This is a genomic window from Aeromonas sp. QDB23 (genome assembly GCF_027707745.1).
GTDB classification, from domain to species: Bacteria; Pseudomonadota; Gammaproteobacteria; order Enterobacterales; family Aeromonadaceae; genus Aeromonas; species Aeromonas allosaccharophila.
Window position 1 is genome coordinate 1 of record NZ_JAPCJA010000043.1, and the last position, 44,891, is coordinate 44,891.

The following is a 44,891-nucleotide window of genomic DNA, read 5'->3' on the forward strand; positions in this document are numbered from 1 at the left end:
ACCCCTCTGGAGGCCACGGACGGCGCGGCCTCCAGAGCACTTTGTCGTTTTTGGACGGAAAATCCCTAGAACCCCATGATCTTGTCTTCATCCAGATCGCTCACCGCCTTCTCGCCGATCCACTTGCCATCGCGCAGCACAGTGACCCGATCGCAGATCTCGAAGATCTCCTTGAGGCGGTGGGAGATATAGACGATGCCGCAGCCTTGTTCGCGCAGCTCGCGGATAACCTTGAACAGCTGCTCGGTCTCGGTATCGGTCAGCGCATCGGTCGGCTCGTCCATGATGATGACGCTGGCATCGAACGACAGCGCCTTGGCGATCTCCACCATCTGCTGTTCGCCGATGGAGAGATCCCCGAGCCGGGTATCCGGCCCATGCTTGACACCAAGTCGCGCCAGCAGGCCGCTTGCCCGCTCGCGCAGCTGTTGGTGATCGATGCTGCCAAAACGGGTACGGGGTTCGCGCCCCAGGAAGATATTGGCGGCAATCGACAACTCCGGCAGCAGGTTCAGCTCCTGATGGATGATGCTGATCCCCTGATCCTGAGAGTCGCGGGGGCCCTTGAAGTGGACCGACTGACCGCGGTAGCTGACGCTGCCCGCATCGGCCTGATAGATGCCGGTCAGCACCTTCATCAGGGTGGATTTGCCGGCGCCATTTTCACCGAGCAGGGCCATCACCTGGCCCGGATAGACCCGCAGACCCGCTTCGTCGAGGGCGCGCACACCGGGGAAGGTCTTGACGATCCCGGTCAACTCCAGAATGGGTGAGAGGGGGGAGGTTGTGCTCATTTGCAGCTTCCTTGAAGAGGCCTTCTTTGAAGAATGTCAGAACGCCACACCGGCGCAGAGGATCAGGTTGGCGTAGGGAGTCACCTCGCCGCTGCGCACGATCGCCTTGCTCTGACGGGATCGGGTTTTGAACTCCTCATGCAGACAGTATTCGATGGCGATGGGCTTGCCCTGGGCGGCTGCGTGGGCCTCAAGCTGATCGACCAGCGCCTGATGGGCGGCGGGGCTGATCTGCTTGATCTCGCTTGCCATGATCACCTTCTCCACCACCAGATCGGTGAGCAGGGCGGTCAGTATGGTTTCAAGGCTGGGCGTCCCCGCCATCAGCGCCAGATCGATCCGCTCCGGACCTGCCGGAATGGGCAAGCCTGCATCGCAGACGGTGATCTCGTCGGTGTGGCCCATCTGTGCCACCAGAGCACTCAGGGGAGCATTGAGCAGTACGCCTCGTTTCATACAGCACCTCATCAGGCCTTGGCCCGTCAATCTGTGAACCGCTAGGCAACCGGTTACGCAACCGGTTGCGTCATGGCGCAAAGATAGGCTTTTTACTAAGGAAGGGCCACGGCAAAACCACGGAAATGTGAAAACGATCTCAAAGGCGGGAGAAGAAGTGCAGGGGAGGCGGCAGGAAGGGTGTCAGCAGAGCCCTGACACCCTTGTTATTTATCGAGCTATTGATTTTATGGTTAGTTGGCCAGTGCCTTGGCGACCGCCGGACGGCTCAGCATGCGCTGATAATGATCGGCAACCTTGGGGAATTCACTGATCTCGACCCCATCGCTTTTCAGCCAGCCCGCGACCACGAACAGATAGATATCCGCCACGCTGAACTGCTCGCCCAGCACCCAGGGGCCTGCCAGATAGTGCTGCTCAATCTGGGCAAAGCCATCGCGCATATTGCTGGCGACTTTCTGCTGCATGGCGGCAATGGCCTGCTCGTCATCGGCCCAGCGGCTGCCACGGCGACCGTGGGCGTGGGAGACATGCACGGTGGAGGCGAGGAAGCTGTTGACCTCCTGCATGCGGGCCAGCAGGAACGGGTTGTCCAGCGGCGCCAGTTTGGCATCGGGGAAGCGCTGTGCCACATAAAGCAGCAGGGCCGGTGTCTCGGTCAGGGTGCCCTGCTCGGTGACAAGGGCAGGCACCCGCCCTTTGGGGTTGATGGCAAGATACGCAGGATCACGCTGCTCCCCTGCGGCGAGGTTGACGAGACGGGGTTGGAACGGGGCATTTGCTTCCAGCAGGGCAATCTGCACGGCCATGGCGCAGGTGCCGGGAGCGAAATAGAGGGTCAGATCGGACATGAATACTCCTGATTGGCTCAGGCCACCCGCAATATCGGCGAAAGATTGTTTCGCGTAACACCACGGAGGGTCATGAAAAAAGAGAGGGGGCAACGCTTGCCCCCCAACCAATCTACACCCCTGAGGGGTGATGAAAAAGTGCAGAATTAATCGACTTTGGCCGCTTTGCTGTTTGCCCACACCCTAAACCCCTTGGCCAAAACCTCGAACCAGATGTTGCTGAGCTTGATGGCATCGCTGACGACTGAGGGGTGGCAAGTTGGTACTGAAAGGACTGGGGGGGCAATAGCGCTCCCGCCTCGCGATGCACTCTATCTGTGAGAAATCATGCAGGTGGAAGACTGATGCCCGTGTGCGGGAATACAGATCCTTTTTGCGATGATCCTTTCAGGCTTGAAGGGGAGCACCGCAATTATTATCAATAAGACAGAACCTTATTCCCCATATAGCTTAATTTCCAACACATTGGCGATGGCACTGCCATTCCAGTGGTATTCCAGATGCTGGGCTTGGTGGATCTTGGTGACCAGACGGGGGCGATAGAGCACATGGCAGTTATGACCGCTGTGGCGCACAGAACGGTAGTGGATACCGTCTATCCCCTTGGTTTTCTGTTCTTGGGCGAAAGCTTGGGATTGACCATAGTTGGTTGCGTGATAAAGCGGGGTGGAGAGAAATTCCGCGCTGGTGATATCGACCAGATTGGCGTTGAACTCGGTATAGAGCACCCGCATCTGTACTTTCTGAGCGGGTTCGTTGGTGTAGCCGAACATGCGCTCTTGGTGATACACAGTCTCTTTGATGGCAGTATCGAGCAGGGGGGCGCAGTAGTAACCGCCAAAATCGCCAGTGGTGAATCGGGCTCCTTCCGGGTTGATATGGGTGAAGGCTGCCATCACATAGCTGCTGCCATTTAGCCCGACCAACCAATCCTCTTTCGGTACCAACGACAGATTACCCGCCGCTTCATTCAACCGATCATTGGTCAGTGACTCTATGGCCCAGACGGCCTCCAGTTCGTCCGCATTAGCTACGTCTTCATAGAGATCGATGGTGGGGTAGCGGCTTGGAATGATCCGATAGGCTCGCTCCCCCTTGAGTTCAATCAGTGGCGGCTCTTGCATCAGGCCATACCCCCGCGCCAGGCATGCAGACGGGTGGCCACTTCATACAAATCAGCCACGCGGCCAGCGTTCATAATGTCCATCGCGCTGCGCCCGGCAAAGAAGGGATGGCTGTTGGGTTTGCGCACCCAGCCGTAGATGCTGTCGTCGGCACTGAACAGCATCCTCAGACACTTATGGATATTGAGGATGTAGCTCATCCGTTCTTGCATATCCACGGTCAGACGGATCCCGCCGTTTGACTCTTTGTATTTGTTCAATGTTGAACGGGATGAAATGCCAAGAAGTTTCAGCTGTTCATCTGTATTGCAGTGCCACTTATCCAGGATACGGAATACCACAGGCAGTGCCTTACTGGGGTCAATGGCGCCATTTTTCAGGGCTTTTTGTGCAGTGTTGGCCATATGTCCTCCTTACTATAGTCAGCGCCAGACGGCTGTCTGGCGCGTGAAATGTTAACTTGAGTTTAGTGTAGAAGAAATGCGCACACATGTACACATTTATACATATGTGCACATATATGTTCATTCTTGGGCGTTAATCTTCTTCCTTGAGGTCACGCAAAAAACACTCAGTGGTCAGCCACTATCTGGTGTGGTCCTGGCTGGTACATTGGGTTGATTTTCTCGGCGTCTTTATTGGCCTCATTTTCGAGCCGATGGGCCAGCTTGATGGAGGCCAGACACGAGGCGCGCCATGTGTCGATCGGTGTGCTGTCGTGTTTAGGCATCGAAGAGGTGAAGATGAAAAAGGGAGCGATTGCTCCCTTAATCCATTAACCCCGTCAGGGCCGATTAACCGCTGACTTAACCGGCTTTGGCCACCATGGCTTTCAACTGCAGGAAGTACTGCTCGTAGAGGCGGGAGGCATCACCCACATCGGACTGGAACTCTCCTTTGCGCTTGATCTCGTCGCTCGGGAAGACCATGGGGTTATTGCGAAACGCCGGGGTGAGCAGGGGAATGGCATCCTTGACCGGAGTAGGGTAGCCAATCGCCTCGGCCACCTTGGCGGCCACATCGGGGCGCATCAGGAAGTTGATCAGGGCGTGGGCCTCTTTCACATGCTTGGCCTTGGCCGGGATGGCGAGATTGTCCATCCAGAGCACGGCGCCTTCTACGGGGTAGGTCATCTGGATGGAGGGGTATTCGCGCTGGGCGCCGTAGGCCGAGCCGTTCCACAGCATGCCGATATTGACCTCACCGGCGATAAAGGGGTCGGCCGGGTTGTCGGAGTTGAACGCCTTGACGTTGGGCATCAGCTTTTTCAGGTATTCGAACGCTTCGGCAATTTGCGCCTTGTCCTGGGTGTTGGGGCTGTAGCCCAGTTGCACCAGCGCGATATGGAACACCTCGCGGGCATCGTCCATCAGCAGCAGGCTCTCTTTCCACTCCGGTGCCCAGAGCTGCTTCCAGCTGGTCACCGGCTGCTCGATGATGTCAGTGTTGGTGCCGATCCCGGTTGCGCCCCAGATATAGGGGATGGAGTAGCGGTTGTCCGGGTCGTACTCGTGGTTGAGCAGGGTAGGGTCGAGGTGCTTGAAGTTGGGCAGCTGGGCGCGATCCAGCGGCTGCAGCATCCCCTCTTTGGCCATTTTCGAGATGAAGTAGGTGCTGGGCACCACTACGTCATAGCCGTCGCCATGGGTTTTCAGCTTGGCGTAGAGGGTCTCGTTGGATTCGTAGGTGGAGTAGATCACCTTGATACCGGTCTCTTGCTGGAACTGCTCCAGCAGGCCGTCCGGCACATATTCCGACCAGTTGTAGAAGTAGACCACCTTGTCGTCGGCCGCGTGAGCACTCTGGCTCAGCAGCGGGGTGGTGAGGGTGAGGGCGGCTGCCAGCAGGGCGCCGGCCTTGTGTTGGATTGTCATCAACAACTCCTTGGGGTTATGGGGCCTTGCGGCCCACCGTGACAGAGTTCGCCAAAGATGGCGGGGACGAAACAGGCTGGGTCAACCCTGCCGTTTACGCAGTAACAGTTGCGCCAGCAGCACCATCCCGAGGGAGGCGACCAGCATCAGGGTGGCCAGGGCGTTGACCTCGGGGGAGACCCCCACCTTGACCATGGAGTAGATCTTGAGCGGCAGGATCTCGTAGGCTGGGCCGGTAACAAAGGAGCTCACCACCACGTCGTCCAGCGACAGGGTAAAGGAGAGCAGCCAGCCCGCCATCACCGCCGGCAGCGCCAGCGGCAGTATGATGCGGCGCAGGATGATCCACTCGCCAGCCCCCAGGTCCCGCGCTGCCTCCAGCATCCGCACATCGAAGCCACACAGCCGCGAGTAGACGGTGATCACCACGAACGGCAGGCAGAAGGTGATGTGGGCAATCAGTAGCGACCAGAAGCCGAGCGCAATGCCGGTCACTACAAACAGGGTCAGCAGGGAGATGGCCATCACGATATCGGGGGACATCATCACCACGAACAGCATGCCGCTCACGTACTGCTTGCCGCGAAAGCGATAGCGAAACAGCGCCACGGCGGTGAGGGTGCCGATCAGGGTGGCTGCGGTGGCGGTGAGGGCGGCGATGGTCAGGGAGTGCTGGGCCGCCTGCATCAGGCTGGCGCTGGCAAACAGCTTCTCATACCAGCCCAGGGTAAAGCCGCGCCAGTCGATGCCATATTTCGACAGGTTGAAGGAGTTGGCGATCAGCACTCCGATGGGTACATAGAGATAGCCAAACACCAGCAGCAAGAACAGAGCCTTCAGTGCGCGCATCATGCCAGCTCCCCCTTCTTGCTGAGCAGCTTGCCCGCCCGCCAGTAGCAGTAGACCAACAGTGCCATCAGTACCGTCAGCATCACGCTGATGGCCGCACCAAAGGGCCAGTCACGGCTGTTGAGGAACTGGGTCTTGATCAGGTTGCCAATCAGCAAGTGCTTGGCGCCGCCCAGCAAGTCGGAGACATAGAACATCCCCATGGCGGGCAGGAACACCAGCAGACAACCGGCGATGATGCCTGGCAGGGTGAGGGGCAGAATGATCCGCATCAGCCGCTGCCAGCCGTTGGCGCCGAGATCTCGCGCCGCCTCCAGCAAACGGCTATCCAGCTTTTCGATGCTGGAGTAGAGCGGCAGCACCATAAAGGGGAGTAGCACATAGACCAGTCCGATGATGACGGCCACCTCGGTATACATCATCTGCAGCGGCCGCTCGATAAGCCCCAGATCCAGCAGCCAGCCGTTGATCAGCCCCCGGGTGCCGAGCAGCACTTTCAGCGCATAGGTGCGGATCAGGGAGTTGGTCCAGAACGGCACCACCACCAGAAACAGCAGCAGCGGGCGGATACGCGCTGGCAGATGGGCTAGCAGCCAGGCAAAGGGGTAACCCACCAGCAAGCAGATGCTTGTGGCGAGCAGCGCCAGCCAGAGGGAGTGGAGCAGCACCTCGAAATAGAGCGGGTCCAGCAGGCGGCCATAGTTGCTCAGGGTAAAGAGCGGCGCGATAAGCTCGGACTCGTCACGGGTCAGGAAGCTGACGCCGATGATCATCAGGTTGGGCAGGAAGACAAACAGTGTCAGCCAGCCCAGGATCAGCGCGATGGCCCCGTTGCGAAAGCCGTTGTGGGCAAAGCTGTGCGCTACCCGCAGATTAGTGAGGCTCATAGGGCAGCACCACCTCCCAGCTGTCAACCCAGTGGATCGCCACCTCCTGACCCAGACGGTAGTCAAAGTCGGGGTCATCCTCGTCGAAGAACCCGGAGATAAGCAGCTGTTTGCCACTTTCGAGCTCGATCACCGAATCCAGCGTCGCCCCCTTGTAGTTGCGCTCGCGGATATTGCCCCGCAGTGCGCCGCTCTGATCGTCATCCTGATCGAGAATGCGCAGATCTTCCGGGCGCAGCAGCACCAGCACCTTGTCGTCTGGCTGGAACGGCAATGTGGTATGAAGCAGGCATTCGCGCCCCTCTACCTCCGCTTGCCAGATACCGGGCTCACGCTGGCTGATCAGCTTGCCATCCATCACATTGATCTCGCCGATAAAGCGGGCCACGAACAGATTGGCTGGCGATTCGTAGATATCGCGCGGGGTGCCGCGCTGGATTATCTTGCCGCCTTCCATCACCAGGATGCGATCAGACATGGTGAGCGCCTCTTCCTGATCATGGGTAACGAAGACAAAGGTGATGCCAAGGCGACGTTGCAGCGCCTTGAGCTCGCTCTGCATCTGTTTGCGCAGCTTGTAGTCGAGCGCCGAGAGGGATTCGTCGAGCAGCAGCAGGCGGGGCTTGTTGACCACGGCGCGGGCGATGGCGACCCGTTGCTGCTGACCGCCGGAGAGCTGATCCGGGCGGCGGTTGGCCAGCTCGGTGAGCTGCACCATGGCGAGGGTCTCCTCGACCCGCTGGCGGATCTCGTTGACAGGCACTTTCTGCATCTCGAGGCCAAAGGCGACGTTTTCAAACACCGTCATATGAGGGAAGAGCGCATAGCTCTGGAACACGGTGTTGATGTGCCTGTGTTCGGCGGGGATATGGGTGATCTCGTCACCGGCCAGATGGATGGTGCCACCATCGACCGATTCGAGCCCGGCCAGCAGGCGCAGCAGGGTGGTCTTGCCACAGCCGGAAGGGCCCAGCAGGGTAAGAAATTCACCGTCATAGATTTCAAGGTCAAGGTCACTCAGGATCACCTTGCCATCGTATTTTTTGCTGATCTTGTTCAGCGCGACAATTACCTGTGGATTGTTCATCATCCGCCAGTCTCACCCCAGCCAGTGGCCATCGTGTTGAAAGAGGGCCGCATTCTATGCAGCCAATCCATGAAATCAAAGGCTTTTTGGCCCGAATTAGCCGCAACTGCGCAGGAAAAACGGCTACGAATAGCAGACCAAATCGCTATAATGTGCCACCTGATTTGGTCGTTTTCGATATTGGATAGTCAATTGAGTAATAAAATGCGTATTGGCGGCTCCCTTGAGCAGTCTCTGAACCAGGGCTACCGCCTTGATCTGAAAGGGGTCATCCAGGAGGGATGGCAACAGACCCGCCGTACCGGATTTGGCCTGCTGCTGGCGATTGTCGGAGTGACGGCGATCTGGATCCTGCTTAGCAATGTGCTGCTGTTGCCCTATCTGGGGGATGACAGCCAGATGAATGTGGCCATGGTGCTGAGCTTGCTGATGACGGTGGTGATGGCCCCCATGACCAGTTCCCTCGATATGCTGGGGTTGCAGCAGTCGGTCGGGGTGCGCGCCCGCGCCAACCAGGTGTTCGACTTCTTCCGCCACTTTGTACGCCTAGGTATGTTGAGCCTGCTTGGCAGTCTGCTCACCAGCCTGTTTGGCCCGCTATTCGATCTGCTGGGATTGCCCGCCGTACTCTCTTTCATCCCCTCGGCCCTGATCGGCATGGGGCTGCTCTTTACCGTCCCGTTGGTGCTGGAGCGTGGCCTGACGCCGCCCCAGGCCATTCTGGTTTCTCTCAAACTCTTTGCTCGCGGCTGGCCCAGCATTGTGCTGTTCCACGGCGTGATGACCGCGCTCTTCTTCCTGGCTCTGATCCCCATGGGGTGGGGGCTTATCTGGGTGGCACCGCTCTATTTCAACTGCAAGGGGATCCTCTATCGGGATCTCTGCGGGGTGGGGGTAGAGGTTAACGAGGTGACAGAAGGCCCCAACCATTTCAATGCATGATGCAAAAGGATGTTGAATGACCCGTCGATATGGAGTGACCAAGGCTGTGCGCCAGAGTCTGCTGGCCACGCTCTTGCTGCCTGGGCTGGCGCTGGCTGAGCCGGTGCTGGATCTGCAATACAGCACCTTCTACAGCCAGATGAAGACCTTTGCCAAAGGGGAGTTTGGTCACGCCAGACTGGGGTTTTATCTGACCGATCCGCAAAATGGTCAGCGCTGCGGCCTCACCTTTGCCCGGGTTGCAACCGACAGCAAGGAAGTGGCGGGCGAGGTAACGGTCGATAGCGAACTGCGCCTGCCTTTTGATGAGGATCTCAACCTCGACAAGGGGATCGTGACCGTTGGCCTGAAAGAAGAGCACGCCACATGCGATATGACGGTACAGGTGATGGCCGATGCGCCGAACGGACCCGAGCTGCCGCTGGCCGAGCTGGCGGCCCGTCAGCAGCAGATGCAGTCGCTGCTCGACAAGATGGCGGGCATGGTCGGCAAGCACTTCCTGCCGAAGATGGAAGGGGTACGCATTACCCTGGTGCAGCAGAGCGGAACAGCTTATCTGATTGATGGCGCCCGTCAGGAGGCGCTGTCCTGGCAGGAAGGCCACCTGCAGCTGAGCAATGAGCAGCTGGCCGCGTTCGCTGCCGGGCAACTGCGCCTGCAGGGTGACGTGCTGCGACTGACCCCCTGGCTGCACAAGGGCTGATGCCGATGGTGTTGTCACGTTGGTAACAGGCAGATCAAGAAAGTAAAAAAGGAGCGATGATCGCTCCTTTTTTATTGCGTGGCGTTTGCCCTGTGAGCGCGGCTTAGCGCACTTCAATCACATCCAGCATGTCCATCTCGTCGATATCCAGCAGCGGCGCCTTCGGCATCTCGGGCGGATCAAACGCCTTGTCGCCACCATCGATGATGCCGGAGTCGCGGTTGATGCTCTTGAAGTCAAACAGCTTGTGATCGAGCAGGTGGCTCGGGATCACGTCCTGAATGGCGGTGAACATGGTCTCGATACGACCGGGGAAGCGGCGATCCCAATCCTGCATCATCTGCTTGATGGCCTGACGCTGCAGGTTCTCCTGCGAGCCGCACAGGTTGCACGGAATGATGGGGAAGGCTTTGACGTCAGCGTAGCGGATCAGATCCTTCTCTTTGCAGTAGGCCAGCGGGCGGATCACCACGTTCTTGCCATCGTCGCTCACCAGCTTGGGCGGCATGGACTTGAGCTTGCCACCGTAGAACATGTTGAGGAACAGGGTCTCGAGGATGTCGTCGCGGTGGTGGCCAAGGGCAATCTTGGTGCAACCCAGCTCCTGGGCGGTGCGGTAGAGAATACCGCGGCGCAGCCGTGAGCAGAGGGAGCAGGTAGTTTTGCCTTCCGGCACCTTCTCCTTGACGATGGAGTAGGTATCCTCTTCGACGATCTTGTACTCGATGCCGAGGGAATTCAGATACTCGGGCAGCACATGCTCGGGGAAACCGGGCTGTTTCTGATCCAGGTTGACGGCAACCAGATCGAAATGGATGGGGGCGCTGGCTTTGAGGCTCATCAGTATGTCGAGCATACCGAAGCTGTCCTTGCCGCCGGAGAGGCAGACCATGACCTTGTCGCCCTCTTCAATCATGTTGAAGTCGGCAATGGCCTGACCCACGTTGCGCCGCAGGCGCTTCTCCAGTTTGTTAAAACTGTATTTTTCTTTGGCGTTCAGCTCTTCTAGCATGCTCGTAAAACCCGGGACACAAATAAGCGCGTTATTATAGCCATGTCCCGGGGGAGGGCAAGGTGCCAGGCACCTTATGATTGATTGCGACGACTGTCGACCGGGCAGCTGTAGTCCGCCGGTTTGAGGATCAGGATGTCGCAGGAGAGGCGGTCAATCACATGTTCGGCGGTATTGCCGAGCAAAGCAGCAGAAAGCCCGGTACGCCCTACACAGCCCATGATCATTAAAGTTGCCTTGAGCTCTTCGGCCATATCCGGCAACACCTCTTCCGGCAGTCCTTCTGCTACCCGGGTCCAGAGATGACCAATCCCGAACTTGTCGGCATGGCTCAGCAGCAGGCTTTCATGATGTTTACGGATAGCCTCGTTATAGGCGTTGGGGTCAAACTCCGGCAGCTCGATGGCTACGTTGACCGGTGTACCCGGATAGGTGTTGACCAGATAGAGGTTGGAGCCCAGCAGCTCGGCGATATCGCTCCCCTCCTGGGTGATCCGTTCATTGAGCAGTTTCTGATCCGGATCGTCACTTGAGCAGTTGATGGCGGCGATGATATTGCCGCCCCGTTGCCAATGACCCTCCTTGACCAGCAGCACCGGACAGGGGCATTTGCGCAGCAGATGCCAGTCGGTGGGGGTAAAGATGAAGGTTTGCAGGAAGCTGTGATGGTGGGTGGCCTTGACCACCAAATCGTGGTGCTGCTCCAGTACCTCCTGAATGACACATTCGAAGGGGCGATTGTGCCAGACCACCTTCACCTCGCAGGCGATCCCCTGTGCGCGATAGGGGGTCAGGATCTCGTCCAGCCACTCACGTCGCTGTGAAATGACGCCGTCGCGCATCTCTTGCCGCTCGTCCACCGAGAGCATGGCGGTCATTTCATACGAGAAGTCATAGATGGTGAGCAGCAGGGTCAGATGGGCGTTTTCGTCCAGCTCGGCGACTTTGACTGCCCGTTCGAGGGCGATTTGACGCTCCTCTTCTGGATTGATAACCACCAGAATATTCTGATATTTGACCATCTTCTCCTCCTTGGAAAAGTCCAATGACAGCAGAATGTTAGCTATTACAGCTTAGCGCAGGAGGAGGGTATCGGGAACGTACCGGATCACATTCCAGAGGAAAGGATCCGGCAGAGAAAGCGGGATTTAAGACGTGTGCTTAGCCACAGGCTGGTCGGGTTGCACCGGCCATCATGCCAAGGGCGACCTGATCCAGCACGGTAATGTATTTGCCTTTGACGCTGATAAGACCGGACTTCTGGAAGCGGCCGAGCAGACGACTGATGGTCTCGACGGTCAGCCCCAGATAGTTGCCGATATCGCCACGGGTCATGGAGAGACGGAACTCCTTGGCGGAGAAGCCGCGCTCGGAGAAGCGCACCGACAGATTGTGCAGGAAGGCGGCGAGGCGCTCTTCGGCATTTTTCTTGGAGAGCAGCAGGATCATCTCCTGATCGCCCATGATTTCGTTGCTCATCAGACGCATGATCTGCTGACGCAGCTTGGGCATCTTGCCGGAGAGATCGTCGAGCACTTCAAACGGGATCTCGCACACCATGGCAGTTTCCAGCGCCTGGGCGAAGGAGGGGTGTGCCTGCTTGTGGATGGCATCGAAACCGACCAGATCACCCGCGAGGTGGAACGCGGTGATCTGCTCATCCCCTTGCTCGGTGATGGTGTAAGACTTGATGGTCCCGGAACGGATGGCATAGAGCGATTTGAACTCGTCGCCAGCCTTGAACAGCTCTTCACCCTTCTGGATCGGTTTTTTGCGCTCGATGATGCTGTCCAGCTGATCAAGCTCGTTGTCGTTCAGAGTGAAGGGAATACAGAGCTGACTGATGCTGCAATCCTGGCAATGAATTGCACAGCCACCGCTCTGGATACGTCTGCCAGGTTTCTTTTCCGGGATCATAGGCTCATACGAAGAATTGATTTATATCAAACAAGTTTACCATCAACTCATCCGTTTTGGATAGGGTTTCAAAAGGAAGCAATGCCAATCCACAGGGTATGCACCCCGAACAAAATGAGCAGCAGGGCACCACCAAGGCGCAAACTGCGCAGGGTGAGCCAGTATCTCAGGCGATCGGCAAGCCCTCCCAGCGCGAACAAGGTGGGCAGGGTGCCGAGGCCAAAAAAGAGCATGATCAGCGCCCCGCCACTGGCTGAACCCGCCGCCGCGCTCCAGGTCAGCATGGAGTAGACCAGCCCGCAGGGAAGCCAACCCCACACCATGCCAAAGGGCAGTGCCTGCAGCGGTGAGGTAAAGGGGAGAAACTTGCCCGCCAGCGGTTTGATTCGGGGCCAAAGCCTGGCGCCGAGCCGCTCCAGCAACAAGATCCCTTGCCACCACCCCGCCAGATAAAGGCCAAGCGCAATCATCAATAGCGCCGCCACCAGGCGCAATCCGGCGATGGCGTGTTTGCCAGCGCCCAGCTCGCTGGTGGTCGCCAGCAGCCCGCCAGCCAAGGCGCCTGCAATGACATAGCTCAGGATCCGGCCGAGGTTGTAGTTGAGCAGATAGCCGAGTCGTCCCCAGAAGTGCTGCTTGTTGGCGGGGATCGCCATGGAGAGCGCGGCGGAGACGCCACCGCACATGCCGATACAGTGGGCAGAGCCTGCCAGTCCTACCAGCAGGGCCCCGGCCAGATCAAGGTTGTGGGTCATGGTCAGCAGGCTTTGCGGGTTTGCGGGCGGGCTGCTCTTCGTCAAACAGGATGTTGGAACCCTGCCGGTCGAGATCTTCAAACTGCTCGGAGCGAATTGCCCAGAAGAAGACGACCCCGGCGATGATCACAAACAGGATGGCGATGGGGATCAGGACAAAAATTATATTCATGAGAGGTACCTTGGCGTTCATCCTTGGCAAGCGTCCCCTATGGTAACCCTGTTCGGGCAGGGGGCCAGCCGCTATCAATTAGAAATGTGGCCTGCATCGGAGGCAGGCCACATTTTCAGCTATTTTCCGCCACCAGCCTCATCGGTTGAGACGCATGGAGTTGGTCACCACGATGAGCGAGCTGAGCGACATGCCCGCCGCCGCCAGATAAGGGGGGAGCCAGCCGCAGGCTGCCAGCGGCAACACCAGCAGGTTGTAACCGATGGACCAGGCGAAGTTCTCAATGATGATCTTGCGGGTACGCATTGCCAGCACTCTGGCCTCAAGCAGTCGGCTCAAGTCATCGGCCAGCAGGATGGCATCGGCGCTGTTTTTCGCCAGATCGGTGCCACCGGCCATGGCGAACGAGGCGTGAGCCCCGGCCAGTACCGGGGCGTCGTTGATGCCATCGCCCACCATGATGCTGATATCACCCTCGGCTTCACGAGCCTTGAGATAGGCCAGCTTGCCATCGGGTGAGACCCCCTTGACCAGCTCATCCACTCCCAGCTCGCGGGCAATCTCGTCTGCCTGCAGGGAGCTGTCACCGGTCAGCACAGTGGTTTGCAGACCGGCCGCCTTGAATGCCCCGATCAACGCCTTGGCATCGGGGCGCAGGGTATCTTCCAGATTGAAGCGCGCCAATACCTGCTGCTCGTTAGCCAGATAGATAGCCAGACCGCGGCCGTGCTCTTGCGCCGGATCCAGCCCAAGCCAGCGGGCACTGCCGAGGCGGTAGCGTACGCCATCTACCAGCGCTGTGATGCCGTGACCGATGACCGGGGTGATCTCGCGGGCGGATGGCAGCACTGTGATGTTGTCGGCGGGCAGCCGGAAGGCACGGGCAATGGGGTGTTCGGATTGCGCCTCCATGGCCCGGGCGATGGCGAGGCAGTGCGCCTCGTCAAGGTCGGCCAACGCCTGAGTCTGCGTCAGGCTGACGTTGCCTGTGGTCAGGGTGCCTGTCTTGTCCATCACGATCCGGTTGGCCTTGGTCAGCACGTCCAGCACATGACCGCGGCGCAGCAGGATACCGTTGCGAGTCAGATTGGCTGTGGCCGAGGTCAGCGCCGTCGGGGTTGCCAGCGACAGGGCGCAAGGGCAAGTGGCTACCAGCACGGCGAGGGTGATCCAGAACGCCTGATCCGGTTGATGGAAGTGCCAGAAGGTCCAGACTGCGGCGGCAATGATCAGCAGCACCAGAATAAAGTGGCGCGACAGCTGATCCGCCATCTGGGCGATGGCCGGTTTGTCATCGAGGGCGTGATCCTGCAGCCGCATGATCTGGGCGATCCGCGACTCTTCGATACGGTGGCTGACCCGGATCTGCAGCGGCGCATCCGTGTTGATGGTGCCGGCATAGACTTGATCGCCGGGCTGTTTGAGCAGGGGCAGCTGTTCGCCGGTCAGCATGGATTCGTTGAGGCTGGCTTGTCCTTCGACAATGATGCCGTCCGCCGGCAAGGTTGCACCGGCCAGCACCCGCACTCGATCGCCGACCTGCAAGGTCTTGGCCGCTACCTCATGCTCCCCTTCATCATCGATGCGGGTCGCCATGATGGGCACCAGTCGCGCCAGGTTGGAGCTCGACTCCGACGCCTTGCGCCGGGCCCGCAACTCGAGAAAGCGCCCCAGCAGCAGGAAGAAGACGAACATGGTGATGGAGTCGTAATAGACCTCACCGGTGTTGAATACGGTGGCCCACATGGAGGCGATGAAGGCACCGATCAGTGCCAGTGACACCGACACATCGATCGACAGGTGGCCCTGTTTCAGGCTGCGCCAGGCGCCCACGTAAAAGGGTTGGGCCGAGTAGATCATGATGGGGGTGGAGAGCAACAGGCTTATCCACTTGAAGTAGACCATGAACTCATCTTCAACGCTGATGAAGAGATCCATGTAGAGGGCCACGGCGCACATCATTACCTGCATCGAACCCAGGCCAGCCAGTGCCAGCCGGAACATATAGCTGCGCACCTCTTTGGCGTAGAGCGCCTCCTGTTGATGGGTCTGGAACGGGTAGGCGCGATAGCCAATTTGGGCGAACCCCTTGAGGATGTCACTCAGGGAGAGCTGTGCCGGATCCCACTTGATGCGAGCCCGGTGGGTGGTGGTGTTGACGTTGATGTAGCGCAGGCCACTCAGGGTCATCAGATGCCGTTCGATAAGCCAGGCACAGGCAGCGCAGGTGAGCCCCTCGACCGTCAGCTGGATTTCACGAAGGGTGCCACTTTCGGTGACAAACTCCTGCTGGATCTCGGCCAGGTCGTAGTGGATGAGGGCGGCCAGCTCCTCGGGCACCAGATCTCCCTTGGTGCCGGGGGCGGTGCGGTGATCGTAGTAACTGGCAAGACCGCACTCCATGATGGTTTCCGCCACCGCCTGACAACCGGGGCAGCACATGGGGCGAACAATCCCCTTTATCTCGAGGGAATAGCCACTATTGGCGGGCACCGGCTCGCCACAGTGAAAGCAGGGGGTCATGGTTTATGGCCCCCTGAATGCAGGATGCGAGCAGCGGGTGCGCTGGCGAGAACCGGCTCGCCACAGTGAGAACAGCCGGTCATGGCTTAGCGTCCTTTCGGGTCGAGTTCGACGGGGGCCAGGGTGGGCAGCTGGACGGTCTCCTGCAATCGCCACTCGTGATCAAAGGCATCGACCCGAATGTGCCACTTGCCGACCAGTGGCTTGTCGAAATGGAGGCGATAGGTGCCGCTCGCATCGGCGGTGATCATGTGTTCGCTGTCCTGACCGGCCAAGGTCGGGTGGAACAATGAGAGATAGAGGGCTTGCCCGGCAGGAATATCGCCGCTGATGGGTTTGAGGGTCAGCTCGTTGCCGTCAACCTCCAGCCCAAAGCGGATATTGAGGGCTTCGGAGCGGTCAAACTTGCTCAAGTCCTGATTGATCTCTTTCCCTTGTTTGTAATAGTCCTCGGCCACCAGATTGACCCCATCCTTGCTGGCGATGATGGCGGTGGCGATGCTGCCGACAACGGCGGCAGTGGGGAGGGCGATGATAAACCAGGGCCAGAATTGGCGATACCACGGTTTGGATAGAGATTGGGTCATGATTGCTACTGCCATGAAACGAATGATTAACGTGGAAGATGGTTTTTACGCAACACAAGATAACAAAAAGCCTCGAGGAGTCGAGGCTTTTTGCTGTGTAATCACGTGTTTATCACATGTTACAACGTTACGGGCGAACCTTATTTGGCAGACTGTTGATGAGACAGGCTGTAAACGTAGGAGGCCAGCAGGTGAACCTTGTCCTCACCCAGAATGTCTTTCCAGGCTGGCATCACACCGTGACGACCGTGGGTGATGGTTTGTACCACCACTTCGCGGGAGCCACCGTAGAGCCAGGTGTTGTTGGTCAGATCTGGCGCACCGACGGCGATACCGCCCTTGGCATCGGCCCCGTGGCAAGCTGCGCAGATGGCAAAGCGGGCTTCACCTTTCTTCGCTTCGACCAGATCGACCTTGCGACCAGAGAGGCTCAGCACATAAGAAGCCACTTCCTGAACGCCATCTTTGCCGAGGATTTCACCCCAGGCAGCCATGATCCCCTGGCGACCGCCCATGATGGTGGTCTTGATGTTCTCCGGCTGACCGCCCCATTGCCATTCGCTGTCGGTCAGGTTCGGGAAGCCGCGGCCACCACGGGCATCGGAGCCGTGGCACTGGGAACAGTTCTGCAGGAACAGACGCTGACCCACTTTCAGGGCTTCCGGATCCTTGGCGATCTCGGTGATGGCACGATAGGTTTTGCCGTCCGCTTCATAGGTGAGTTCACGGAACTTGGCGCCGTAGATCTCGTCAGCCTTGGCAACCTCGCGGTCATACTCCACCGCGCGACCTTCGGCTTTGGCCGATGCGGTCGCCGCTTTGGACTCTGCCAGCGAGCGAACATCCTGGTTGGAGCTCTGCCAGCCCAGCACACCTTTCCAGTTACCCAGACCCGGGAAGGCGACCAGGTAGACCAGACCGGTGACGATGAAGAAGAGGAACATGTAAGTCCACCACTTCGGCAGCGGGTTGTTGATCTCCTCGATGCCATCGAAGGAGTGGCCCATCGATTTACCTTCTTCAACACCCATCTTGTCCTTGCGGCACCACATCAGCAGCAAGAAGCAGCCGAGGATGGTTCCCAGACTGATGACAGTCACAAAAATGCTAAACAGAGTGCTCATTATTGTTTCGCTCCTGCGTTCTTTTTATCAGCACCGGGTTGCTCATCATCGGCAAAAACCAGGTTGGCAGCCTCGTCGAAAGAGGTCTTGCGGCGTTTGCTGTAAGCCCAGACGATGATGCCAATCATGATGGCCATCAACAGCAGGGTGTACAGACCGCGAAATGTGCCGTAATCCATCTTGAAACTCCTTATTTCAGCGCATGGCCCAGTGACTGGAGGTAAGCGATGAGTGCTTCAAGCTCGGTCTTGCCTTTGACCGCTTCCCCGGCACCCTGAATATCGGCGTCGGTATAGGGCACACCGAAGTGATCGCGGAACAGCGCCAGCTTCTTGGCTGTCATCTCGCCGGTCAGCACGTTGGTGTCAAGCCAGGGGTAACCGGGCATGTTGGATTCCGGTACCACATCGCGCGGGTTGATCAGGTGAGCGTGGTGCCAGGCATCGGAGTAACGACCGCCAACACGGGCCAGATCCGGGCCAGTACGCTTGGAGCCCCACAGGAAGGGGTGCTCCCAGACGCTCTCACCGGCAACCGAGTAGTGACCGTAACGCTCGGTCTCGGCCCGGAACGGACGGATCATCTGACTGTGGCAGTTGGTGCAGCCTTCGCGGATGAAGATGTCGCGCCCTTCCATCTGCAGAGCGGTGTAGGGTTTTAGGCCCTCCACCGGCTCGGTGGTCTGCTTCTGGAAGAACAGCGGGGTGATTTCAACCAGGCCCCCCAGACTGATGGCGAAGATGATGCCGACCACCAGCATGGGAACGCTTTTTTCAAATATTTCGTGACGGTTATTGTTGCTCATGGGTTGACCTCTTCAATCAGGCTGGCTGGGCGATAGGTTCCAGAGAACCTTTGGGCGCAGTGATGGTGCGATAGGCGTTGTAAGCCAGCAGCAACATGCCGGTGACGAAGAAGCAGCCTCCCAGGAAGCGCACGAAATAGAAGGGATAGGATGCCTGCAGTGCTTCAACGAAGCTGTAGGTCAGGGTGCCGTCTTCGTTGACTGCACGCCACATCAGGCCCTGCATCACGCCGGAAATCCACATGGCAACGATGTAGAGCACGGTGCCCACGGTCGCCAGCCAGAAGTGCACGTTGATCAGCTTGATGCTGTACATCCTGCCCTGGCCGAACAGGTTCGGGATCAGGTGATAGACCGCACCGATGGAGACCATGGCAACCCAGCCCAGCGCACCGGAGTGAACGTGACCAACGGTCCAGTCGGTGTAGTGGGAGAGGGCGTTGACGGTTTTGATCGCCATCATCGGGCCTTCGAAGGTCGACATGCCGTAGAAAGACAGGGAGACGATCAGGAAGCGCAGGATGGGGTCATAGCGCAGTTTGTGCCAAGCACCGGAGAGGGTCATGATGCCGTTGATCATGCCGCCCCAGGAGGGCACGAACAGGATCAGGGACATCACCATGCCCAGCGACTGGGCCCAGTCAGGCAGTGCGGTGTAGTGCAGGTGGTGCGGACCTGCCCAGATATAGAGGGAGATCAGCGCCCAGAAGTGCACGATGGAGAGGCGATAGGAGTAAACCGGACGACCGGCCTGCTTGGGCACGAAGTAGTACATCATCCCGAGGAAGCCGGCGGTCAGCAGGAAGCCCACCGCGTTGTGGCCATACCACCACTGCACCATGGCGTCCATGGCGCCGGAGTACATGGAGTAGGACTTCATGCCGGAGAGCGGCACTTCCATGTTGTTAACGATGTGCAGCACCGCGACGGTGATGATGAAGGCGCCGAAGAACCAGTTCGCCACATAGATGTGGGAGGTGGTGCGCTTCATCAGGGTGCCGAAGAAGACGATGGCATAGGCGACCCATACCACTGTGATGGCGATATCAATCGGCCACTCCAGCTCGGCATACTCTTTGGCGGAGGTGTAACCCAGCGGCAGAGATATGGCGGCAGAGAGGATGATCGCTTGCCAGCCCCAGAAGACGAAGGTTGCCAGCGGGCCACCGAACAGTCTGGTTTGACAGGTACGCTGCACCACGTAAAACGAGGTGGCCATCAGTGCACTGACGCCGAAGGCGAAGATCACTGCGTTGGTATGGAGGGGCCGCAGACGACTGTAAGTCAGCCACGGAGTCTCGAAGTTGAGAGCAGGCCAGATCAACTGGGCTGCGATCAGTACGCCAACCGACATGCCGACAATTCCCCAGACAATCGTCATGACGGTAAACTGGCGAACAACGGTATAGTTGTACTCAGGATGGTTAGTTGTATGGCTCATCGTTATATTCCGCTTCCGATGCTGCTGTTGTTTGGTTTTGTATCCGGAGAACCGGACTGGCTTCATCAGCCACCGCCGACCAGTTGTTAACATCTGTTAACGAAAGGAAAAGCAAAAGATGGCTAAATGAAAACTTCATGGGAATGATACTGAACTGACAGGTAAAATAACAGTATAAACAGTGATATATTTGGCTCCGTCCGGTCTCGTTATGGCGGCTTTTTACCTTGTTCGAGATCACAAAAAACTATTTTAATTGCATCTTAATCGGGCTGTTTTTGATGAAAGAGAGACTTACCGCACGTAAAGTTTTGCACCTCGCACTGGTGCTGGCGTTGTTGCTGGCGCTGATTGCCTATCGCACCTGGTTTTCGGCCGATAGCAGCGTGCCTGCTGGTCAGACAAAAGATCAGATTTGTGATCTTTCCCACACCCCTTGCAACGCGCTGATTGGTAACAAGCCGCTGACGGTAGCCATCAAGGAATTACCGCTGCGCGCCGAACATGACTTTGCCATCGCTATTACTGGCGGCGATCCGGCCATCAAGCCGGTTAAGGCGACGCTCGAAGGCAAAGATATGTTTATGGGCACCATTCCGGTGAGCTTTGAACAAATAGACGGACAGTGGCAGGGGGTGACCCAGGTGGGGAGCTGTACGTCACCCGTCATGATCTGGTTGTTAAATATCGAGTGGAGTAATGGTCAACGCCAGCAATTGGCGCTTTCCGTTGCCCGGGAATAACGACGCAAGGGGCGGGGAGTGGAAAAAATATTTGAAATTTCCCGGCCAGGCGTTACCTTCCCCAAACCATCAGGGAGTGAAGTTCATTTAATCATGATTGAAAAACAACCGTTTTATCGCACCCTCAACCAGCAAGCCAAGGCGCTGCTGGAGGGGGAAACCGATCTGATTGCCAATCTGGCCAACTTGTCCGCGCTGCTGAATCAGGAGCTGACGGAGATCAACTGGGTCGGTTTTTATCTGTTGCAGGGTGAGACCCTGGTATTGGGGCCGTTTCAAGGCAAACCGGCCTGCGTGCGGATCCCGGTTGGCCGCGGGGTGTGTGGTACGGCAGTGGCAGAGGGGAGAACCCAACTCATTGACGATGTCCACCAGTTCGACGGTCACATCGCTTGCGATGGCGCGAGCAACTCGGAAATCGTGATCCCGGTGCGCCGTGGTGGCGAGATCATCGGAGTGCTCGATATCGACAGTCCGATTTTTAACCGTTTCGACCAGGAAGACCGGATTGGCCTCGAAGAAACGGTGCAAATTTTGGAAAGCATGCTCTAAGTCATTGCTAGATGGTTCGCAAAAGGCCCCAAGCTCTCTATAATGGGGCCTTTGTTGTGCTCGGGACGTGCCCGTGCGTTTATATGAAAGCCAAGGTTATACATGGAAAACACTGAGAAGCTGAAGAACAGTAAAGAGATCGTTGCCTACCTGGTCGAGAAATTCCCGGCCTGCTTCGTTGCTGAAGGAGAGGCCAAGCCGCTCAAGATTGGCATCTTCCAGGATTTGGCCGAGCGTCTTGCTGACGATGCCAGAGTCTCCAAGACCATGCTGCGTTCCGCACTGCGTCAATACACCTCCAGCTGGCGCTACCTGCACGGCCTCAAAGCTGGCCAGGCTCGCGTTGATCTGGACGGCAACCCGGGCGAACTGCTGACCGAAGAGCACATCGAGCACGCCAAGCAAGCTCTGAAAGAGAGCAAAGAGCGCGTATTCGCCAGCCGTCGTACCAATACCAAAGAGAAGGATGAGAAGGCCAAGAAGCCCCGTCGTCCTGCTGTGCGCAAAACCGAGAAAGCTGATGTAGCTGCCAAGCCGAAAGCTGCCGCCAAGGCACCGGTCGCCGAAGCTCCGCTGGTTAAAGTGGATGCCGCTACGCTGAAAGTGGGCCAGGATGTGCGCGTCGTTATGGGTAAATTCCCGGTTCCGGCAACCATCAAGGAAGTAACCAAGGACGATGTACAGGTCCAACTGCAGACCGGCATGATGGTGCGGGTCAAATCAGAGCACTTGGTTCTCTAAGGAGACAAATGTTGAAGCATGGCGTAATTCGTTTTTCCCTCGTTGCCTGTAGCCTGGCGCTTGCCGGGCTTGCACAGGCCATCGAGCCGGTGCTCAAGGAGAGTGATTTGCCTGTGTTGGCTCAAGAGAGCCAACATGCTACGGCCAGCAAGCGAATTACCAATCTGTTTACCCGCTCGCACTATAAACAGTTCAAGCTGGACGATGCCTTTTCCTCCGTGATTTTCGATAAATATCTGGAGAATCTGGACTACAGCCGCAACCTGTTTTTGGCCTCTGATATCAGCCGTTTTGAAAAGTACCGTAACGGTTTTGACACCGACCTCGAAAGAGGCCGTCTGGCTCCCGCCTACGAGATGTTCAACCTGAGTCAGCAGCGGCGTTATGAGCGGTTCGAATACGCCCTCAAACTGCTTGATACTCCTTTCGATTTTACCCAGACCGACAACTATGTGTTTGATCGGGAAGGGGCGGCTTGGCCCAAAGATGAAGCAGAGCTCAACGAGCTGTGGCGTCAGCGGGTCAAGTTCGATGCCCTGAGCCTCAAGCTCAGCGGCAAGGAGTGGCCCGAGATCAAGGAGCTGCTTGGCAAGCGTTACAACAATGCCATCAAGCGGATGTCCCAGACCGAGAGCGAGGATGTCTTCCAGCTCTTCATGAACTCCTTCGCTCGCGCCATCGAACCGCACACCAGTTACCTCTCACCGCGCAGTGCCGATCGTTTCAACACCGAGATGAACCTCTCGCTGGAGGGGATTGGTGCCGTGTTGCAGGCGGAAGATGACTTTACCGTCATCCGTTCGCTGGTGCCCGGTGGCCCGGCGGCCAAATCCAACCACCTCAAGCCCGATGACAAGATCACCGGGGTAGGGCAGGAAGATGGCAAGATTGTCGATGTGATTGGCTGGCGTCTTGATGACGTGGTCGAGCTCATCAAGGGGCCCAAGGGGAGCAAGGTCAAGCTGGAGATCCAGCGCGGCAAGGGCGCAACCGCCAAGACCGAGCAGATCGAGCTGACCCGCGACAAGGTGCGTCTTGAAGACAGGGCCGCCAAGTCCAAGGTGATTAACGCCGAAGGCAAGAAGATTGGCGTCATCGAGATCCCGAGTTTCTACGTCAATCTGCACGACGACGTGATCAAGGAGCTCTCCAGCCTGAACAAGCAGAAGATCGATGGTCTGATCATCGATCTGCGCGGTAACGGCGGTGGTGCCCTGACCGAAGCCTCCGCCCTGAGCGGTCTCTTCTTTGCCAGCGGTCCCGTGGTGCAAATTCGTGATCACATGGGCCGTATCACGGTCAATGGTGATGATGATGGCAACGTCTACTACGGCGGCCCCATGTCGGTAATGATCGACCGCTACAGCGCCTCGGCCTCCGAGATCTTCGCTGCCGCCATGCAGGATTATGGCCGCGCCCTGATCCTGGGTGAAAACTCGTTCGGCAAGGGGACGGTGCAGCAGCATCGCAGCCTCGCCAAGGTCTATGACTTCTACGAGCAGCCGCTGGGTCACGTGCAGTACACCATCGCCAAGTTCTACCGGATCGACGGTGGCAGCACCCAGAACAAGGGCGTTGCGCCGGATATCAGCTTCCCGACACCGGTTGCCCCGGAAGAGACGGGCGAAAGCCGTGAGTTCAATGCGTTGCCGTGGGACAAGATTGCCTCCGCCAACTACGAGAAACTCGGCAACTTCGCCAGCCTGCTGCCGAAGTTGCAGTCGGCGCACGATGCCCGGATCGCCAAGGATCCCGAGTTTGCCTATGTGATGCAGGACATCGCTGACTACAAGGAGGAGAAAGACAAGAAGTCGGTCTCCCTCAACGAGGCAGAGCGTGTTGCAGAGCAGGCGAAACAGGATGAGAAAGCGCTCAAACGTACCAATGAGCGTCTGGCACGTCTTGGCAAGCCGGCGGTGAAGAGTCTGGATGAACTGCCCGCTGATTTTGAAGCGCCCGATGAGTATCTCATCGAAGCGGCCAATATCACGGCGGATCTGGCCAAGGTCAGCAAACGCAGCTGACAAGGCGACCCATAATGCACAAGGGCGACTGCGGTCGCCCTTTCTTTTTGTCTGGCGTATCTGACGTAATGCAAATTGTTTGACCCCGTCAGTTGGTTGTGACAGCCTCTTTCTCGCCTTTAACAAGCGTGGAAGCAGACAATAATGACCGATCACTCCCAGGCCATGACGGCCAAATATCGCCAGGATTATCAGGCGCCGCTCTACTGGATCGACACCATCGACCTCGATTTCCAACTGCAGGAGCCGCTGACCCAGGTCACCGCCATCACCCGCATTCGCCGCAACGGCGAGCACAATGCTCCGCTGGTCCTCGATGGCGAGCAGCTGACCCTCAAGAGCGTTGCCATCGATGGCATTCCCTGTGACCACTACGAGCAAGGCGAGAGCAGCCTGACCCTGTTCAACCTGCCTGCCGAATGTGTGCTGACCATCGTCACCCTGCTGGATCCGGCCGCCAACACCGCGCTGGAAGGGCTTTACAAGTCTGGCGATGCCTACTGCACCCAGTGTGAAGCGGAGGGCTTTCGCCGCATTACCTATTATCTGGACCGCCCCGACATTCTGGCGCGTTACAGCACCCGCATTACTGCTGACAAAGCGCAGTTCCCCTTCCTGCTCTCCAACGGCAACAAGGTCGACAGCGGTGATCTGGATGGCGGCCGTCACTTCGTACAGTGGCAGGATCCTTTCCCCAAACCGAGCTACCTGTTTGCGCTGGTGGCCGGAGATTTCGATGTGGAGCGCAGCCACTACACCACCAAGAGCGGCCGCAAGGTGGCCCTCGAGATCTTCGTCGACAAGGGCAACCTGGACAGAGCCGGTTTTGCCATGGAGAGTCTCATCAACTCCATGCGCTGGGACGAGCAGCGTTTCGGCCTCGAGTATGATCTCGACATCTATATGATCGTCGCGGTGGACTTCTTCAACATGGGCGCCATGGAGAACAAGGGGCTCAACATCTTTAACTCCAAGTTCGTGCTGGCCAATCCGGCCACCGCTACCGACAGCGACTACCACGGTATCGAACGGGTGATCGGTCACGAATATTTCCACAACTGGACCGGCAACCGCGTCACCTGTCGTGACTGGTTCCAGCTCAGCCTGAAAGAGGGACTGACGGTATTCCGGGATCAGGAGTTCTCCTCCGATCTGGGCTCCCGTGGCGTCAACCGCATCAACAACGTGCGCACCGTGCGCGGCCCGCAGTTTGCCGAAGATGCCGGCCCCATGGCGCACCCGATCCGCCCAGATGTGGTGATCGAGATGAACAACTTCTACACCCTGACCGTCTACGAGAAGGGGTCGGAAGTGATCCGCATGATGCACACCCTGCTGGGTGAAGCTGCCTTCCAGGCGGGTATGCGTCTCTACTTCGAGCGCCACGACGGTTCTGCCGCCACCTGCGATGATTTCGTGCAGGCGATGGAGGATGCTTCTGGCGTGGATCTCGGACGTTTCCGCCGTTGGTATAGCCAGTCCGGCACGCCCGAGCTGACTGTGACCGACGAGTACGATGCCGCGAGCGGTGTTTACCGTCTGCATGTGAGCCAGCACACCCCGCCGACTCAGGATCAGCCGCAGAAGCTGCCGCTGCATATCCCCCTCGACATCGAGCTCTATGACCAACAAGGTGCCGTCATTGCGTTGCAATATCAGGGCAAGGCCATCGGCAACGTGCTCGACGTGCTGGAAGCGGAGCAGACCTTCGAGTTCGATCAGGTGCCGGTCAAGCCGGTTCCCTCCCTGCTGCGGGACTTCTCCGCGCCGGTCAAGCTGCACTATGACTACAGTGATGAAGCGCTCGCCTTCCTGATGCGCTTTGCTCGCAACGAGTTTGCCCGCTGGGATGCGGCCCAGATGCTGATCAACAAGGCGGTCATCGAAGGGGTGGCGCGGGTACAGCACGGGCAGGGGGTCGAGCTCTCCCAGACCCTGCTGGCCGCCTTCGTCGCCATTCTGGACGACAGCGAGCTGGATTTGGCCCTCAAGGCGGAGATCCTGGCGCTGCCCGGCGAGGCGACCCTGGCCGAGCTGTTCGAGGTGGCCGATATCGATGCCATCCATCAGGTGCGCGACGCGATCCACACCCGTCTTGCCGAGGCCTTTGGCGCGAGCTTGGCGGCTACCTATCAGAGCCTGCGTCTGAATGGTTATCAGGTGGTGCACGCCGACATGGCCAAGCGAGCCCTCAAGGGGGTGGTGCTTGGCTATCTGGCGGCGCTGGATGCGGAGCATGCCGATGCGATGGTGCGCGAGCAGTATGCAACTGCCGACAACATGACCGATACCCTGGCGGCGCTGCAGGTGGCCAACGGCTATCTGTTGCCATGTCGCGCCGCGCTGCTGGCCGATTTCGAGGGCAAGTGGGCCAAGGATGGACTGGTGCTGGACAACTGGCTGCGGCTGATTGGCAGCAAACCGGCTGCCGATGTGCTCGGCGAAGTGAAGCAGGCGATGAATCACCCCACCTTCAGCATTCGCAACCCGAACCGGCTGCGGGCGTTGATCGGCAGCTTCGCCATGAGCAATCAGGTGCAGTTCCATGCGGTGGATGGCAGCGGTTACCGCTTCCTGACCGATCTGCTGATCGAGCTCAACGAGGTCAATCCGCAGGTGGCCTCCCGCCTCATCACGCCTCTTATCCAGTTCAAGCGACTGGATGACGCGCGCAAGGCCCTTATCCGCGCCGAGCTGACCCGTCTGGCCAACCTTGAGGGGCTGGCACGGGATCTGTTCGAGAAGGTCAGCAAGGCGCTGCAGCAGTAAGTGTCGACGGGGCAGGGGCGTGAATGCGCCTGCCCCTATTGTGTGATTTGTCGTGTGATCAGGAGCAAGCGTGAAGCAGTTTACTTTTCGGCTCTCATTGAATAGCGATGAGGTGATGCTGATGTATCAGGGCCATGCCAGACGGCTGGTGGTGCGCAGCGAACAGGGATTGACCCTGGAACTTGGCATAGAAAAAATACGGCCCTTTGTCGCCATCAATGGTGTGCATGGCTACTTTCGGCTGAAAACCCAGGACGATTACCGCTTTATCAGTCTCGAACGCATAAATTAACAAAAAGTGAACAGATTACCGACTGTTTATCTGCTTTGAGTCACTATCTATCCGGCAAACTGGCACAAAGGTAGTGGGAATTTCTGTATTTTTGGTTATTTGCAAAATTTCTCACAGTTTAAGCCGTGATCTGCACCTTGTTTTTAACATCTCGTTAGCACCTTTCCTCGCCTTCCCTTATCCAAGCCATTACACTTCGCAACAACTCTGCACCAGCGGGTAACCAGGGTGGTTGCCTCTGCGTCGGTGGTTAATGTCGTCCGATAAGGAATATAAAAATGGCATTGAAAGACGCCCCTACCTCAGTTCTGCTCGAAAACGTTCTCAGCCTGATCCATCAGAAGTTGCCCAAAAACAGTGCCTCTCTGGTCGAGCGCTTCGTTGCCAAGTTCTACGGCAACATGGCGAGCTCCGATCTGCATGATCGTAATGACAGCGATCTCTATGGCGCGGCCCTTAGCTTGTGGAATGCCCTCAATCAGCGCAGCAGCACCGACCCCTATATCCGGGTCTACAACCCCGAGCTGACCCGTCACGGCTGGCAATCGCCCCATACCATCGTCGAGGTGATCCTGCAGGATTCCCCCTTCCTGGTGGACTCCATCCGGATGGCGCTCAAGCGACTCAATATCACCGCCCACATGATGCTGCACCAACCGCTGCACCTCATTCGTGGCACGGATGGCAAGATTGACGCCATTCTGGCGCTCGACAACACCGACGGGCAGACCTCGGTTGAAACCGCCTTCCTTATCGAGATCGATCACCTCACCAGCGAGGAGCAGATGGCTGCGCTTGCTGCCGAGCTCAACTCGGTGGCCGGTGAAGTGGCGCTGGCAGTCGGCGACTGGCAGCCGATGCTGGCCAAGCTCAATGAGATCATCGACGAACTGCCCAAGCGCAAGAGTCCGGCCAGCAAGGAGGAGGTAGCCTCCTGCGTTGCTTTCCTCAAATGGGTGGCTGCCCACAACTTCACCCTGATGGGGTATCGCCGTTACGACGTCAAGGCGGTGGAGGGGGATCACGAGATCCTGCCGCAGGCCAGCTCCAGCCTGGGTTTGATGAAGAACTCCATCAAGGAGGTGGGCCAGCGTCTTGGCAACATGCCGGCCAGCGCCCGTCACGCAGCCCTGAGCTCCGACTTGCTGATCCTCACCAAATCCAACAGCAAGTCCCGGGTACACCGCCCGGCCTATGTGGATTACATCGGCATCAAGCGCTTTGACGAGCACGGCAAGGTGGTGGGGGAAGATCGCTTCATCGGCCTCTACGCCTCTTCCATCTACAACACCAGCGCGACCCAGATCCCGCTCATCAGCCATCGTCTCGAGCGCATCATGGCCGCCTCCGGACACGAGAAGGGCTCCCACGCCTACAAGGCGCTGCTGAACGTATTGGAAACCTATCCCCGCGACGAACTGATCCAGGCTCGTGAAGAGGAGCTGCTGGCCACCGGTCTTGGCGTGCTGGAGATGCAGGAGCGGGACATGCTGCGGCTGTTTGTGCGCCGGGATGTCTATGGTCGCTTCTTCTCCTGCATGGTCTATGTCACCAAGGAGCGCTACAACACCGCGCTGCGGATCAAGACCCAGCAAATTTTGCAGAAATATTTTGGCAGCAACGAAGAGGTGGAGTTCAACGTCTACTTCACCGAGGGCGTGCTGGCACGGACCCACTACATAGTGCGGGTCAACAACAACAACGTGGATGTGGATGTGAACGAAGTACAGAACAACCTGATTGAAGCGGCCCGCAGCTGGGATGACCGACTCGACTCCGTGCTGCTCTCTCACTACGGTGAAGCCCGCGGCAACGAACTGCGTCGCCGTTTCAGCACTGCCTTCCCGCGCGCTTACAAGGAAGATGTGCTGCCGGGCTCTGCCGTGGCCGACATCATGGCGCTCGATAACCTGAGCGAAGCCGAGCCGCTGGGCATGCTGTTCTACCGAGCGCAGGAGGAGGAGAACGATCGTCGGGTACGGCTCAAGCTGTTCCATCGCACCGAACCTATTCATCTCTCCGACGTGCTGCCGATGCTGGAGAACATGGGGCTGCGGGTGATCGGCGAGACCCCGTATCAGGTACGCACCCCGAGCGGTGATCTGTTCTGGATCCTCGACTTCTCCATGCTGCTGCACGGCGAGCAGCCGTTTGATCTGGCCCAGAGCCAGCAGCGCTTCCAGCAGGCGTTTGCCGCCATCTGGAACAAGCAGCTGGAAGATGACGGCTTCAACCGACTGGTATTGGGGGCGGGCCTCACTGGCCGTCAGGTGTCGGTGCTGCGCGCCTACGCCAAATACATGCGCCAGACCGGCGTCTCCTTCAGCCAGTCATATATCGAAGAGACGCTTACCCGCTACCCCGATATCGCCCAACTGCTGTTTACCCTGTTCGAGCAGCGCCTCGACCCCGCTGGCAAACAGGACGCCAAGGCAGAAGCCAAGCTGCACGAGGCGCTTGCCGCCAAGCTGGATCAGGTGGCCAACCTGGATGACGATCGCATCATTCGCCGCTATGTGGAGATGATCGACGCCACCCTGCGCACCAACTACTATCAGCTGGACAAGGCGGGCAACATCAAGCCCTACATCTCCTTCAAACTGGCTCCGTCCAGCATCACCGACATGCCGCTGCCGTTGCCGAAGTTCGAGATCTTCGTCTACTCGCCGCGAGTGGAAGGGGTGCATCTGCGCTGGGGCAAGGTGGCCCGTGGCGGTCTGCGCTGGTCCGATCGTAAGGAGGACTTCCGTACCGAAGTGCTGGGTCTGGTGAAAGCCCAGCAGGTCAAGAACACCGTGATCGTGCCGGTCGGTGCCAAGGGCGGTTTCTACTGCAAACAGATGCCGGTAGGGGCGCCCCGCGCGGTCATTCAGGAGGAGGGCAAGGCCTGCTATCGCCTGTTTATTCGCGGCCTGCTCGATGTGACCGACAACATCATCGGCGGCGAGGTGATCCCGCCAAAATCCGTGGTGCGTCACGATGAGGATGACTACTACCTGGTGGTGGCTGCCGATAAGGGTACCGCGACCTTCTCCGACATCGCCAATGAGATCAGCCTCGAATACGGTCACTGGCTCGGTGATGCATTCGCCTCCGGCGGCTCGGTCGGTTACGACCACAAGAAGATGGGTATCACCGCACGCGGGGCCTGGGAGTCGGTCCAGCGTCACTTCCGTGAAATTGGCGTCAACTGCCAGACCACAGATTTTACCTGTGTCGGGATCGGCGACATGGCGGGGGACGTGTTCGGCAACGGCATGCTGCTCTCCGAGCACACCCGGCTGGTGGGCGCGTTCAACCACATGCACATCTTCGTTGACCCGACCCCGGATGCGGCCAAGAGCTTTGTCGAACGCCAGCGCCTGTTCGATCTTCCGGGCTCCAGCTGGGATGACTACAACCGCGAGCTGATATCACAGGGCGGCGGCATTTTCCTGCGCTCGGCCAAGTCCATCAAGCTGAGCCCGGAAATACAGACCCTGCTAGGTACCGACAAGGCCAGCATGGCGCCGAACGAGCTGATCAAGGCGCTGCTTTGCCTCAATGTCGACCTGCTGTGGAACGGCGGCATCGGCACCTATGTGAAGAGCGCTCGCGAGAGCGATGGGGAAGTGGGCGATCGCAGCAATGACGCATTGCGGGTCAATGGTCGCGATTTGCGGGCCCGTATCGTGGGCGAGGGGGGCAACCTCGGCTTTACCCAGCTCGGTCGGGTGGAGTACGCCAGCCAGGGTGGTCGCATCAACACCGATTTTACCAACAACGTGGGTGGGGTGGATTGCTCCGACAACGAGGTGAACATCAAGATCCTGCTCAACCAGCTGGTGGCAGCAGGGGATCTGACCCTCAAGCAACGTAACCAGATGCTCTACGAAATGACCGACGACGTGGCGCAGATCGTGATCACCAACGCCTATCGCCAGTCCCAGTCCATCTCGGTCACCAGCTTCCGCGGTGCTGAACAACTCAAAGAGCAGCAGCGCTTTATTCAGGGGCTGGAGCGGGAAGGCAAGCTGGACCGTGCGCTGGAGTTCCTGCCCTCCGATGAAGAGCTCTCCGAGCGGATGGCGGCCGGGCAGGGGCTGACCCGACCCGAACTGGCGGTGCTGGTGGCTTATGGCAAGATGGTGCTCAAGGAGCAACTCAACTGCCCTGAGATCACCGAGGAGCCTTTCCTGGCCAACATGCTAGTCACCAGCTTCCCGGCCAAGTTGCAGCAGCAGTTTGGTGCAGCGCTTGCCCAGCACCCGCTGCGTGGCGAAATCATTGCGACCCGGGTGGCCAACATGCTGGTCAACGACATGGGGCTCAACTTCGCCAGCCGGATGAAGGACGAGACCGGTGCCTCGGTCGCCGAAGTGGCCTGCTGCTTTGCCATGGCCCGCGAAGTGTTTGGCATGAACCAGCTGTGGCGCGATATCGAAGGGTGCGACAACCTGGTGGATGCCCAGACTCAGCTTGAGCTGATGTTCTACAGCCGCCGCATCGTGCGTCGTGCCACCCGCTGGTTCCTGCGCGCCCGCAATCGCAGCTGGAGCATCAGCGAAAACATCGCCTTCTTCCGTCCGGCGTTCGAAACCCTGGGCACACATCTTTACGAAGTGATGGATGAGAGCGAAGTTGCAGAGCATCGTCAGGCTGTTGCCAAATGGATGGAGAAGCAGGTGCCCGAGGCCATTGCCCGTCAGGTCGCCCATATGAGCAGCCTCTTCTCCAGTCTGGATCTGGCGCAGATTGCCGCGGAGCACAAGACCGATATCCTGCGCGCCGCCAATGTCTACTATCGCCTCGGGGCCAAACTGGATCTGCACTGGTTCCTCGACCAGATCAACCATCAGCCGGTCGGTAACCATTGGCAGGCGATGGCGCGTGCCTCTTTCCGCGAAGATTTGGACTGGCAGCAACGCAGTCTCACTTCTGTGGTACTGGAAGGGTGCAAAGGAGAGGGAGAATGCGCTACCATACTGGCCGACTGGATTTCGGAGCATGAGCAACTCTTGTCCCGTTGGACCCACATGTTGGCCGACTTCAAGACCACCAGCACTCACGAGTTCGCCAAGTTCTCGGTGGCCTTGCGAGAGTTGAACCTGCTCCAGTTGAACTGTCGGGCACTTTAATTGCCAGATTAAGGCATGACACCGACATTACACCCAAAGCCCCGGCCAGTTGCCGGGGCTTTCTTTAAGGAGCAAAGATGTTGTACCCCATCGCCAGGCATTTCCTGTTCAAGCTCAACCCGGAACAGGCGCACGATCTCTCCATGAAATATTTGCCCCGCCTTCTCGGTACGCCACTCGATTGTTTCTTCCGCCAGAATTTGCCGAAACGCCCCGTCACTGTTATGGGGCTTTCTTTTGCCAATCCGCTGGGATTGGCGGCCGGTCTGGATAAAGATGGTGAGTGCATTGACGCGCTGGGCGCCATGGGATTTGGCTTTATCGAGGTCGGTACCGTCACCCCCAAACCCCAGAGCGGCAATGACAAGCCTCGTCTGTTCCGGGTTATTCCGGCAGAGGGGATCATCAACCGGATGGGATTCAACAACAAGGGTGTGGATCATCTGGTGGCCAAGGTGAAAGAGGCCAGATATCAGGGGGTGATCGGCATTAATATCGGCAAGAACAAAGATACCCCCATCGAACAGGGCAAGGATGATTACCTGATCTGTATGGACAAGGTTTATGATCACGCCGGTTATATTGCCGTCAATATCTCTTCCCCCAACACACCGGGTTTGCGTTCGCTGCAATATGGCGAGGCGCTGGATGAATTGCTGGCCGCCCTCAAGGTGCGTCAGCAGGAGCTGGCCGCCCAATATAAAAAATATGTGCCGCTGGCGGTTAAAATTGCCCCGGATTTAAGCCTTGAAGAAATAGATCAGGTGGCCGCTTCGCTGGTGCGTAATGGCATTGATGGTGTTATCGCCACCAATACCACCCTCGAGCGCGAGATGATCTACGACATGCCCCATGCCGGTGAGGCGGGTGGCCTGAGTGGTCGTCCGCTGCAACACAAGAGCACCGAGGTGATCCGTCATCTGGCCAAGGCGCTAAATGGTGCCCTGCCAATTATCGGTGTAGGTGGTATTGATAGTGCCATGGCCGCCCGTGAAAAATTGGCCGCCGGTGCCAGTCTGGTGCAAATTTATAGCGGTTTTATTTATAAAGGACCGGGTCTGGTCAAAGAGATCGTGACCAATATATAAGAAATAGGGAGGAGCCCTTTATTTGACGTTGCTGATTTTATCGACATGGAATAAAGTCAACAGACGAAATTCAAGTAAGGGCTCCAACATGTTTATCCAACCGACCGATAGCTGGCAATGGCACTATGATGCCCAGAGTGACCGTCTGATGTTGGACCTGTCTGATAACATGTTATTTGCGACCGAGTATCAAGGGCGACAATTGGTGCCCAGCTCGTTTGCGACCCAGCCTTTTTGTGTCGATGATGCCGCCCTCTATTATCAGTTGATGGATAAAGCAGCCGAACTTGAGTGGAGTATTCCCCATCAGGTGCAACTGGTGCTCAACGCCATCGCGGTCAGTCGCTTTTATAAACCCCTGATGCCGCAAAGCTGGTTTTTTGGTGAACAGCATCCGCTGGTGATCCCGCAAAACGGTGATCTGGTCTGGATGAATACACCGCATGGCAACGGCGAATTTATGGTCATTGAGGCTGGGGAGCAGGCCAGCGTCTGTTTGAACCTCACTGCCGATCTGGTATTGACTACCAGCAAAACCCTGCCTCGCTTCGGGGTGATCAAGGTGATGAATAACCGGATGAAACCGCGTATTACCGTGACCGAGCAATATCGTCAGGTCAGTTGATATATTTTCATCAATCGTTTTATCTCTGTGATTACACCGCAGCCTATTTTTGCTGTTGTCACCTCAATAGCGCCTCGTTTCTGATACTTCATTGATCCGCGAACATCTTGCCTATTCTCATTGATGTTCATGGTTGTGATTCAGCCTCTCCTGAGGCTTATTACATCCACTTGCATCTTGTGTTCTGACCCACTGCCGTATCTTGGCCTGTCTTTGCATTCCCGCGCTGCCAGCATGGTGTCTCACTCTTGTTTAGTTCTGCGTGTTTAGTGTCTGCACCTCAGTATCAACACCTCACTCACTGCCACAATTTTCTACATACGGCATTTTATGCTTGAAACGAGAGCTATTCTCACTTACATTTTGTTATAACGTAACAAAATGGAGTTGCCATGAAGCCTCATATTCACCCGGATTATCGTTTGGTGCTGTTCCATGACACGGCGGCAGATGCCTTTTTCCTGGTCGGTTCAACCATCAAGAGTGATCGCCGTTACACGTGGCAAGACGGGAAGGAGTATCCCTATGTGTCGCTCGATGTTTCCAGTCAGTCGCACTCGTTCTATACCGGCAAGCAGAAGCAGGTATCGAGCGAGGGGAGTGTGGCCCGTTTCAACAAGCGCTTTGGCGCATTTTCAAGCAAGAAGGAGTCCTGAATGCAGGTCGTCTGTTCACTCAAATCCGCACGGGCACGTCATCCCGATTGTCAGTTGGTACGCCGCCGGGGCAAATTGTTCGTAATTTGCAAAAGCAATCCCCGTTTCAAGGCTCGCATGAAGTGATTCGTTAATGATGTCTGGCCCCATGTTCTCGCCATCGAGTAGTCATGGGGTCTCTTGCCTTTCTCTCTGTCTACCAATCTGTTTCCATCCTGCTGTTTCCGCCGACTTTTGCATGCTCCAGCCCGCCTGATGAGGTATAATGCGGCACTATTTTTATGGGTTCCCCGTGAGCGTGATGAAAGAATTTTTTGCAACCTGCCCCAAGGGGCTGGAAAACCTGTTGGCCGACGAGCTGACCACCCTGGGCGCAGAGCAGGTCCGTGAGACCGTGGCTGGCGTCCACTTCAAAGGCGAACTGGCGATTGGCTACAAGGCCTGCCTGTGGAGCCGTTTTGCCTCCCGTATCGTGCTGGTGCTGTCCGAATTCCAGATGAACGACGATCTGGATCTCTATCTCGGTGCCCACACCATTCCCTGGGAAGAGCACTTCTCCGGTACCTCTACCATCGCGGTGGACTTTACCGGCACCAACCCTGCCATTCGCAATACCCAATATGGCGCGCTGAAGATCAAGGATGCTATCGTCGACCGCTTCACCAAGCGCGGTCACGTACGTCCGGACGTGGACAAGAAGTCGCCGGATATTCGCATCATGGCGCACCTGGGCAAAGGCAAGGCCAATATCACGCTGGACTTGTCAGGCCCAGCGCTGCACCAGCGTTTCTATCGTCAAGGCACCGGCGAAGCGCCGCTCAAAGAGAACCTGGCCTGCGCCATGATTGCCCGTAGCGGCTGGGCCGGTGAGCCCATGATGGACCCCATGTGCGGCTCCGGTACCTTGCTGATTGAAGCGGCCTTTATCGCCGCCGACATGGCGCCAGCGCTGCGCCGCGAGCGCTTCGGTTTCGATCGCTGGCTACAGCACGATAGTGAGCTGTGGCAGAGCCTGATGATGGAAGCGCAAGTACGTGCCAAACGCGGCATGCAACGTTGTGAAGTGAAGCTGTTTGGCTGTGATGCCGACCCGCGCGTGCTGCTCAAAGCGCGCGACAACGCCAAAGCGGCCGGTGTGGCTCACCTCATCACCTTCAAGCAGGCCGATGTCACCAAGCTGGAAAACCCGCTGCCGATGCCTGCCGTGGAAGGGGAGGCACGCCAAGTCGGTATGCTGATCTCCAACCCGCCGTACGGCGAGCGTCTTGGCGAGTTCCCGGCGCTGTTGGAAGTGCACCAGGCCCTCGGCGATGCCCTGCGTCGCAGCTTCCAGGGTTGGAAAGTCTCCATTCTTTCCGCATCCCCCGAACTTCTCAGCTGTCTGCGCCTGCGCGCCGACAAGCAATATCGCCTGTTCAACGGCGCCCTCGAGTGTCAGCTGCGCAATTATCAAATCGCGCTGGACTCCGTGGCCTCACAAAAAGAGGTCGCTCAGGACTTTGCCAACCGCCTGCGCAAGAATCTGAAAACCCTCGAGAAGTGGGCCAACAAAGAGGGCATCGATTGCTATCGCCTCTATGATGCCGACTTGCCGGAATACAACGCCGCCATCGACCGCTATCAGGACTATCTGGTGGTGCAAGAGTATGCCGCGCCCAAGGATATCCCCGCCCAGAAGACCCGCCAGCGTCTGCTCGACATGGTTCAGGCCGCCATCAAGGTGACCGGCATGGACGGCGAGAAGGTGATCCTGAAGGTGCGCGAGCGTCAGGAAGGCAAACAGCAGTATCAGAAGCTCTCCGAAGAGCAGCACCGGATGGAAGTGCAGGAGTACGGTGCCCGTCTGTGGGTCAACCTCTACGACTATCTGGATACCGGCCTGTTCCTCGATCACCGTCAGACTCGCCGCATGCTGGGTCAGATGGCCAAGGGCAAGCGCTTCCTGAACCTGTTTGCTTACACCGGCAGTGCCACCGTGCACGCAGGTCTTGGCGGTGCCAGCGAGACCACTACGGTCGACATGTCCCACACCTACCTGAACTGGGCGCAGGACAACATGCGTCTCAACTCGCTGGTGGGCCGTCAGCACAAGTTTGTCCAGGCCGATTGTCTGAAGTGGTTGTCTGAAGCAGATGAGCAGTACGATCTCATCTTCATCGATCCGCCCACCTTCTCCAACTCCAAGCGGATGGACGAGAGCTTCGACGTACAGCGCGATCACCTGCTGCTGATGCAGCACCTGAAGCGCCTGCTGGCGGCGGACGGCACCCTGGTCTTCTCCAACAACAAGCGTCACTTCAAGATGGATCTGGCCGGTCTCGAGGCCACTGGTCTCAAGGCCCAGAACATCACCCAGAAGACGCGACCGAAGGATTTCGAGCGCAACCAGCACATCCACAACTGCTGGATCATCACCCATGCGCCGGAGCAAGGCGAGGCGTGATGCTGACCCTGTTTCATACCGACGGTTGCCACCTGTGCGAGCAGGCCTGGGCGCTGGTGGAGGAGGCTGGTCTTGCCGCCGCCACCTGCCAGTGCGACATCATGGATGATGAGCAGTGGCTTGCCGCCTATCGGGTGCGCATTCCGGTGCTGCGTGACGAAGCAGGCCGCGAGCTCGGTTGGCCCTTCACACTGGCCGAGCTCAAAAGCTGGGCCGCCCGTCAGGGGTGAGAGTGATTTGACGATAAAACGGGGGCAGACCCAGTCTGCTGCCCGTTTTTTTCATATGAAATAAGGAACACACATGGCTCTTTTAACATTGCACGGCGCATGTCTGTCGTTCAGTGATTTCCCGCTGCTCGACAATGCCGAATTGACCATCGAGCGGGGCGAGCGCCTCTGTCTGGTTGGCCGCAACGGGGCGGGCAAGTCCACCCTGATGAAGGTCATTGCCAGCGAATTGCCGCTGGACGACGGGCGTCTGGTGCTGCAACAAGATTTGAAAGTGACCCGCCTTGAGCAGGATCCGCCTGCTTCCAGCGAGCTGACGGTGTTTGACTATGCCGCCGAAGGGCTCGCGGGGGTGGGGGAGCTGCTCAAGCAGTACCACCACATCTCCATGGAGCTGGCGAGCGATCCGTCAGACGCCAACATTCGCAAGATGAGCGAGCTACAAGAGCAGCTCGACTATCAGAACGGTTGGCAGTTCGAGACCCGCATCAGTCAGGTGTTGACCCTGCTGGGGCTGGATCCCGATGTGACCCTCGATAGTCTCTCTGGCGGTTGGCTGCGCAAGGTGGCGCTGGCCCGTGCGCTGGCCTGCGATCCCGACTTGTTGCTGCTCGATGAGCCGACCAACCACCTGGATATCGAAGCCATCAACTGGCTGGAAGATTTCCTCAAGGATTTTCGCGGCGCCATCGTCTTTATCTCTCACGATCGGGAGTTCATCCACAAGCTGGCAACCCGGATCATCGATCTCGATCGCGGCGCCATCACCTCCTGGCCGGGTAACTACGACGAGTACCTGCAGGGGAAAGAGGAGTGGCTGCGGGTTGAAGAGCTGAAAAATGCCGAGTTCGACCGCAAGCTGGCGCAGGAAGAGGTATGGGTTCGTCAGGGTATCAAGGCTCGCCGTACCCGTAACGAAGGTCGGGTGCGCGCCCTTGAGGCAATGCGCATGGAGCGCAGCCAGCGCCGCGAGCTGCAGGGCAAGGCCAAGCTGCAACTGGACGAGGTCAATCGCTCCGGCAAGCTGGTGTTCGAGACCGAAGGGCTGGGGTTGGATTTTGGCGATCGCACCTTGTTTAAGGGGCTCGATCTGCAAGTGCTGCGTGGCGACAAGATTGCGCTGGTCGGCCCCAATGGCTGCGGCAAATCGACCCTGATCAAGCTGTTGCTGGGTCAGCTTGAGCCAACCCGTGGCACCGTCAAGGGGGGTACCAATCTGGAGGTGGCCTACTTCGATCAGTACCGCGAGCAGCTCGACCCCGAGCAGACAGTGGTGGACAACGTCGGGGAGGGTAAGCAGGAGGTGATGGTGCGTGGCCGCTCCCGTCACATTCTTGGTTACCTGCAGGACTTCCTGTTCGAGCCCAAGCGGGCCCGTACGCCGGTCAAGGCGCTCTCCGGTGGCGAGAAGAACCGGCTGCTGCTGGCCAAGCTGTTCCTCAAGCCGAGTAACCTGCTGATCCTCGATGAACCGACCAACGATCTGGATGTGGAAACCCTGGAGCTGCTGGAAGAGCTGCTTTCCGACTACCCCGGCACCCTGCTGCTGGTGAGTCACGATCGTCGCTTCATCGACAACACAGTGACCGGCTGCTGGCTGTTTGAGGGGGATGGCCGCATCAGCGATTACGTGGGTGGTTACGCCGATATGATGGCGACCCGCGAACAGCAGAACGCTCAACAACAGGCCAAGAGTGCACCGGTCAAGGCGCCCGAGCCGGTCGTTGCCGCCGCGCCAGAAGCGCCGAAGAAAAGCAAGAAGCTCTCCTACAAGCTGCAGCTTGAACTGGAAGGGTTGCCTGCTCGTCTTGAGCAGCTGGAAGCCGAGCTGGATGCGCTGCAAAGCGAGATCAACCAGCCAGGGTTCTTCTCGCTGCCGGCAGATAAAACCCAGCCGAAACTGGATGCGCTCAATGCCGCTGAAGCCGCGCTGGAGCAGGCATTTGCTCGCTGGGAAGAGCTGGAAGTACTCAAAAATCAGGAGTAAGTTCCCTGTAATTAAAACTTAATCCAGTTCAGTGCCTTGTGTCACATAGCCCGGTTAGGGTGGAAGTTTTTGTTTGACCGAGTGCGCTCGCAGGAGTAAAGATGAAAGCGACCGATGCAGAATTGGTCGCTTTTTTTGTTCCACGAAGAGGGTCGTAGATGATGAAGAGACAGAAGCGGGACCGTCTGGAAAGAGCTCGTGCTCGTGGTTATCAGGCTGGCGTGGTCGGCAAACAGAAAGAAGCGTGTCCGTATCAATGCCTGGATGCCCGAGGGCATTGGCTTGGTGGTTGGCGTGACGCCATGGAAGGGCGGGGCTCAGGCCTCTTCATGAAGTAGCAAGTACTTCATCACTCATTACAAAAGGAAAGGGGCCGTTGTGGCCCCTTTGCGTTAATGCTGTTTTACCACCAATCAGAGAGATCAGAATGCGGTGGTATCTTTGAACAGGCCCACTTTCAGGTCGGTGGCGCTGTAGATCGGACGGCCGTCAACTTCGACCACACCATCAGCAATCCCCATCACCAGCTTGCGGTTGATGACGCGCTTGAAGGTGATCTTGTAGGTCACTTTCTTGGCAGTCGGCAGGATCTGGCCGGTGAATTTCACTTCACCTACGCCCAGAGCACGACCCTTGCCGGGGCCACCTTTCCAGCCAAGGAAGAAGCCAACCAGCTGCCACATGGCGTCCAGACCGAGACAGCCAGGCATCACAGGATCACCCGGGAAGTGGCAATCGAAGAACCAGAGATCCGGAGTAATGTCGAGCTCAGCCAGGATCTCGCCCTTGCCGTGTTCGCCACCGTTGTCATTGATCTTGACGATGCGGTCCATCATCAACATGTTGGGGGCAGGCAGCTGACTGTTACCCTCACCAAAAAGTTCGCCACGGCTGCAAGCCAGCAGCTCTTCACGGGTAAAAGAGTTCTTGCCCTGTTCGCACAGGGAAAGGCGGGCTTCCATGGTGGTATTGTCTACGGTCACGCGGTATTTCCTTCAAATGGGTCAAAGCCGGGCCAATTTAGCTTACAGTTGTTCGCTAAACAACTCCGATCACTTCATCAGCGGCCAAACAGGCGCCCCAGCAGGGATTGCAGCAGTCCGACTTTGGCAGTGGAGCCGTTCAACTCGTCCAACCGCTCCTGAATACGGCCAAACAGGGTATCGGGCATATCAGGCTCACCGGCCACGCAGCCGGTCAGCAACTCGATGGCCTCTTCCACATGATCCACCGGGTGGATGTGGAACTGGCCTGCTTCAACCGCTGCAATCACCTCGTCAGAGAGGTTCAGCTGCTGGATGTTGGTGCCCGGCAAAATGATACCTTGCTTGCCGGTGATGCCGTGGATTTTGCACACCCGGAAGAAGCCTTCAATCTTCTCGTTCACGCCACCCACGGCCTGCACATTGCCAAACTGATCGACCGCACCGGTCACGGCGAAGTGCTGATAGATAGGCTGGCGGGCGAGGGCAGAGAGCAGGGCACACAAGCCGGTCAGGGATGCACTGTCGCCATCAATTTCGTGGTAAGACTGCTCGAACACCAGATTGGCCGACAGGGGGGAGGGGTTCTCTGCGCCAAATTTGTTGGACAGATAGCCGTGGATAATCATCATCGCCTTGGCGTGGATATGACCGGCCAGCTCCGCTTTGCGCTCGATATCCGCCACATCGCCATCACCAAGGTGTACGGTCGCGGTGAGGCGCACCGGCTCGCCGAAGTCATAAGGGTGACCGGAGACCTGAATGACAGACAGGCCGTTGATCTGGCCAATCTCTTCGCCATCGGTTTGCAGCAGGATCTGGCCGTCGATAACTCCCTGATCTGACTGCTCAACCAGATAGTTGAGGCGGTAATCCTGCTCCTCCAGTGCGCCACGGATATGCTCGTCGGTGACCACATCGGATCCCAGCTCCCGGGCCAGACTGTCAGCCATCCGCATGATGGCGGAGAGTTGCACTTCGGAGAGCGACAGCCACTCCTGATGGTCACACAGGCGGCTGGCATGACGACAAAGGGCGGCGAGGGCGGCTGGCGTGAAGTCCAGCAGGCTCCAGCGCTGGCGCAGCCAGGCCAGGTACTGCAGAAATTCCTGCAGCTCCTCTTCAATATTCACCTCTGACACCAGATCCGCGCGCAGGAAGATGCGTTCGGACATATCCCGATCCAGCATCTGGAACTCGGCCACGTCGAGTCGGTCACCCACCAGGATCAGCTTGAGCTTGATGGGGGTTGCTTCAGGCGCGAAGAAGGGAGTCAGGGTTTTCCCTTCCTGATAGGCGTTCCAGTCCAGCTCACCTTTTTGCATGGCATTTTTCAGCTTGAACCAGAGATGTGGCTGATCCAGTAGCTCGTCCAGTTGCAAAATGAGGTAGCCGCCGTTGGCTTCGCGCAGCAAGCCAGGCTCCAGCAGGTGCTGGTTGGCATAGACAGAGCCTTGCTCGGTCTGGTAGTTGATGGAGCCAAACAGGGTATCCCAGTTGAGATCGCGGCCATAAATCACCGGCGCTTCCTGCGCTTCGTGATGGATCAGCAGGTTGATCAGAACGGGGTGCTGGAACTCCAGCCCCAATGCCACGTGAGCCGCCAGATCGGAGAGAAAATCATCGATCTTCGGATCATTGTTCTGCTTGCGCATGATCCGGGTCACGATGCGCTCAGCGTCGAGATGGTGGCTCAACAGCTTGAGCAGCTCGCCAACCATTTCACAGAATTCAACGCCGGTGCCCGGTTGCAGTCGCAGCCAGATAGGTTTGAAGGGGTTGTTCAGATTCTCGGTATAGCAGAGATCAAACAGGTCACCATCCTTGCCATTGGAGTCGGCAATCAGTGTCTGGCAAACGCCTTCATAATCTGCGCCGGGGAACCCGTTGAGCAGCATGACCGGACAGTCACCATCAAAACTGGCAAGACGCTTGATGCCGGAAATGGCTCTGGGCTGCAGCGCAGCAAAGGGGATGGGTTCAAGCTCACTGAGCTTGGGGAACTGTTCAATCGCAAAAGCGGGTTTTAATTGTTCTGATGTTAATTCAGCCACTTAAGACATCCGGTCGAAGATAGGATCAATTGTTGCCATTATACACAGTTCAATAAGTGGTGACAGGAAACAAGATATGCAATTTAACATAATATACATTATGCGCAGTGTTGTCAGGCCCGTGGCTAGGACTCAGGAACATAGCAACCGCAAGGGCTACAGCCGTGCCGGTGCTTTTTGAGTACCTCGCTAAAATTTCATACCACGCCTGTTTTAACTCGGGATCCGTCTCTCTGACGGCGGCAAGGCTTAGCAGCACTTCTTTAGCGTCTAGACCGATCTCTTCGGCAATCTTTTTTGCAGTTGAATCAGTGAGTTGCGATTTTCCGTGTTTGATTGACGAAATGTAAGAGCTGGTAAAACCCAAGTCTGCGGCGACTTCCTGAAACTGGCTGTATTTTTTGGCTCTCATGTAGGCTTGAATCAGCGTTTTAGAGTCCATTTTTCTGTCTCCTGATCGTTTAGACAATTGGCCCATCATACCCAAAACGAGCAAAAAGGCCTCGTTTCTATTTAGGTACTTACATGATTTAATCCACTTAAGTAACTATTTAAGAACATAACCAATGACCTACTTTAGCCCACAACACCTTGATTCGCCCGCTCTCATAGAGCGCAAGGTCTATTGGCAGGCTGAACCAACTGGCGATTACTCCGCCTGTGTGGCGGGTCAGGTTGAGATGTTCCGTGATCTGCATGAGCTGCGGGTCTATCTGTCGATGACGTACCCCGATACCGTCTTTGAGCTGGTCGAAGTGACCCAAGAGACTTGGCAGGGTTTTTATGATCAGGGAGTCTTTTTCGATGACTGGTCATAACTCTGTTAACGCCATGATGCCGATAAATAGCGTTATCGGCACCAAAACGCTGATCGACTATCTCTCTTTTACATGGTCGCCTGTCGAGTTGATCCAGATGAAAGAGCTTGCCAAGCAAGGTGCGCTCTTGAAGGCCATTCCGCGCTTTGACACCAAGGTCAAGGCGTTGCAAGCGTTTATCTCCGAGCCCCCTGTCGAGGGTCTGCGTTACCTGTGGAAGCGTCCGGTGGGCTTTGCTCCCCTCGCCCGTTTTGACAAGGTGACAGAACGCTTGTGTGATAAGGCCGAGCGGTTGGGCGTTCCCCCTGCCCCGACCGTTGAATATGACAAGCGCACTGAGCGGTTGAGCCTCAAGGGTGTGCCCAAGTCCCCTGCCCCTGTCGTTACCCTGTCCATGACCGATATGATGGAGCGGGCATTGCACTCCGGTTATAAGGCCCGTGCCGATATTCGCAAAGAGCTTAAGGCGGTATGCGCCTCCCTGCTCAAGTTCTCGGAATTTGAGGTGGTCGAGGATGCCAAGTATTGGGAAGCCTACAACGATTTGATCGACTGCTACGGGGTGCAGTTTCTCGATGCTCTGTGTTGTGGCGAGATTGAGCTGTGGCTCGAAGAGCTTAACACCAAGATCGGGGTGCCTATTCCTGAGCCCCGTTTCACTATGCGTCCTCGCCGTGCTGGTTTGCATGGCTATGCCTACTCTGGCGACCTGCTATGTGATGGCCTCCCCTGCGGCCTGATTGGTTGGGGTGCAGCCAACCATGGTTGCATGGTGAGCTTTTCCGGTGTCGGTTGTGCGGCCCTCGATATGCAGGCATTGCACTCCGTTATCTCTAATATGCCGTCCGTGCGTATCACGCGGGTGGATCTGGCGCTCGATGACTACACAGGCGAAGTGATCAGTTATGAAGGTGCTATTGAAGCGGCGCAAGCTGGCGAGTTTCATCCGGCGCGGGGTCGTGCTCCGGCGTGGATGAAAATCGAATCCGGTGAGTTTGTGATATCCGAGATTTCGAAGGGTATTGCCAAGCGGTTCGGCATGATCCCGACTAAGGGTTGTTCTTTTTATGTGGGCAGCCGCATTAATGGCAAATGCGGCAGGATATACGAGAAGGGCAAACAAATGCAGTCGGAACAGTATCCTGATTGGGTACGCGCCGAAGGCGAGTTACACAATAAAGACCGGATAATCCCGCTTGACGTGTTGATTAATCCCGACCCTTATTTTGCTGGGATGTATCCCCAGTTTGCTAAGTGGCTGGATGAAGTCAAGCAATCGGAGTCTGCTCCGGTGCGTGTTATGACCTTTAAAGCCAAATTCAAGACCAGTCGGGACAATGCGGTTTTTAATATGTCTCGTATGGCTGGCCGCCTTGTTAATTGGTTAGCAAGTGTTGAGGGGCTTTCCCCTGCGACGATTGTTCACCAATTAACAGCGCATCTTGGGGAAGATGATATCCCTGCGCGGTTAAGAATGCCGCTACCGCCCGAGTTTATATCGGGTGGGCATTGTTTAGTTTCGACCTAAAAAACAGGTTCTTCAACGAGGTAAATATTATGTCCCTGCTCACTGCTGTTCTGGTAACTCGCGTTACTCATGGCTATGGTGTGTCCCGTAAATCTGGCGCTCCGGTGCCTTATGATTTTGCCCAAGTGGAATATCTGGCTCCGGCTAACAACGTTAATAAGCCTGAGTGTAATATTCACTCATGGGGTTATGAAGTGCGCCAGCTGGCCCTTCGTAATGACTCGATGACCATTAAAGAAATGGCCGACTGCCCCAAGCTGGCAGGGTGAGAGCGTGAACATTTTGTTAAATTTCACCCAGTTTTTTGAGACCCGCATTGAGTACCGTTTCCAGATATT

42 protein-coding genes and 1 pseudogene are annotated in these 44,891 nt (G+C 57.4%); 20 read left to right on the top strand and 23 right to left on the bottom strand.

What is annotated here, in order from left to right:
• Positions 1 to 74: 74 nt before the first annotated feature.
• The 9 genes and pseudogenes from PG888_RS16635 to potA all read right to left on the bottom strand — a co-directional run.
• Positions 75 to 794, bottom strand: a pseudogene (locus PG888_RS16635) (ATP-binding cassette domain-containing protein); the annotation flags it as partial.
• A gap of 36 nt (positions 795 to 830) precedes the next feature.
• Positions 831 to 1,250, bottom strand: coding sequence for a D-ribose pyranase (gene rbsD, locus PG888_RS16640; RefSeq protein ID WP_042061678.1), 420 nt, complete (start codon positions 1,248 to 1,250; stop codon positions 831 to 833).
• Between the two features lie 233 nt (positions 1,251 to 1,483).
• Positions 1,484 to 2,101 carry a glutathione S-transferase family protein gene (locus PG888_RS16645; protein WP_042061676.1) on the bottom strand — a complete coding sequence of 206 codons (618 nt, stop codon included), beginning with the start codon at positions 2,099 to 2,101 and terminating at the stop codon, positions 1,484 to 1,486.
• Between the two features lie 434 nt (positions 2,102 to 2,535).
• Entirely contained in the window at positions 2,536 to 3,225 is a 690-nt protein-coding gene (locus PG888_RS16650) for an RES family NAD+ phosphorylase (protein ID WP_182937465.1), read from the bottom strand.
• Positions 3,225 to 3,629 carry an MbcA/ParS/Xre antitoxin family protein gene (locus PG888_RS16655; RefSeq protein WP_005336648.1) on the bottom strand — a complete coding sequence of 135 codons (405 nt, stop codon included), beginning with the start codon at positions 3,627 to 3,629 and terminating at the stop codon, positions 3,225 to 3,227. Before PG888_RS16655 ends, PG888_RS16650 begins: the two co-directional genes overlap by 1 nt.
• 402 nt (positions 3,630 to 4,031) lie before the next feature.
• Positions 4,032 to 5,099, bottom strand: coding sequence for an extracellular solute-binding protein (locus PG888_RS16660; protein WP_201992192.1), 1,068 nt, complete (start codon positions 5,097 to 5,099; stop codon positions 4,032 to 4,034).
• 81 nt (positions 5,100 to 5,180) lie between these two features.
• The gene (potC, locus tag PG888_RS16665; RefSeq protein ID WP_005336644.1) at positions 5,181 to 5,951 is read right to left on the bottom strand and encodes a spermidine/putrescine ABC transporter permease PotC; all 771 of its coding nucleotides are present in this window, start codon (positions 5,949 to 5,951) and stop codon (positions 5,181 to 5,183) included.
• Positions 5,948 to 6,835 carry a spermidine/putrescine ABC transporter permease PotB gene (potB, locus tag PG888_RS16670; RefSeq protein WP_270693864.1) on the bottom strand — a complete coding sequence of 296 codons (888 nt, stop codon included), beginning with the start codon at positions 6,833 to 6,835 and terminating at the stop codon, positions 5,948 to 5,950. Before potB ends, potC begins: the two co-directional genes overlap by 4 nt.
• Positions 6,822 to 7,925 (bottom strand): spermidine/putrescine ABC transporter ATP-binding protein PotA, encoded by a 1,104-nt coding sequence (gene potA / locus PG888_RS16675; RefSeq protein WP_270693863.1) that lies wholly within the window; start codon positions 7,923 to 7,925, stop codon positions 6,822 to 6,824. The genes potB and potA overlap by 14 nt, the downstream gene beginning before the upstream one ends.
• 201 nt (positions 7,926 to 8,126) lie before the next feature.
• Here potA and PG888_RS16680 point away from each other — a divergent pair, with 201 nt between their 5' ends.
• Both PG888_RS16680 and PG888_RS16685 read left to right on the top strand, forming a co-directional pair.
• The gene (locus PG888_RS16680) at positions 8,127 to 8,864 is read left to right on the top strand and encodes a hypothetical protein (protein WP_270693862.1); all 738 of its coding nucleotides are present in this window, start codon (positions 8,127 to 8,129) and stop codon (positions 8,862 to 8,864) included.
• Between the two features lie 16 nt (positions 8,865 to 8,880).
• Complete coding sequence (locus PG888_RS16685; RefSeq protein WP_270693860.1) at positions 8,881 to 9,567, top strand: DUF2987 domain-containing protein; 687 nt, start codon at positions 8,881 to 8,883, stop codon at positions 9,565 to 9,567.
• Positions 9,568 to 9,670: 103 nt separating this feature from the next.
• Here the strand turns inward: PG888_RS16685 and ttcA are convergent, their stop codons facing one another.
• The 11 genes from ttcA to ccoN form a co-directional block, all read right to left on the bottom strand.
• A complete protein-coding gene (gene ttcA, locus PG888_RS16690) occupies positions 9,671 to 10,579 on the bottom strand; it encodes a tRNA 2-thiocytidine(32) synthetase TtcA (protein ID WP_270693859.1) in 909 nt (302 codons plus the stop codon).
• Positions 10,580 to 10,653: 74 nt separating this feature from the next.
• Positions 10,654 to 11,601, bottom strand: a complete 948-nt coding sequence (uspE, locus tag PG888_RS16695) for a universal stress protein UspE (RefSeq protein ID WP_182937456.1) — start codon at positions 11,599 to 11,601, stop codon at positions 10,654 to 10,656.
• Between the two features lie 139 nt (positions 11,602 to 11,740).
• Positions 11,741 to 12,496: an FNR family transcription factor gene (locus PG888_RS16700; RefSeq protein WP_042062338.1), complete on the bottom strand. Its 756-nt coding sequence runs from the start codon at positions 12,494 to 12,496 to the stop codon at positions 11,741 to 11,743.
• 68 nt (positions 12,497 to 12,564) lie between these two features.
• The gene (locus PG888_RS16705) at positions 12,565 to 13,251 is read right to left on the bottom strand and encodes a sulfite exporter TauE/SafE family protein (protein WP_270693857.1); all 687 of its coding nucleotides are present in this window, start codon (positions 13,249 to 13,251) and stop codon (positions 12,565 to 12,567) included.
• Positions 13,235 to 13,423, bottom strand: a complete 189-nt coding sequence (ccoS, locus tag PG888_RS16710; RefSeq protein WP_042657770.1) for a cbb3-type cytochrome oxidase assembly protein CcoS — start codon at positions 13,421 to 13,423, stop codon at positions 13,235 to 13,237. Before ccoS ends, PG888_RS16705 begins: the two co-directional genes overlap by 17 nt.
• Before the next feature lie 138 nt (positions 13,424 to 13,561).
• The gene (locus PG888_RS16715) at positions 13,562 to 15,946 is read right to left on the bottom strand and encodes a heavy metal translocating P-type ATPase (RefSeq protein WP_270693856.1); all 2,385 of its coding nucleotides are present in this window, start codon (positions 15,944 to 15,946) and stop codon (positions 13,562 to 13,564) included.
• An 86-nt stretch (positions 15,947 to 16,032) separates the two neighbouring features.
• On the bottom strand, positions 16,033 to 16,533 hold the full coding sequence (locus PG888_RS16720; RefSeq protein WP_139411796.1) for a FixH family protein: 501 nt from the start codon (positions 16,531 to 16,533) through the stop codon (positions 16,033 to 16,035).
• Positions 16,534 to 16,673: 140 nt separating this feature from the next.
• Positions 16,674 to 17,657 (bottom strand): cytochrome-c oxidase, cbb3-type subunit III, encoded by a 984-nt coding sequence (gene ccoP, locus PG888_RS16725; protein WP_042062344.1) that lies wholly within the window; start codon positions 17,655 to 17,657, stop codon positions 16,674 to 16,676.
• Entirely contained in the window at positions 17,657 to 17,836 is a 180-nt protein-coding gene (locus tag PG888_RS16730) for a CcoQ/FixQ family Cbb3-type cytochrome c oxidase assembly chaperone (protein WP_005336620.1), read from the bottom strand. The genes ccoP and PG888_RS16730 overlap by 1 nt, the downstream gene beginning before the upstream one ends.
• Before the next feature lie 11 nt (positions 17,837 to 17,847).
• The gene (gene ccoO / locus PG888_RS16735; RefSeq protein ID WP_042062345.1) at positions 17,848 to 18,462 is read right to left on the bottom strand and encodes a cytochrome-c oxidase, cbb3-type subunit II; all 615 of its coding nucleotides are present in this window, start codon (positions 18,460 to 18,462) and stop codon (positions 17,848 to 17,850) included.
• Positions 18,463 to 18,478: 16 nt separating this feature from the next.
• Positions 18,479 to 19,903 carry a cytochrome-c oxidase, cbb3-type subunit I gene (gene ccoN / locus PG888_RS16740; RefSeq protein ID WP_042062346.1) on the bottom strand — a complete coding sequence of 475 codons (1,425 nt, stop codon included), beginning with the start codon at positions 19,901 to 19,903 and terminating at the stop codon, positions 18,479 to 18,481.
• Between the two features lie 281 nt (positions 19,904 to 20,184).
• On the opposite strand from ccoN, the gene PG888_RS16745 reads away from it, so the two are divergent.
• The 15 genes from PG888_RS16745 to rmf all read left to right on the top strand — a co-directional run bounded on the left by PG888_RS16745 (position 20,185) and on the right by rmf (position 39,508).
• Positions 20,185 to 20,646, top strand: coding sequence for a hypothetical protein (locus PG888_RS16745; RefSeq protein WP_182939749.1), 462 nt, complete (start codon positions 20,185 to 20,187; stop codon positions 20,644 to 20,646).
• Between the two features lie 93 nt (positions 20,647 to 20,739).
• Positions 20,740 to 21,198 (top strand): GAF domain-containing protein, encoded by a 459-nt coding sequence (locus tag PG888_RS16750; RefSeq protein ID WP_042062348.1) that lies wholly within the window; start codon positions 20,740 to 20,742, stop codon positions 21,196 to 21,198.
• Positions 21,199 to 21,300: 102 nt separating this feature from the next.
• Positions 21,301 to 21,939: an RNA chaperone ProQ gene (proQ, locus tag PG888_RS16755; protein WP_042062349.1), complete on the top strand. Its 639-nt coding sequence runs from the start codon at positions 21,301 to 21,303 to the stop codon at positions 21,937 to 21,939.
• Between the two features lie 8 nt (positions 21,940 to 21,947).
• Positions 21,948 to 23,963: a carboxy terminal-processing peptidase gene (gene prc, locus PG888_RS16760; RefSeq protein ID WP_042062350.1), complete on the top strand. Its 2,016-nt coding sequence runs from the start codon at positions 21,948 to 21,950 to the stop codon at positions 23,961 to 23,963.
• A 144-nt stretch (positions 23,964 to 24,107) separates the two neighbouring features.
• Positions 24,108 to 26,732, top strand: coding sequence for an aminopeptidase N (gene pepN / locus PG888_RS16765; protein WP_182937448.1), 2,625 nt, complete (start codon positions 24,108 to 24,110; stop codon positions 26,730 to 26,732).
• A gap of 70 nt (positions 26,733 to 26,802) precedes the next feature.
• A complete protein-coding gene (locus tag PG888_RS16770; RefSeq protein WP_005351919.1) occupies positions 26,803 to 27,024 on the top strand; it encodes a DUF2835 family protein in 222 nt (73 codons plus the stop codon).
• A gap of 278 nt (positions 27,025 to 27,302) precedes the next feature.
• A complete protein-coding gene (locus PG888_RS16775) occupies positions 27,303 to 32,141 on the top strand; it encodes an NAD-glutamate dehydrogenase (RefSeq protein ID WP_270693855.1) in 4,839 nt (1,612 codons plus the stop codon).
• A gap of 77 nt (positions 32,142 to 32,218) precedes the next feature.
• The gene (gene pyrD / locus PG888_RS16780) at positions 32,219 to 33,229 is read left to right on the top strand and encodes a quinone-dependent dihydroorotate dehydrogenase (RefSeq protein ID WP_182937444.1); all 1,011 of its coding nucleotides are present in this window, start codon (positions 32,219 to 32,221) and stop codon (positions 33,227 to 33,229) included.
• Between the two features lie 88 nt (positions 33,230 to 33,317).
• The gene (locus PG888_RS16785; protein WP_182939748.1) at positions 33,318 to 33,854 is read left to right on the top strand and encodes a cell division protein ZapC; all 537 of its coding nucleotides are present in this window, start codon (positions 33,318 to 33,320) and stop codon (positions 33,852 to 33,854) included.
• Between the two features lie 392 nt (positions 33,855 to 34,246).
• Complete coding sequence (locus PG888_RS16790) at positions 34,247 to 34,510, top strand: type B 50S ribosomal protein L31 (RefSeq protein WP_005336598.1); 264 nt, start codon at positions 34,247 to 34,249, stop codon at positions 34,508 to 34,510.
• Positions 34,511 to 34,636 (top strand): type B 50S ribosomal protein L36, encoded by a 126-nt coding sequence (ykgO, locus tag PG888_RS16795; protein WP_005336596.1) that lies wholly within the window; start codon positions 34,511 to 34,513, stop codon positions 34,634 to 34,636.
• 139 nt (positions 34,637 to 34,775) lie between these two features.
• Positions 34,776 to 36,953 (top strand): bifunctional 23S rRNA (guanine(2069)-N(7))-methyltransferase RlmK/23S rRNA (guanine(2445)-N(2))-methyltransferase RlmL, encoded by a 2,178-nt coding sequence (gene rlmKL, locus PG888_RS16800; protein WP_182937442.1) that lies wholly within the window; start codon positions 34,776 to 34,778, stop codon positions 36,951 to 36,953.
• A complete protein-coding gene (locus PG888_RS16805) occupies positions 36,953 to 37,183 on the top strand; it encodes a glutaredoxin family protein (RefSeq protein ID WP_182937440.1) in 231 nt (76 codons plus the stop codon). Before rlmKL ends, PG888_RS16805 begins: the two co-directional genes overlap by 1 nt.
• A gap of 73 nt (positions 37,184 to 37,256) precedes the next feature.
• Entirely contained in the window at positions 37,257 to 39,170 is a 1,914-nt protein-coding gene (gene uup, locus PG888_RS16810) for an ATP-binding cassette ATPase Uup (protein WP_270693853.1), read from the top strand.
• Positions 39,171 to 39,328: 158 nt separating this feature from the next.
• Entirely contained in the window at positions 39,329 to 39,508 is a 180-nt protein-coding gene (gene rmf, locus PG888_RS16815) for a ribosome modulation factor (protein WP_005315693.1), read from the top strand.
• Between the two features lie 84 nt (positions 39,509 to 39,592).
• Here rmf and fabA read toward each other — a convergent pair whose 3' ends face one another.
• The 3 genes from fabA to PG888_RS16830 all read right to left on the bottom strand — a co-directional run bounded on the left by fabA (position 39,593) and on the right by PG888_RS16830 (position 42,649).
• Positions 39,593 to 40,153 (bottom strand): 3-hydroxyacyl-[acyl-carrier-protein] dehydratase FabA, encoded by a 561-nt coding sequence (gene fabA, locus PG888_RS16820; RefSeq protein ID WP_005336586.1) that lies wholly within the window; start codon positions 40,151 to 40,153, stop codon positions 39,593 to 39,595.
• A gap of 77 nt (positions 40,154 to 40,230) precedes the next feature.
• Positions 40,231 to 42,207 (bottom strand): Lon protease family protein, encoded by a 1,977-nt coding sequence (locus PG888_RS16825; RefSeq protein WP_182937438.1) that lies wholly within the window; start codon positions 42,205 to 42,207, stop codon positions 40,231 to 40,233.
• 49 nt (positions 42,208 to 42,256) lie between these two features.
• Positions 42,257 to 42,649, bottom strand: a complete 393-nt coding sequence (locus tag PG888_RS16830) for a helix-turn-helix domain-containing protein (RefSeq protein ID WP_270693851.1) — start codon at positions 42,647 to 42,649, stop codon at positions 42,257 to 42,259.
• 124 nt (positions 42,650 to 42,773) lie between these two features.
• Between PG888_RS16830 and PG888_RS16835 the strand changes: the two genes are divergently transcribed.
• Genes PG888_RS16835 through PG888_RS16845 form a run of 3 tightly spaced genes read left to right on the top strand, consistent with a single transcriptional unit; the run spans position 42,774 to position 44,822 of the window.
• Entirely contained in the window at positions 42,774 to 43,025 is a 252-nt protein-coding gene (locus tag PG888_RS16835; RefSeq protein ID WP_270693850.1) for a hypothetical protein, read from the top strand.
• On the top strand, positions 43,012 to 44,553 hold the full coding sequence (locus tag PG888_RS16840) for a replication initiation factor domain-containing protein (protein ID WP_270693849.1): 1,542 nt from the start codon (positions 43,012 to 43,014) through the stop codon (positions 44,551 to 44,553). Before PG888_RS16835 ends, PG888_RS16840 begins: the two co-directional genes overlap by 14 nt.
• Before the next feature lie 29 nt (positions 44,554 to 44,582).
• Positions 44,583 to 44,822, top strand: coding sequence for a hypothetical protein (locus tag PG888_RS16845; RefSeq protein ID WP_270693847.1), 240 nt, complete (start codon positions 44,583 to 44,585; stop codon positions 44,820 to 44,822).
• The last annotated feature ends 69 nt before the right edge of the window (positions 44,823 to 44,891 follow it).

Bases quoted from the DNA above. Each gene is read 5' to 3' on its own strand.
- rbsD (WP_042061678.1), bottom strand. From the start codon at position 1,250: ATGAAACGAGGCGTACTGCTCAATGCTCCCCTGAGTGCTCTGGTGGCA.
- PG888_RS16645 (WP_042061676.1), bottom strand. From the start codon at position 2,101: ATGTCCGATCTGACCCTCTATTTCGCTCCCGGCACCTGCGCCATGGCC.
- PG888_RS16650 (WP_182937465.1), bottom strand. From the start codon at position 3,225: ATGCAAGAGCCGCCACTGATTGAACTCAAGGGGGAGCGAGCCTATCGG.
- PG888_RS16655 (WP_005336648.1), bottom strand. From the start codon at position 3,629: ATGGCCAACACTGCACAAAAAGCCCTGAAAAATGGCGCCATTGACCCC.
- PG888_RS16660 (WP_201992192.1), bottom strand. From the start codon at position 5,099: ATGACAATCCAACACAAGGCCGGCGCCCTGCTGGCAGCCGCCCTCACC.
- potC (WP_005336644.1), bottom strand. From the start codon at position 5,951: ATGATGCGCGCACTGAAGGCTCTGTTCTTGCTGCTGGTGTTTGGCTAT.
- potB (WP_270693864.1), bottom strand. From the start codon at position 6,835: ATGAGCCTCACTAATCTGCGGGTAGCGCACAGCTTTGCCCACAACGGC.
- potA (WP_270693863.1), bottom strand. From the start codon at position 7,925: ATGATGAACAATCCACAGGTAATTGTCGCGCTGAACAAGATCAGCAAA.
- PG888_RS16680 (WP_270693862.1), top strand. From the start codon at position 8,127: ATGCGTATTGGCGGCTCCCTTGAGCAGTCTCTGAACCAGGGCTACCGC.
- PG888_RS16685 (WP_270693860.1), top strand. From the start codon at position 8,881: ATGACCCGTCGATATGGAGTGACCAAGGCTGTGCGCCAGAGTCTGCTG.
- ttcA (WP_270693859.1), bottom strand. From the start codon at position 10,579: ATGCTAGAAGAGCTGAACGCCAAAGAAAAATACAGTTTTAACAAACTG.
- uspE (WP_182937456.1), bottom strand. From the start codon at position 11,601: ATGGTCAAATATCAGAATATTCTGGTGGTTATCAATCCAGAAGAGGAG.
- PG888_RS16700 (WP_042062338.1), bottom strand. From the start codon at position 12,496: ATGATCCCGGAAAAGAAACCTGGCAGACGTATCCAGAGCGGTGGCTGT.
- PG888_RS16705 (WP_270693857.1), bottom strand. From the start codon at position 13,251: ATGACCCACAACCTTGATCTGGCCGGGGCCCTGCTGGTAGGACTGGCA.
- ccoS (WP_042657770.1), bottom strand. From the start codon at position 13,423: ATGAATATAATTTTTGTCCTGATCCCCATCGCCATCCTGTTTGTGATC.
- PG888_RS16715 (WP_270693856.1), bottom strand. From the start codon at position 15,946: ATGACCCCCTGCTTTCACTGTGGCGAGCCGGTGCCCGCCAATAGTGGC.
- PG888_RS16720 (WP_139411796.1), bottom strand. From the start codon at position 16,533: ATGACCCAATCTCTATCCAAACCGTGGTATCGCCAATTCTGGCCCTGG.
- ccoP (WP_042062344.1), bottom strand. From the start codon at position 17,657: ATGAGCACTCTGTTTAGCATTTTTGTGACTGTCATCAGTCTGGGAACC.
- PG888_RS16730 (WP_005336620.1), bottom strand. From the start codon at position 17,836: ATGGATTACGGCACATTTCGCGGTCTGTACACCCTGCTGTTGATGGCC.
- ccoO (WP_042062345.1), bottom strand. From the start codon at position 18,462: ATGAGCAACAATAACCGTCACGAAATATTTGAAAAAAGCGTTCCCATG.
- ccoN (WP_042062346.1), bottom strand. From the start codon at position 19,903: ATGAGCCATACAACTAACCATCCTGAGTACAACTATACCGTTGTTCGC.
- PG888_RS16745 (WP_182939749.1), top strand. From the start codon at position 20,185: ATGAAAGAGAGACTTACCGCACGTAAAGTTTTGCACCTCGCACTGGTG.
- PG888_RS16750 (WP_042062348.1), top strand. From the start codon at position 20,740: ATGATTGAAAAACAACCGTTTTATCGCACCCTCAACCAGCAAGCCAAG.
- proQ (WP_042062349.1), top strand. From the start codon at position 21,301: ATGGAAAACACTGAGAAGCTGAAGAACAGTAAAGAGATCGTTGCCTAC.
- prc (WP_042062350.1), top strand. From the start codon at position 21,948: ATGTTGAAGCATGGCGTAATTCGTTTTTCCCTCGTTGCCTGTAGCCTG.
- pepN (WP_182937448.1), top strand. From the start codon at position 24,108: ATGACCGATCACTCCCAGGCCATGACGGCCAAATATCGCCAGGATTAT.
- PG888_RS16775 (WP_270693855.1), top strand. From the start codon at position 27,303: ATGGCATTGAAAGACGCCCCTACCTCAGTTCTGCTCGAAAACGTTCTC.
- pyrD (WP_182937444.1), top strand. From the start codon at position 32,219: ATGTTGTACCCCATCGCCAGGCATTTCCTGTTCAAGCTCAACCCGGAA.
- PG888_RS16785 (WP_182939748.1), top strand. From the start codon at position 33,318: ATGTTTATCCAACCGACCGATAGCTGGCAATGGCACTATGATGCCCAG.
- PG888_RS16790 (WP_005336598.1), top strand. From the start codon at position 34,247: ATGAAGCCTCATATTCACCCGGATTATCGTTTGGTGCTGTTCCATGAC.
- ykgO (WP_005336596.1), top strand. From the start codon at position 34,511: ATGCAGGTCGTCTGTTCACTCAAATCCGCACGGGCACGTCATCCCGAT.
- rlmKL (WP_182937442.1), top strand. From the start codon at position 34,776: ATGCGGCACTATTTTTATGGGTTCCCCGTGAGCGTGATGAAAGAATTT.
- PG888_RS16805 (WP_182937440.1), top strand. From the start codon at position 36,953: ATGCTGACCCTGTTTCATACCGACGGTTGCCACCTGTGCGAGCAGGCC.
- uup (WP_270693853.1), top strand. From the start codon at position 37,257: ATGGCTCTTTTAACATTGCACGGCGCATGTCTGTCGTTCAGTGATTTC.
- rmf (WP_005315693.1), top strand. From the start codon at position 39,329: ATGATGAAGAGACAGAAGCGGGACCGTCTGGAAAGAGCTCGTGCTCGT.
- PG888_RS16830 (WP_270693851.1), bottom strand. From the start codon at position 42,649: ATGGACTCTAAAACGCTGATTCAAGCCTACATGAGAGCCAAAAAATAC.
- PG888_RS16835 (WP_270693850.1), top strand. From the start codon at position 42,774: ATGACCTACTTTAGCCCACAACACCTTGATTCGCCCGCTCTCATAGAG.
- PG888_RS16840 (WP_270693849.1), top strand. From the start codon at position 43,012: ATGACTGGTCATAACTCTGTTAACGCCATGATGCCGATAAATAGCGTT.
- PG888_RS16845 (WP_270693847.1), top strand. From the start codon at position 44,583: ATGTCCCTGCTCACTGCTGTTCTGGTAACTCGCGTTACTCATGGCTAT.